The 47295-nt window shown below is 63.4% G+C and carries 38 protein-coding genes and 1 riboswitch; of the genes, 14 read left to right on the forward strand and 24 right to left on the reverse strand.

Annotated features, from left to right (window positions below):
- On the forward strand, positions 1 to 370 hold a 370-nt coding region (locus JFN91_RS20445), incomplete at its 5' end, for a DUF6944 family repetitive protein (RefSeq protein ID WP_199391000.1).
- A 143-nt stretch (positions 371 to 513) separates the two neighbouring features.
- On the opposite strand, the gene JFN91_RS20450 is transcribed toward JFN91_RS20445, so the two are convergent.
- The gene (locus tag JFN91_RS20450; protein WP_199391001.1) at positions 514 to 924 is read right to left on the reverse strand and encodes a hypothetical protein; all 411 of its coding nucleotides are present in this window, start codon (positions 922 to 924) and stop codon (positions 514 to 516) included.
- Positions 925 to 1076: 152 nt separating this feature from the next.
- Between JFN91_RS20450 and JFN91_RS20455 the strand changes: the two genes are divergently transcribed.
- From JFN91_RS20455 to JFN91_RS20465, 3 genes are all read left to right on the forward strand, one after another.
- Positions 1077 to 1388: an MGMT family protein gene (locus JFN91_RS20455; protein WP_199391002.1), complete on the forward strand. Its 312-nt coding sequence runs from the start codon at positions 1077 to 1079 to the stop codon at positions 1386 to 1388.
- A 207-nt stretch (positions 1389 to 1595) separates the two neighbouring features.
- Positions 1596 to 2717 (forward strand): sensor histidine kinase, encoded by a 1122-nt coding sequence (locus JFN91_RS20460; RefSeq protein WP_199391003.1) that lies wholly within the window; start codon positions 1596 to 1598, stop codon positions 2715 to 2717.
- Positions 2718 to 2868: 151 nt separating this feature from the next.
- Positions 2869 to 3423 (forward strand): NADPH-dependent FMN reductase, encoded by a 555-nt coding sequence (locus JFN91_RS20465; protein WP_199391004.1) that lies wholly within the window; start codon positions 2869 to 2871, stop codon positions 3421 to 3423.
- A 186-nt stretch (positions 3424 to 3609) separates the two neighbouring features.
- Here the strand turns inward: JFN91_RS20465 and JFN91_RS20470 are convergent, their stop codons facing one another.
- Together JFN91_RS20470 and JFN91_RS20475 are read right to left on the reverse strand one after the other, a co-directional pair.
- Positions 3610 to 4299, reverse strand: a complete 690-nt coding sequence (locus tag JFN91_RS20470) for a C40 family peptidase (RefSeq protein ID WP_328747766.1) — start codon at positions 4297 to 4299, stop codon at positions 3610 to 3612.
- 289 nt (positions 4300 to 4588) lie between these two features.
- A complete protein-coding gene (locus JFN91_RS20475) occupies positions 4589 to 4795 on the reverse strand; it encodes a hypothetical protein (RefSeq protein ID WP_183349611.1) in 207 nt (68 codons plus the stop codon).
- Between the two features lie 351 nt (positions 4796 to 5146).
- Positions 5147 to 5223: riboswitch (cyclic di-GMP riboswitch) on the forward strand.
- 64 nt (positions 5224 to 5287) lie between these two features.
- Between JFN91_RS20475 and JFN91_RS20480 the strand changes: the two genes are divergently transcribed.
- Complete coding sequence (locus JFN91_RS20480; RefSeq protein ID WP_199391006.1) at positions 5288 to 7447, forward strand: coiled-coil domain-containing protein; 2160 nt, start codon at positions 5288 to 5290, stop codon at positions 7445 to 7447.
- A 7-nt stretch (positions 7448 to 7454) separates the two neighbouring features.
- On the opposite strand, the gene JFN91_RS20485 is transcribed toward JFN91_RS20480, so the two are convergent.
- On the reverse strand, positions 7455 to 7745 hold the full coding sequence (locus JFN91_RS20485) for a GSU3473 family protein (protein ID WP_236015288.1): 291 nt from the start codon (positions 7743 to 7745) through the stop codon (positions 7455 to 7457).
- Positions 7746 to 8084: 339 nt separating this feature from the next.
- On the opposite strand from JFN91_RS20485, the gene JFN91_RS20490 reads away from it, so the two are divergent.
- From JFN91_RS20490 to JFN91_RS20505, 4 genes are all read left to right on the forward strand, one after another.
- On the forward strand, positions 8085 to 10829 hold the full coding sequence (locus JFN91_RS20490) for an OmcA/MtrC family decaheme c-type cytochrome (RefSeq protein WP_199391007.1): 2745 nt from the start codon (positions 8085 to 8087) through the stop codon (positions 10827 to 10829).
- A 102-nt stretch (positions 10830 to 10931) separates the two neighbouring features.
- Positions 10932 to 12233 carry a porin family protein gene (locus JFN91_RS20495; RefSeq protein ID WP_199391008.1) on the forward strand — a complete coding sequence of 434 codons (1302 nt, stop codon included), beginning with the start codon at positions 10932 to 10934 and terminating at the stop codon, positions 12231 to 12233.
- Positions 12233 to 12667, forward strand: a complete 435-nt coding sequence (locus JFN91_RS20500; RefSeq protein WP_199391009.1) for a cytochrome C — start codon at positions 12233 to 12235, stop codon at positions 12665 to 12667. Before JFN91_RS20495 ends, JFN91_RS20500 begins: the two co-directional genes overlap by 1 nt.
- Complete coding sequence (locus JFN91_RS20505; protein WP_199391010.1) at positions 12655 to 13503, forward strand: cytochrome C; 849 nt, start codon at positions 12655 to 12657, stop codon at positions 13501 to 13503. The genes JFN91_RS20500 and JFN91_RS20505 overlap by 13 nt, the downstream gene beginning before the upstream one ends.
- 305 nt (positions 13504 to 13808) lie before the next feature.
- Here the strand turns inward: JFN91_RS20505 and JFN91_RS20510 are convergent, their stop codons facing one another.
- The 15 genes from JFN91_RS20510 to JFN91_RS20580 all read right to left on the reverse strand — a co-directional run bounded on the left by JFN91_RS20510 (position 13809) and on the right by JFN91_RS20580 (position 35444).
- Entirely contained in the window at positions 13809 to 15422 is a 1614-nt protein-coding gene (locus JFN91_RS20510; protein ID WP_199391011.1) for a glycerol-3-phosphate dehydrogenase/oxidase, read from the reverse strand.
- A 147-nt stretch (positions 15423 to 15569) separates the two neighbouring features.
- Positions 15570 to 17048: a glycerol kinase GlpK gene (glpK, locus tag JFN91_RS20515; protein WP_199391012.1), complete on the reverse strand. Its 1479-nt coding sequence runs from the start codon at positions 17046 to 17048 to the stop codon at positions 15570 to 15572.
- A 52-nt stretch (positions 17049 to 17100) separates the two neighbouring features.
- The gene (locus JFN91_RS20520) at positions 17101 to 17703 is read right to left on the reverse strand and encodes a hypothetical protein (RefSeq protein ID WP_199391013.1); all 603 of its coding nucleotides are present in this window, start codon (positions 17701 to 17703) and stop codon (positions 17101 to 17103) included.
- 168 nt (positions 17704 to 17871) lie between these two features.
- Positions 17872 to 20997 (reverse strand): OmcA/MtrC family decaheme c-type cytochrome, encoded by a 3126-nt coding sequence (locus JFN91_RS20525; RefSeq protein ID WP_199391014.1) that lies wholly within the window; start codon positions 20995 to 20997, stop codon positions 17872 to 17874.
- Positions 20998 to 21098: 101 nt separating this feature from the next.
- Positions 21099 to 22604: a fibronectin type III domain-containing protein gene (locus JFN91_RS20530; protein WP_199391015.1), complete on the reverse strand. Its 1506-nt coding sequence runs from the start codon at positions 22602 to 22604 to the stop codon at positions 21099 to 21101.
- A gap of 48 nt (positions 22605 to 22652) precedes the next feature.
- A complete protein-coding gene (locus tag JFN91_RS20535; RefSeq protein WP_199391016.1) occupies positions 22653 to 23300 on the reverse strand; it encodes a hypothetical protein in 648 nt (215 codons plus the stop codon).
- Positions 23288 to 23725, reverse strand: a complete 438-nt coding sequence (locus JFN91_RS20540; RefSeq protein ID WP_199391017.1) for a cytochrome C — start codon at positions 23723 to 23725, stop codon at positions 23288 to 23290. The genes JFN91_RS20535 and JFN91_RS20540 overlap by 13 nt, the downstream gene beginning before the upstream one ends.
- The gene (locus JFN91_RS20545; protein ID WP_199391018.1) at positions 23715 to 25049 is read right to left on the reverse strand and encodes a hypothetical protein; all 1335 of its coding nucleotides are present in this window, start codon (positions 25047 to 25049) and stop codon (positions 23715 to 23717) included. The genes JFN91_RS20540 and JFN91_RS20545 overlap by 11 nt, the downstream gene beginning before the upstream one ends.
- Positions 25050 to 25618: 569 nt before the next feature.
- Positions 25619 to 26242, reverse strand: a complete 624-nt coding sequence (locus tag JFN91_RS20550; protein ID WP_199391019.1) for a hypothetical protein — start codon at positions 26240 to 26242, stop codon at positions 25619 to 25621.
- Between the two features lie 117 nt (positions 26243 to 26359).
- Complete coding sequence (locus JFN91_RS20555; protein ID WP_199391020.1) at positions 26360 to 29413, reverse strand: OmcA/MtrC family decaheme c-type cytochrome; 3054 nt, start codon at positions 29411 to 29413, stop codon at positions 26360 to 26362.
- Between the two features lie 96 nt (positions 29414 to 29509).
- A complete protein-coding gene (locus JFN91_RS20560; RefSeq protein ID WP_199391021.1) occupies positions 29510 to 31006 on the reverse strand; it encodes a fibronectin type III domain-containing protein in 1497 nt (498 codons plus the stop codon).
- Positions 31007 to 31056: 50 nt separating this feature from the next.
- Positions 31057 to 31704, reverse strand: a complete 648-nt coding sequence (locus JFN91_RS20565) for a hypothetical protein (protein WP_199391022.1) — start codon at positions 31702 to 31704, stop codon at positions 31057 to 31059.
- Positions 31692 to 32129, reverse strand: coding sequence for a cytochrome C (locus JFN91_RS20570; protein ID WP_183349636.1), 438 nt, complete (start codon positions 32127 to 32129; stop codon positions 31692 to 31694). The genes JFN91_RS20565 and JFN91_RS20570 overlap by 13 nt, the downstream gene beginning before the upstream one ends.
- Positions 32119 to 33453, reverse strand: a complete 1335-nt coding sequence (locus JFN91_RS20575) for a hypothetical protein (RefSeq protein WP_199391023.1) — start codon at positions 33451 to 33453, stop codon at positions 32119 to 32121. Before JFN91_RS20575 ends, JFN91_RS20570 begins: the two co-directional genes overlap by 11 nt.
- A gap of 815 nt (positions 33454 to 34268) precedes the next feature.
- The gene (locus JFN91_RS20580; protein ID WP_199391024.1) at positions 34269 to 35444 is read right to left on the reverse strand and encodes an MFS transporter; all 1176 of its coding nucleotides are present in this window, start codon (positions 35442 to 35444) and stop codon (positions 34269 to 34271) included.
- Positions 35445 to 35602: 158 nt separating this feature from the next.
- On the opposite strand from JFN91_RS20580, the gene proC reads away from it, so the two are divergent.
- Genes proC through JFN91_RS20595 form a run of 3 tightly spaced genes read left to right on the forward strand, consistent with a single transcriptional unit; the run spans position 35603 to position 37184 of the window.
- The gene (gene proC / locus JFN91_RS20585) at positions 35603 to 36406 is read left to right on the forward strand and encodes a pyrroline-5-carboxylate reductase (RefSeq protein WP_199391025.1); all 804 of its coding nucleotides are present in this window, start codon (positions 35603 to 35605) and stop codon (positions 36404 to 36406) included.
- Positions 36403 to 36678, forward strand: coding sequence for an acylphosphatase (locus JFN91_RS20590; RefSeq protein ID WP_199391026.1), 276 nt, complete (start codon positions 36403 to 36405; stop codon positions 36676 to 36678). The genes proC and JFN91_RS20590 overlap by 4 nt, the downstream gene beginning before the upstream one ends.
- A 2-nt stretch (positions 36679 to 36680) precedes the next feature.
- Positions 36681 to 37184, forward strand: coding sequence for a thioredoxin fold domain-containing protein (locus JFN91_RS20595; RefSeq protein WP_199391027.1), 504 nt, complete (start codon positions 36681 to 36683; stop codon positions 37182 to 37184).
- Positions 37185 to 37336: 152 nt separating this feature from the next.
- Here JFN91_RS20595 and JFN91_RS20600 read toward each other — a convergent pair whose 3' ends face one another.
- Complete coding sequence (locus tag JFN91_RS20600) at positions 37337 to 38665, reverse strand: radical SAM protein (RefSeq protein ID WP_199391028.1); 1329 nt, start codon at positions 38663 to 38665, stop codon at positions 37337 to 37339.
- Between the two features lie 355 nt (positions 38666 to 39020).
- Between JFN91_RS20600 and JFN91_RS20605 the strand changes: the two genes are divergently transcribed.
- Positions 39021 to 40697: a B12-binding domain-containing radical SAM protein gene (locus JFN91_RS20605; RefSeq protein ID WP_199391029.1), complete on the forward strand. Its 1677-nt coding sequence runs from the start codon at positions 39021 to 39023 to the stop codon at positions 40695 to 40697.
- 125 nt (positions 40698 to 40822) lie between these two features.
- Complete coding sequence (locus JFN91_RS20610; protein WP_199391030.1) at positions 40823 to 41065, forward strand: hypothetical protein; 243 nt, start codon at positions 40823 to 40825, stop codon at positions 41063 to 41065.
- Between the two features lie 5 nt (positions 41066 to 41070).
- Here the strand turns inward: JFN91_RS20610 and JFN91_RS20615 are convergent, their stop codons facing one another.
- From JFN91_RS20615 to JFN91_RS20630, 4 genes are all read right to left on the reverse strand, one after another.
- Positions 41071 to 42522, reverse strand: coding sequence for an aminoacyl-histidine dipeptidase (locus JFN91_RS20615; RefSeq protein WP_199391031.1), 1452 nt, complete (start codon positions 42520 to 42522; stop codon positions 41071 to 41073).
- Between the two features lie 55 nt (positions 42523 to 42577).
- Positions 42578 to 43384, reverse strand: coding sequence for a M48 family metallopeptidase (locus JFN91_RS20620; protein ID WP_199391032.1), 807 nt, complete (start codon positions 43382 to 43384; stop codon positions 42578 to 42580).
- Positions 43385 to 43425: 41 nt separating this feature from the next.
- Positions 43426 to 45075: a DUF3943 domain-containing protein gene (locus JFN91_RS20625; protein ID WP_199391033.1), complete on the reverse strand. Its 1650-nt coding sequence runs from the start codon at positions 45073 to 45075 to the stop codon at positions 43426 to 43428.
- A gap of 360 nt (positions 45076 to 45435) precedes the next feature.
- Positions 45436 to 47127, reverse strand: a complete 1692-nt coding sequence (locus tag JFN91_RS20630) for a methyl-accepting chemotaxis protein (RefSeq protein ID WP_199391034.1) — start codon at positions 47125 to 47127, stop codon at positions 45436 to 45438.
- Between the last annotated feature and the right edge of the window lie 168 nt (positions 47128 to 47295).

Raw genomic sequence — 47295 nt, forward strand, 5'->3', positions numbered from 1 at the left:
CGGTGACTCGCTCGACGCGTCCGGTGACTCGCTCGACGCGTCCGGTGACTCGCCCGACGCGTCCGGTGACTCGCTCGACGCGTCCGGTGACTCGCTCGACGCGTCCGGTGACTCGCTCGACGCGTCCGGTGACTCGCTCGACGCGTCCGGTGACTCGCTCGACGCGTCCGGTGACTCGCTCGGCGCGTCCGGTGACTCGCCCGGCGCGTCCGGTGACTCGCTCGACGCGTCCGGTGACTCGCTCGACGCGTCCGGTGACTCGCCCGACGCGTCCGGTGACTCGCTCGACGCGTCCGGTGACTCGCTCGACGCGTTAGGTGACTCACTTGGCACAGCGGGTGACTCCAACGATGCATTCGAGGAGCTCTGAGAGCAAAGAAACAGGAATGAGGAGTATGTGACTGGCCTGCTTTTCAGGTAAGAGGTGCGGGAGGACAATAAAGAACGGGGGGATCTTACGATACCCCCCGTTCTTTTGGGTGCAGCGGCTCTTGTGGCGGAAATTGGAGTGGATCAAGCAGGGATACTGTCTTGGTCGTTCTGCGATGCAGCAGCTTTCTTGGCCCTGGAATGGGTCCTTCTTTCTTTGGCGAGATCGAAACCGGAAAGGATGAGAAGTTCCGGAGTGCGCACCGCGGCCATATCCAGCAGAGACGCGATCTCATCCAGTAACCCAACGAGTTCTTCCTGGCGGCGCTCGCGCTCGGCAATAGCCAGTTTGCTCCCCAGCATCGACTCGTGGTAAATTAGGTCGTACTTTTCCGATGCCTCGCGATACTCCTCTCGCAGTTGGGGATGCGCGGCCCAAAACGACTCCGGAATCTTGTTGTAATCCAGGAGAGAGTTTCTGAATTTCTGGTTCAAGTGATGAAACTTAGTTGGCCCAATGCTGCGGTAGTTTCGCAATATCCGTTGAGATGTCAACTTAACCTCCTTCCTTCGCTCTACGAAGGGCCCCTACAGGTTAAAGTAAACTAATTTCCGCCACGCAGAAATATACAACGGCGCAAAAAGCTGCGCAACCCGAGAGGGAGAAAAAAGTGAAACGGACTAGGCAAAACCCTTATGGGGACACAGTGGCATCGTCCACCTATCGGCACATCTATGCCGTCGTTTACCAAATCCCGAAGGGGCAGGTGGCCACCTACGGACAGGTAGCGGCGCTGGCTGGCCTGCCGGGACGGGCGCGCCAGGTCGGCTATGCCCTCAGCGCGCTCAACGATCCTTCCGTCCCCTGGCACCGCGTTATCAACGCCAAGGGGGAGATCAGCCTCCGCTCCGGCGGCAGCGCAGGGGATGAGTTGCAGCGCTTGCGACTGGAAGAGGAGGGCGTCGGCTTCGACTCCCACGGGCGCATCCCGCTCCATATCTACCGGTGGCGACCTTAATAAGAGTTTGCGCCCATCCGGCGTTGTTCGCTGCCGCGATACCGCCCACCTCCACCGGACTCGAAAAAAACGCATAGTGCAACAAGCAATTGACATCATAGATAGAAATAATTAAATTAGCCCCACCGAACTCCCCCCATTTCCCACACACCGTCGACATTGGCAATGACAGCTTGTTCTGATCGGATCTCTCCCTTGGAGGCTGCTGTGGATACCCATTTCGCTCCCGCCGAACGCGCCACTGACGATCAACTGCAACAAGAAATCGCGAAGGTTACCACCAGCGTGGTAGTCAACGAACTGCTGCACTCGATCGGCGGCCTGATAGCGGTACTGGACGAGCACCGCCAGGTTGTCGGCCTCAACGACTCTTTCCTAAAGAAGCTGGGGATCGATGATGCCGGTCCGATACTGGGGCTGCGTCTGGGCGAGGTGCTGGGATGCGTGCACAGCAAGGACGAACCACATGGCTGCGGGACCACGCGGTACTGCAGTACCTGCGGGGCGGTGATCGCCATGGTCGCTGCGCTGAACGGCGAGGGGCCGGTGGAAGAGCTCTGCTCGCTCAGCACCAGCAAGGGTGACATGGCCGCCGAGTACGCGATAATGGTGCGCGCCAACACCCTGAAGCTGGAAGGGCAAACCTTCATCCTGCTCTTTCTGCACGACGTCACCCTGGAGCATCTGCGCGCCGCCCTGGAGAGGACCTTCTTCCATGACATGGGCAACATGTTCACGGGTCTCTTGGGCGCGAGCCAGTTCCTGGTACGGGAGAACAAGTCCGAAATGGCGGCCATGATCTACCGCGCCGCCCAGAGGCTGCACAAGGAACTGGAGATCCAGCGGTGTCTCTTCAAGAACGACTTCCTGGAATACCGCCCGTCGCGCGACGACACCACCGCGGGCGAGTTGCTCGCCGAGCTTAATGGCATTTTCGCCAAACACGATGCCGCCACCGACAAGTCCATGCTGCTCCCCGACTCGCTCCCGCAACTCACGGTGAAGACAGACAAGTCACTGGCGTTACGGGTCATGTCGAACATGGTGCTCAACGCCCTCGAGGCGACAGAGGAGCACGGCGAGGTGAAAGTGTGGTTCGAGCAGGAGCCGGACGCCTTGCGTTTCTGCGTCTGGAATGAGAAGGCCATCCCCGACGACGTGCAGTGCCGGATCTTCCAGCGCAGTTTCAGCACCAAGGACGGACCGGGCCGCGGCGTGGGGACCTTTTCGATGCAACTGATCGGCGAGAAGCTGCTCGGTGGAAAGGTGAGCTTTTCCTCCTCGCCGGCGCAAGGGACCCTGTTCAAGTTCCAGATACCGGTCCACTGACCTCGCACCTCCACGCCAGGCCCAGAATGAGTACCAGCCGGCACGCTCTTTCGGCTCCAACTGATTCTTGACTCGCTCTTCCAATAGCAAAGCGGTGCCGCGGTGCTATAGTCATAGCTGTGACTATTACGCTATCAAGGGAGGAGAAGTTATGAGCCAGTATCAAATAGCTGTCATCGTCGGGAGCCTCAGGCGCGACTCGATCAACCGCAAGCTCGCCAATGCGCTGATCAAGCTGGGACCTGCCGATTTCTCGTTCAAGCTTCTGGAAATAGGGGACCTGCCCCTGTACAACCAGGATGACGACGACAACCAGGCGCAGTCCGTCGTGCGCCTGAAAAGCGAGGTCAAGGCGGCATCAGGTTTGATCTTCGTGACGCCTGAGTACAACCGGTCCATGCCCGGCGTGCTCAAAAACGCGCTCGACAACGCCTCACGCCCCTACGGCACCAGCGCCTGGACCGGCAAACCGGCCGGCATCCTCGGGGCTTCCATCGGACAGATCGGCACCGCGCTCGCCCAGCAGCACCTGCGCAACACGCTCGCCTACCTCGACGTGCCGACCATGGGGCAGCCCGAGGTGTTCATCCAGGTCAAGGAAGGCTTCTTCGACGCGGCGGGCGACATCACCAGCCCCGACACCGTGAAGTTCCTGCAGGGGTGGATGGAGCGCTACGTCCAGTGGGTGAAGCGGCACGCGGAATGAGCTAGTGCTTCAGGGGGGCTGCTACGGGGACTGGCTCCGCCAGGTGCCTGTCCCCTTGCTGCTTGGGAAAGGTGGCTGAGCAGAAGGAGTGTTTCTGAGCTGAGAGAAGCGTTGCTGTGCTGAAAGGAGCGTTCCGCTAAAGGGACAGGCACCTACGGAGCCTGTCCCTTCTGCGTTGGCCTGGACTCAGATGACCCGCTTCGCGCCCAGGTAGCGCGGGCGGTAGTAGTCGCTGTTCATGTCGGAGATAGTGACCTCCCCCTTGCCGGAGGAGGCGTGAATCATCTTGCCGTCACCAAGATAAATCCCGACGTGGGAGGGGTACTCCGCATAGGTCTGGAAAAAGACCAGGTCCCCTTTGCGCAACTCCCCCGGCGCCACGTCGCTGCCGACGGTGATCTGCTCCCGGGCGGTACGCGGCAGGTCGATCTGGTTGGCGTGGAATACCTGCTGCACGAAACTGGAGCAGTCGATGCCGTCCGCCCCCTCACCGCCAAACCGGTACGGGGTGCCAAGATAGCGGGCGGCGGTCGCACTGATGTGGTCGATCTCGGCTGCCGTGCCGCCGGTCATCGGGACAGGCGTCGTGGGGATCGCTTCGCCTTCCGCCTCTGCCGTCTCGAGAGCCGCGCTGCCGCGGTAGGCGCCGGGGAGGCCGAGCCCGAAGTCGAGACCGGGGACGGACTGCAGCGCCGCGCCGGAGGAGGCAGGTGCTCCCGAGTCCGAAACGGCCAGGGCAAGGGTGCTCTGCATCATCTGGATCCGGAGCATTTCTGCCGCGACCCGGGGAGAGACCGCTTCACGGCCGGCCGTACCGGTAACGGATTGCAGCAGGGACTCGAATCCGGAAGGGGTGGCAGCAGCCTTCTTTGCCACGCATGCATCAGGTAGTGATGCGGCAGGGGATGTTATCTGCAGGGGATTTATGGTCATGTTGACGTCGTCTCGCTGCTCCCGCACAAGGCCGCACCAGCGGTTATTTTGACGCGGAGAGTCATCGCTTCGTCACCGCCAGTCGGTCTGGAGGGCCGGGCAGTCACGGTTTTATTGTCTTTTTGTCAGTACAACGGAGGCTACGAGCCTTGATGATGCAATTTGGCAGCCAAGATGGGAACGAGAGGATTGAGGTGAGAGGGATGCAGATGCTTGGCTGGTGACGAGAGCCTCAGTCGCCGAAGGCTTCGCTGTCGGAAATCTCCGCGGACTCGCGCGAGGTCTTCACCACGGTGCCGCGGTAAAGAATGTATTGCCTCTGACAGGCACAGGAATACGACAACCTTACGCTCCAGTGGGCCTGCACGTAACCCGGGTATTCGTTACGCAAGCCGCACTCACAGGTGAAACCGGTATCATCGTGCTCTATATTGGCCATGAAGTCCCCCTGCCCTGCCACAGCATAATAATGAAGATTGCAGTTCGCACATTCAGTGCGCAGGATTTTCCACGTTATATCAACCATCTTAGCATGAACCATGTAGCACCGGCCCCATTAAAAGATGTGCCGATTTTTCTGTATACGATTCTATGCAGCTTCACATGAAAGTCAACGATGAATTAAAAAAGGTCGCCGCCGGCGCCGCGCAGGAGTCCGCCGTCACTAAAAGTCGGCCCGGTGCCTGTCAGGCAAATGACGGTTGCGTTATGGGCAGGCAATAGTGTAATGTATTCAACGCCCTACACATAGGTGGCCGGTTGACTCCGGCGCCCCCTCATACGAATCGATACACGATAATACTAAACCACCCGCGAGGGTGGGGCGGAAAGCCCATTGGGTCTCACGAAGACAGCCGGGTTGCCGAAATATCATATTAAGGCGACGCGGCTTTTTTTATTCGGTAACCGGGTAGCGGATACTGGAGGTCTTATGCTGACACTCGACAGTTCCATAGGCTGTATCGAAGTATCCGAATCTGAAGTCGTCGATCTCTACCGCTCCGCCCCCATCACCCGCAGTTCCGACCAACACGCGCAAACCATGGAGGCCTACATCTGCGCCGTCAGGAAGAAGACACTGGTGAAGGTGTACCTCGCGCTGGTGGTGAACGATTGCAGCATCTACGTCTACTCAAGCCCCGGCAAGGGCAAAAGCGAGCAGGACTATCCCGGCGAAGTGGAAAAAAGCCTCAGCTATGCCAGGGCCATGGGGTTTGCCCCGGAACGGGTCGACCTGAGCTATAGCCCGGCCATGCGCGAAGTGGTGGTGCGCAACACCAAGATCCTGCGCCTTCCCGGAAGCAAGGGAGCCGGCCTCAAACACGGCATGGCCTGCGCACCGGTACTTCCCATGCTGCAGCAGAGCGCGGATACGGCACCTGAACCTGCCGTGACACTCCCTGCTCCGGCAGCCATTCCGTTGCCCGCAGCCGCTCCCACGAGCCTGCCTCTAGCGCACGACAGCCAAGGGGGCGACCTGCTGGCGGCGCTGGCCCAACTGCAACACGAGCAGCAGACGCTGACAGCCGAGCGGGACGCCCTGGCCACGCAGTTGCAACAGCTCTCGACCCAACACCACGAGGCGGTAAAGGAGCTGAGTGCCGCGCGCACAACAGGTGAGGATATTGCCGGTGCAAGGGAGACGCTGGATGCCCGGCAGCGGCAGGCCGACGAGACCCTGGCAGCACGGGACTCCGTCATTGCCGATCTGCAAAAGCAGGTCGCCGACCTGACCCTTGAGCGGGAGGCACTGGCCACGCAGAATGCAGAGCTCTCCCGCAGCCAGGACGCGATGCTGGAAAACCTGGCCCTGGCCCGGCAGGACATCGCCGCGCTCTGCGGGCAACGCGACGGCGCACGGGCTGACTCGGAGGCGGCGGCGCAGCAGCAACGGGAAACGGCAGCGCGGCTGGACGAGGCACGTGAAGAACTGGAAAGGGCGGCCGGCGAGGCGGCAGATACCCGGCAGCGGGTCGAGACGCTGGAAGAGGCCGTGAGGAGCAAGGAGCAGGAACTGGCCGCCCTGCGCCAGGAACTGGCAGGGGTGAGTTCGGAAAGGGATGCGGCGCTGCAACAGGCGGCAGCGCACCCTGCAGATGAGGGAGCCGATGCCGAAGCGGACCGGCTGCGCCAGGAACTGGATCAGGTCGCGGCCGAAAGGGACACGGCGCTCGCACAGCTCGCCGCCGCGGGCGAAGCACAGGCCCGGGAGGCCGAAGAGAGCGGGAAACAGGTTCAGTTGCACCAGGAGTTGGCTCAGCTGCGCCTGGAACTGGAGCGGGTGGAGAGTGAAAGAGACGCCGCCCTGCAGCGGGTGGCAGCACGGGAAGAGACCGCCCCCGCCCCTTCGGCCCCGGCCGACCTCGGGGAGGCAAGCGGCACCGGATGCAGACCGGGCGAGGAAACCTTCCCCAGCCGCGTCCTGCCCGGACTCCAGGATGCGGGTCCGGAACCGCTTTCGTCCGGCACGAAAAGCGTGCTCCCGACCTTCACGGAAAGCGCGCTCCCGCCTTTCGCGGAATTGCTGTCCCCGCCACAGATGGGACACCCCTGGGACACCCCGGCAGAAGTTGCCGAGCCTGCCCCCCCCGAGGACGGCGGCGCCGGCTTCGCTTTCGGGGAACAGGAAACCTCGTTTCTTCCCCTGGGCGACCTGCAGGAAGGCTTCTTCACGGCCGGCGACGACGGCGCGGCGGTCCGCTTCCTGCTGGAAAGCGGCATGGACGCCATCGACTGCCCTGCCGCCGAGGACGTGCTCGAGTTGCACCAGTCCATCAACAACGCCTACCTGTCGCCGGAAGGAACGGGAGGACAGGAAAGCTGCCAGGGGTACATCTGCTGCCTGCGCAAAGGGGATGAAAAAGCCGTTTTCGCTGCCATCTACGGCACGAAGAGCCACCGGACCAGGGTGTACCTTCCCGAGACCCAGCCGCGGGACGACGAATCCTACGCCAGGACGGTGCGTGGTGCGGTCAGCTTTGCTGAAGAGGTGGGGCTGATGATGGAGCGGGTCCCGCTCGAGGCGCCCGGCCCGAAACGCCAGGAACGCCTCAAGCGGTGTCCGGCCTTGAGGTTGGCTTACAATAAGTGACGCGGTGTCACGCCTGCTTTCTCTTGAAAAGGAAGTCGCTCCACCTCTCCCCTGCCCTGCTGAGAGGCTGCTGCGACTTCCGTATCTGGTCACGCCCGATGTGAACCCACCCCGAAGACCTTTGGAATGCGACGATCTTGTTTTCCCGGATCAGGTAATCGAGCATATATGAAGGGACCTTCTTCTCTTCCCCGTTGTGAAAAATCACCGTGATACCCATGCGGCTCTCCGTTTGGTGGTACTCCCCTTTCTGACCTGAATAGTCGAATTCGACACCCACCCCCTTTTCATAAAGCATGCCAGCCACTAAGCATTCTATCCCACGGGCCTGACCTATTCAAGGCCTTATTGGTCGCATTACCACCCCGTTTCCGCCCGGTGGTCATTCCCCCGCCCCGTGTCCCGAGCACCCACAAAAAACGAGCGAGCACCCTTGCTATTTCATGAACAACTGCTAAGTTTCTACATTGTGTTTGAAATCTTTAATAATTATCAGGAGGTGTTCACATGATTGTGACGGACTACGACAGCTCATAATCCCGCCGACACCGAAATCCCCCCCTAGAACAAATCCGCTGTGGCTTTCTTTCCGGGTCCAGAAGCAGCCTTCATGCGACACCAGAGACAAGGAGGATTTATGCAAGAAAAGCTTTTGAAACGGTTTTCCGCTTTCGTGATTGCATCGACCGCGGCCACCGCTCTGTTGCTGGGCGGCTGCGAAGGGGACCGGGGGCCCAGGGGCGCACAGGGGCCTGCCGGCACCGGCGCCTTCACCAACCTGAGTTCCTCGACTGCCGACCAGCAGGCCAACATCACCTTCGACCAGCAAAACAGCACCGTCAACAGCGTCACCATCAAGAGTCCGCCGGTGGTGACCTTCACGCTGAAGACCGCCAACGGCCAGCCGGTGGAGGGTATCGGCAGAAGGAACGCGTCGGGCCAGTTGACCAACCTCGCCTTCACCATCGCCAAGCTGGTCCCCGCCAGCAACGGAACCCCGTCGCACTGGGTCAGCTACATCGTGACCACCGCCCCCACCGACGGGTCGGCCCCCTCCGCCACCAGGCCGACCAGGGACCGGGAAGGGACACTCGAGTCGCTGGGCAACGGCAAGTTCCGCTACACCTTCGCCCGTGATATCAAGCTGGTACAGAGCCAGGTCAATGCCATGACCTTCAGCGGCAACAACCGCAGAAACGACCTGGGTGACCTCACCTATGACCCGAGCCTCACCCACCGTCTGGTAATCGAGTACGGTGGCAACATCGCCAACACCTCGCCGCAGCTGATCTACAAGAACGCCATCAACATCGTCTACGACTTCGTCCCCGCCACCGGCGCCAGGGTGACCTCGTCGACGACCGGGCAGGCCGAGCGCAACATCGTGCTCACCAAGTACTGCAACGAGTGCCACGGCAACCCGGGCGACCCCAACGATCTCAACCAGCAGGGATGGGGCCTGGGGATCACCACCCCGCACGCCGGCCGCGTCGACACCCGCTACTGCGTGGTGTGCCATACCAGCCAGCGCGCCTACGGCAGGGCCATCTCGACTCCGACCAACGGCGCCTTCACCGGCAACACCTACGTAACGGCGGACACCACGACGGTCGACCCCGGCTCCGCCACCGATGAGGTGCAGGTCCTGGGCGAGTTCGTCACCCTGATCCACAAGATCCACATGGGTGAAAACCTGACCGAGACCGGCTACAACTACGCCGGCATCCATTTCAACGAGGTGGCCTACCCCGAAAGTGCCGCTCTGTGCCGCAAGTGCCACCGCGGCGAGACGGCGCAGCAGCTGGCGGTCACCCCGCAGGGAGACAACTGGCGCACCATGCCCAACCGCAAGGCGTGCGGCAGCTGCCACGACAACATCCACTTCGCCACCGGCACCAACACCACCGGCCCGGCCCACCCGGTCTACACCAACGATGCGAGCTGCAACGCATGCCACACGCCGACGGCGATCACCGAATCGCACGCGCAGGCCCTGGTGAGCCCGCTCAACCCGGCCGCTCCGGCGGGGCTGACCAACTTCGAGTACCAGCTCTCCAGCGCCACCGTGGACGGCAGCAACAACCTCACCATAAAGTTCCGCATCCTCGGTAACGGCACGCCCATCACCCTGGCGACCCCGGCCGCAGGGCTCACCACGGCCCTCACCGGCTTCACCGGCAGCCCGAGCTTCCTGCTGGCCTATGCGAAGCCGCAGCTCGAGACCGGCGGCGCCGTCCCGGCCGACTACAACAACCTCGGCAAGGTGGCGGCCCAGCCTGATCTCATCTCGATCACGACCCTGCTCAATACCAACAACGCGGCGGTCGGTAACATCACCGGTCCCGACAGCAGCGGCACCTACACTGCGACCATCAACTCCGCTTCGGCCTTCCCGGTCGGTGCCCAGATGCGCGCCGTCGGCATCCAAAGCTACTTCACCCAGACCGGCTTCGACGCCTCCATCGCCGGCCGCCACACCCGTGCCGTCATCATCCCGGTCACCGGCGACGCGGTGCGCCGTACCGTAGTCGACCCTGACAAGTGCAGGAACTGCCATGAGTTCTTCGAAGCCCATGGCGGCCAGCGCGTCTACCAGACCCAGCTCTGCGTGACCTGCCACAACCCGAACCTGACCACCTCGGGACGCACCATCACGGATGCCAAGTTAGCCGGCTTCGCCTTCACCCCGATCCAGCTCGGCATCCTGACCACCTGGGATCCGAACTTCGCCACCAACAGGCTGACCCCGGGTTACGCGCTCACGCTTCCCGAGTTCTCCAACAACTTCAAGGACCTGATCCACGGCATCCATGCCGGCGCGACCCGCACCAACCCGATCCGCGACGTGCGTAACGGCCCGGGCACCGGCGTCACCCTCATCGAGGGCTCCGAGATCACCTTCCCCAACATGCTGGGCAACTGCGACGCCTGCCACATCACCCAGCAGAGCTACACCCCCGACGTGATCGAGGCGCTGCGCCCGAGGGCGCTGCCGTCGACCCAGGCCGTCGCGGACGGAGCCATCCCGACCACCGCCACCATCAACGCGGCGCGCGCCACGGTGCCCAATGCGACCGACCTGGTGGTGGCACCGGTAACGGCAGCCTGCGTGGCCTGCCACGACACCCCGCTGGCCAAGGCCCACATGAACGCCAACGGCGCTCAGCTGGGAGCCGCGCTGGCAGGGCCGTCCAACACCAACATGGGCGTCGCCCGCTCGACCCTGCCCTCGGCCACCGAACAGTGCACCCTGTGCCACGGCCAGGGGCGCGTCGCCGACGTTATCATCATGCACGGGCAGAACCGCCCGCAGCTGGTCCCCTCCAGCCTCACCACGGGGAGTTCCGCCGCCCGGATGGTGAAGCTGCTGCTCAACTGGTGATGTTCTCTTTCTGACCCGCCGGGGGCGCTCGCGCCCCCGGTTTCATTTGCAACTGCATTTCCCCACCGGCAACCAGATCGAACCAAGAAAGGAGGAAATGTTTTGAAAATCAAAGCGAAAACAACGACACCGGCGCCCCCCGGCGCGCTCAAGGCGGTGGGGAGCATCCTGTTGGCCTGCGCCCTCGTCATCTGCGGCCAGCAGGCCGCCGACGCCACCGCGATAAACGGCAATTCCGAGACCATCCTGCGCATGAGGGAAGGGGTTTTCGGGGAGAACCTCTTCCCGCTCTACGAATACCTGGACCTCGCCGCCAGCGACGCCGCCGGTCCCGGGGCGATCTCCCTGGAGATCGGCGGCTGGGGACGGGTCGACCTGGGCGACCGCGGCTTCGAGCACCGCACCGACGGGGACATCCAGTACGGCTTCCTGAGCTACCGCGCCAACCGCGGCAACTTCACCGCCAACGCGGGGCGGCAGTGGGTCGTGGAAGGGGTGGGGACCGAGCGCATCGACGGGCTCTACCTGAGGACCGACCTGCTGGCCGGCTTCACCGCGGCGGCCTACGTCGGCAACCCGGCCGTGACCCAGCCCGATTTCAACGGCGGCGACCTCATCTACGGCGGCCGGCTGGCCCACTCCATGCCCAAGTACTATTCGATAGGGGTGAGCGCCCTGAGGACCGAGGTGGACGGCGAAGGGATCCGCGAGGAGGAGGGGGTGGACCTGTGGCTGCACCCGGTGGCCATGGTCGACATCACCGGTCGCTCCACCTACAACTCGCTCACCAGGGGATGGATGGAGCATGCCTACACGGCCAGCTTCACCCCGACCGACGCCCTCAGGGTCTCGGCATCGCTGCAAAACGTCCACTACGAGGACTACTTCTACCAGGTCACCACCAACACGCTGAGCCTCACCAACGGCTTCATCGCCCCCGGCGAGGAGATGTGGAACGTGGGCGGCAGCGTAGGCTACAGCGCCACCAAGAACATCGGCCTCTCCGCCGAGTACAACCACTACGAGTACGACCTGGCCGGCGGCGCGGACTACTACGGGGTCACCGGCAATTTCGGCACCAGCACCGGGCTCGCCGCCGGGTTGTCCTTCCACCGCATGGACGGCTCGACGGACCGGCTGCGCTACAACCAGTACCGCGCCTGGGCCACCCAGAAGTTCGGCCCCGCCGACCTCACCCTCGACTTCTTCGACGTGGACTTCGACGGCAGCATCAGCGGGCGGGAGAACACCTTTTCCCTGGCGGCTGCCGCCGGGTATGATTTCAGCCGCAACCTCAGGGTCGCAGCCGACGTCGACTACATCCGCAGCGCGGACTTCGACAACGAGTTGCGCGGCCTGATCAGGCTCAGCTATGCCTTCGGCGTCGGAAAGGAGGGGAAATAGTGAAAAAGACAGCTTATTTAATGGTAATGGGAATCATGCTCTCCTTCCTTTACGCCTGTGCCAACACCAACAGCATCGCCCGCGTGCATCCGGAAGAGGTGAAGGGGCTTCCCAGGTGCGCGGAATGCCATACCGACCAATGGACGGCACTGAGCCACCAGACCCAGGACTTCTACCTGAAGCACAAGATATACGCGGCCCAGCAGCGCGACGCCTGCAACACCTGCCACAAGGAGTCCTTCTGTGTCCGGTGCCACGCGCACAAGGAAGAGATCAAGCCCAGCGACAGGTACAAGGACCGGCCCGAACTGTCGCTGCCTCACCGGGGCGACTACCTCAGCCGTCACAGGGTTGAGGGGAGGATCAACCCCGCTTCCTGCCTGAAATGCCACGGGCGGCAAAACAATGAGAGGTGCAAAACATGTCACAAGTAACCAGACCAACTCAAGCTCTTGCCATGCTTTGGTGCCTTTTGGTCCTGTCGCTTGTCGGCTGCGGGGATAACAACAACCACGCCAACTTCGATCCCGACAAGGGGGCCCACCCAAGTGACTGGCTCCCGGCCCGGCACGCGGCAGCAGCCATCGGGCACCTCGAGGACTGCACACCCTGTCACGGCATCGATTTCGGCGGCGGCATCTCCAAGGTCGCCTGCACCGACTGCCACATGGGGAACCAGGTCGACGTCCATCCGCTGGAGTGGGACGGGCGCGATTACGCGCTGCACGGCAGCTGGATCAGGCAGCGGGTCGCCGCCACCGGGATCAACCCGGGCCTGCTCACCACCGGGGCGCTGGCAACGACCTACCCCGTGCAAGCCCAGGCCGCCACGGCGCGCTGTGCCACCGCCTTGTGCCACGGCACCGACTACCGCGGCGTCCGCAACTCCGGCCCTTCCTGTTTCGACGATCAGCCGGGCGCCGTCGATTCGAGCTGCCACGCGGGGAACGCCTTCTCCGTCCATCCCCTGGACTGGTTCCCGGCGCGCTTCACGGTGCGGGCGGGGATCGCCATGCCGACCATCCTCCCCGCCCACGGCCCCTACGTCCAGACCTACGGCGCGGCCGAGTGCATCATCCCGGTCTGCCACGGCAACGGGTCGCCGCCGACCATCAACGTCGGCGTCGGGAGCACCAGGATCACCGGCACCACCCCGACGACGCCGAACCCGCAGAACTTCGGCTACCAGGGCTTCACGCACTTCACCACCGGCAGGACGCAGGTCACCGTCACCAACACCGGGCGCCTGTGCGCGGCCTGCCACACCTAGCACCGCCCAAAACCTGAAAAAAGAAAGGGGGCCCCTGTCCAAGACAGGGGCCCCCTTTCTTTATCGGAGGGGACTGGCTCCGCACGGTGCCTGTCCCCTTTGTTTTTGGCTTCGGCAGGCTTGGCCTGGTTCCCAAGCTCCAGCTTGGGAACCCCGTATGGCGCAAAGCTCCAGCTTTGCATCCGAGGGAAGCTGGAGCTTCGGAGAGGCTTTGCGTTCCCAAGGTGGACCTTGGGAACGAGATCAAAAGAGAGGGGACTGGCTCCGCAAGGTGCCTGTCCCTTCTGCCGGTCCCTTCCGCCGGCTCACACCTCGCGCAGGGCGTAGGCGACCTCCTCTAGTTCGCGCTTTTGCCGCTCGGTATTCCACCCCAGGTCCGCCGCCATCAGCGCAACCACCTCCGGAGCCGCCGCACGGGCGCCCTTGCGATCCAGAAGGGACAACGGGACGCGCCGCTCCAGGAAGTCGAGCGCGCGCAGCGCCATCTCGTGGTGGGCGGCGTAGAGCACCTCGCCCTTCAGGTAGGGGTGCCCCTGGATCAGCCTGCCTCCGTGCGCCCCCTGGCAGTACAGGGCCACGTCCAGGCACCGGTCGCCGTAGGAGCGGTACAGGTGCTGGGTGACGTCGGGGGGGAAGCCGTGTCGGCGCTCCAGTTCCCGCAGCAGTTCCTCGCCGAAATGCTCCCCGCCGGCCAGCATGATGCGGTCGGTGCGGCAGGGGTGCTGCGGGGTCAGCGCCGCCTTGTTCACCGCGAAGTTCACCGCGTCCAGCGCCATCTTCCGGTAGGAGGTCCACTTGCCGCCGACGATGGTGATGAGCCCGGTCGGGGAGCAGCTGACCACGTGGTCGCGGGCAAGTTCGGCGGTATCGGCGGTGAAGGGGTCATGCACCAGCGGCCTAAGCCCCGCCCACGACGCGGTGATGTCGGCGGGCTTGGCACCCAGGTTGAAGTAACGCCGCAGGTGGCGCAGCAGGTAGTCGACGTCCTTCTCCCGCGCCATCGGCACCTCGCCCTCCTCGGCCGGTTCCTCGGTGGTCCCCACCAGGCAGTTCCCCTCCCAGGGGAGCACGAACAGCACCCGGCCGTCGTCGGTCTTGGGGATCATGACCCCGGCCCCGACGGGGGCGAAGCTGCCGGGGAGGATGATGTGGATGCCGCGGCTCACCCTGAGCAGGGAGGCGGCGGTGGGGTCGTCCAGGCGGCGCACGATGTCGGCGGAGGAACCACAGGCGTTGACCACGCAGCGGGCGCGGATCTGCCAGGAGGCCCCCACCAGCGGGTCCCGCACCACGGCTCCGGCCACCCTCCCCTTCTCCCGCATGAGCGCCACGACCTCGACGTAGTTGCCGACCACCGCCCCTTCCCTGGCGGCGGTCTGCGCCAGGGCCACGTTCATGCGCACGTCGTTGAACTGGCCGTCGTAGTACTGCACTCCCCCCTTCAACCCCTCGCCGCGGATCATGGGGAAGCGGCGCAGCATCTCGCCGCGGCCGACGAAGCGGCTGTGCCCGAGCCCCGCCTCACCGGCCAGGAGGTCGTAGAGCTTGAGCCCCGCCCAGACGTAGGGGACCTGGGCCAGCCCGTAGAGGGGGGTGACCAGGGTGAGCCGGTGGCAAAGGTGCGGGGCGATCTTCAGGAGGATGTTGCGCTCGTGCAGTCCGTCGCGGACCAAGTTGAACTGCACGCGGTCCCGGTGCAGCACGGCCGACTCCAGGTAGCGCACGCCCCCGTGGATGAGCTTGGTGCTCTTGCTGCTGGTGCCGCAGCCGAAGTCGCCGCGCTCCACCAGCGCCACGGACAGGCCGCGGCTGGCGGCGTCGACCGCGATGCCGCAGCCGGTCGCGCCTCCGCCGATGACCAGCATGTCGAAGGTGCGCCCGCTTTTCAGTATTTCCAGGTTCGCGTTCCGGTCCGTCACTGACTGCCTCCCAAAACCAAAATCTTTAACTCAAACAGGGATAAAGGGGATAAAAGGGATAACGACTAAACCAGAATCTATGGTCTGGCTTTATCCCCTTCATCCCCTTTATCCCTGTTCCATGCCTTTGCCTTGCCTGCGCCTTTCTTACTTAGCCCAACCAAGCGCGAGTTGCACGCATTTTTTCCAGCCGCGGTACATTTCCTCGCGGCGGCCGGGCGCAAGCTTGGGCTCGAAACGCCGGTCCAGCACCCACTGCCGCCGGATTTGCTCCGCGTCCAACACGCCGGCACCGATGCCCGCCAGGAAGGCGGCCCCCAGGGAGGTGCTCTCGGTGCAGCGCGGCCTCAAGACCGGGGCACCCAGAAGGTCGGACTGGATCTCCAGCAACAGGTTGTTCCGGGTTGCACCGCCATCCACCCGCAGCTCGCTCAGGGCGATGCCGCTCGCCCCTTCCATGGCGCGGATGGCATCGACGGTCTGAAAGGCGATTGCCTCCAGGGCGGCGCGCGCCAGGTGCGCCCTGCCGCTGCCGCGGGTAAGACCGGCGATCACCCCCCTGGCAAAGGGGTCCCAATACGGGGTCCCCAGCCCGGAAAGCGCGGGCACTAAGTAGACCCCGCCGGTATCGGCCACGCTGCCGGCCAGCGCCTCGACCTCTGCCGGGCCCGAGATCACCCCCAGCCCCTCCTCCAGCCACTGCACCGCCGCGCCGGCGATGAAGATGGACCCCTCCAGGGCGTACTGCACCGGCTCCCCCGGCAACTGCCAGGCGATGGTGGAGAGCACCCCCTCGCCGCTGGCGGGGCGGTCGCCGCAGTTCATCACCACGAAGGCGCCGGTGCCGAAGGTGGCCTTGGCCATCCCCGCGCTGAAGCACCCCTGCCCGAAGAGCGCCGCCTGCTGGTCCCCCGCCACCCCGACGATGGGGAGCTCAACACCCAGGAGATCGGCACTGGTTGTGCCGAAGTGGGCGGCGCTCCCGAGCACCTCGGGAAGCATGGCACGCGGGACCCGGAACAGCCGCAACAGTTCCTCGTCCCACTCCAGGGTCTCGATGTTAAAGAGCATGGTGCGGCTCGCGTTGGAGAGGTCGGTGACGTGGCGTTTGCCGCCGGTCAGCCGGAAGATGAGCCAGGAGTCGACGGTGCCGAAACAGACTTCCCCCCGTTCGCAGCGCGCCCTGAGCCCGGGCAACGTGTCCAGCAGCCAGGCAAGTTTGCTGGCCGAGAAGTAGGGGTCGAGCAGCAGCCCGGTCCGCTGCCGCACCATGGGCTCCACCCCATCCCGCTTCAGGGCCTCGGTGTATTCCGCGGTGCGCCGGTCCTGCCAGACGATGGCATGATGCAGCGGCTTGCCGGTGGCGCGCTCCCAGATCACCGTGGTCTCGCGCTGGTTGGTGATGCCGATGCCGGCCACCTCCCCTTTGTCCGCGGCGGCGAGCACCCGGCGCACGCAGTCGAGCTGCCCGGCCCAGATCTCCTCCGGGTCGTGCTCCACCCACCCGGGCTTGGGGTAGTGCTGGCTGAGCGGCTGGGAAAAGGTGGCGAGAGCCTCCCCGCCGCTGCCGTAGAGGGTGGCCCTGCTGCTGGTGGTGCCCTGGTCGATGGATAGGAGCTGGCTCACGCGTCCTCCTGTAAAGGGTTAAAGGGGACAGGCACCTGGCGGAGCCTGTCCCCTATTTGAACCTGAAGATGAACCGGGTGCCGACCCGCTCTTCCTGGTGCTGGCCGGTGGAGGACCACCCCGTGACCGGGTCCTGGTCATAGTAGAGCATGAGGTCCGTGCGCGGGGTGAGGTGCACCCCCACCTCGCCGGTCCAGCGCGGCGCGTGCCCGAGCGCGAAGTCGTAACCGGTGCGGGAGCTCGGCTCGATCCGGCTGCCCAGTTCCTCGCCGCCGGTGAGCCCCTTGGTCGCCACGGTCACAATGGAAAACTTGGCCGCGGCCGAAAGGTAGAGGCTTTCGGACAGCGAAAGGCGCCAGCCGGCCTGGGCGTGCAGGCGGTGGGTCGACTGCTCAACCCCGCCGTGCAGTTCCTGCCCGGTGCCCCGGTATCCCACCCCCACTTCGGGTTCCAGCGTCAACTGGTAGCTTGGGCTGTAGCTGAGGCCGGCGTTGGTGAGAAAGCGGTCGGGATCGAAGAACTTGGCGGTCGCCGCCGGTTCGGCAGGGACCAGCGTCTCCATGGGGTCGGAGAGGGTGGGCGCGCCGAGTCCCGCCGCGTACAGCTCCATGACCTGGAACAGGAGTAATGAGAGGGCAGCCAACAGGACTTTCATGGGGGACAGTGTAGCAAAAAAGCGATGTCCCCGCTCACTATTATTAATTAACAGCGCCCCGCGCTCCCCAAAGGGAAAGGGCCCCGGAGACGTCCCGGAGCCCTTTCTTCGCCTCTCAGCCGAGGCGCTTGCTGTGCCTGCGCCTTGGCGCAGGGTTAATGGTTCACGTTAGTCGTCGCCGATCACCGAGAAACGGTGCACGTTCCAGATGGCGTTCGGGCCGGTGGTGCCGTGGCAGGTGATGCATGCCTCGCCGGCGGGGTTGACCGCACTGCGGTTTACGTCGACCTGGCCACCCATGGTGGCGAAGTGGGCCAGGGCGTTGGGCCTGCTGTGGCAGGCGCGGCAGGTGGCGGTGAACGGCGAGTTCACCTTATCCAGCAGGTTAGGCACGGACTTGCGGTCGGCGTCGACCTGGGTCACGTTGTTGCCGGTGCCGATGGCAGTCTGCAGGGTGAGCGCCACGCCGGTCGTGGTCTGCCAGGTGCTCGGCTGTACCTTGTCGCCGATGCGGGTGTAGGTCGCCTTGGAGGCGTCGACCGCGCCGCTGCTGGTCAGGGTGTCTTTGTGGCAGGCGCGGCAGTCCTTGAGGACGCCCGGGAAGGTCACTTCCTCGAAGTTGAAGTCGAATTCGCCGCTGGTGCCCCTGTCGCGTACGAAGGCAAGCGGGATGCCGACCACCAGCGAGTTGTTGCCGGCGTGGATGCCGTGGACCATGTCCTTGAAGTTGTTGGAAGCTTCCGGATACTGGGTCGGATCGCTGCCCAGGGTCGCCACCAGGTCGGTCATGGCGTCCTTGGCTTCCTGGCTGATGGTGCCGGTGAAGGCGGAGCCGGTCAGGAAGTTGGTCACCGCGCCGAGCGAGGTGCCGACCGGGTTGGCCACGATGAACTGGATCAGCGACTGCTGTGCGCCGCGGCCGGAGGTGGAGAGGTTCGGCACGTGGCACAGGGCGCAGATCGCCTCGCCCACGGTATCCTTGCCGATTACGCGGTTGCCGCCGTGCCCTTCGAACCACTCGTGGCAGTTGGCGCACTTGGCCGGATCGATGACTACGCGGCGGGCGGTGTCGCCGGTGACGGTCTTCACCGAGGAGAGGGCGTGGCGCGCGTTGCTGGCCGCGATGCCGCCGGTGCCTGCCGACTGGGTGAAGTAACCCTGCAGGCCCACGGCCCTCATGGTGGCGCCGACCGGGAAGGCGGAAGCGGAAGGAACCACAGCGGTGTAGTAGCCGCTGCTGTCCGGGGTGCCCAAAGTGCCGCCGCCCAGGAGGCTTGCAATGGTGACCGACTTAGGCTGGGCCGCCTTGACGCCCAGGTTGTTGTAGTCGCCCGAGTAGAGCGAGGCGGGCTGGTTCGGGGTGTCCTTGAAGTAGGCGAGCAGGAAGCTCGGGCCGCCGGTGTAACCAACCAGCGGGTTGGTGGAGTTGCCGTCGAAGACCACGTTGGTCTTGGTCGCGGTAAGCGATCCGGTGTTCTTCTGGATCCTGAACTTGATGCTCAGGTTGTTGGTGGCCGGATCGACCGTGGCGCTGGCCACTTCGTAGAAGAAGTTGGTGAGGCCCGCCGGGGTGTTCGGGTTGTTCGGTGTCGCGATATCGGTCTGGTGCAAGAGGTCGGCATCCGCGTGGCAGCCGACGCAGTTGGCGTCGCTGGCCTGAGCGCCCGCGGCATGGCCGACGCCGGTCGCGAAGTTCACGCCGTCGTGGCAGGCGCCGCAAGCTTTACGGCTCGGCCTGGTCTTCCAGTTGTTCGCCTGGGGTGCCGCTGCGAGCTGGTCGGCGTTGTCGCCTTTGTGGCACTGACGGCAGTTGCGCACGTCTTTGGGCAGGATGACCTCGTTGAACAGCACGCCGGCGTAGTTGTAGTTGGTCTTGGTGAGCTTGTTGCCCATGTGGATCTTGTGGATCAGGGTGACGAACTCGCCTGCAACCTCGCCGTCGGCGATGTAGGTCGGTGCCGAGGTGATGGCGCCGGTCGAATCCGTGGTGATGGCCGGGAAGGCGCCGGCGGTGGAGGCGACGTTGGTGCGGCCGATCGCCCTCTGCGAGGTGTGGCACATGAGACAGTAACGTGCATCGCCGCGGCCGCCGTGCGGGGTGGTGACGCCGATCTTGCCGTGGCACTCGTTGCAGGCCGCGGTGGTGATCATATCTTTCACGAGCGGCGGAGTGATGTCAGGGGTCGCCGGAACGAAGGTGGCGACGAAGTACTTCTCGTTGTAGAAGTTGCTGAGCGTCGAGCCGTCGTTCAGCTGTGCGATGGACGGGGTGGAGCGCACGCCTACCATGAGGCGATGGGTCAGGTTGGCGTTGTAGGTGACCATGCCGCCGGTGCCGGCCTTGATGTCCTTGCCGAAGATGACGGTGTAGGAGCCGTCGCCGTTGTCGATCACGGTGTAACCGGTGTCGGTGGTCGGGCGGGTGGTAGCGGTGACCATGTAGGAGAGCCACTGGTCGGGGCTGCCACTGGTGCCCGGCTGCAGCTGGGCGATGACCAGGTTGAAGGCCTTAAGGCCCCTGATCCCCTTGCCGGTGTCCTTGTTGATGACGGTAAAGCTGACGATCGGCTTGCTGCCCGGAATGGACACCGAGCTGATGGAGCCGTCGAGGGTCATGTTGTCGAGGTCCGCGGCGCCCAGGGTGTTGGCATCCTGCGCCGGCAGCAGGGCCGCCGAGCTGAACTTGCCGGAGAGGGCGAGGCCGTTGCTGCTGTAGGCGAGCTGCTGGCCTCCGTTGTTGACCCAGAGACTGGCGGCGTCGGTGTAGGTCTTGCTGACCGAGGCGAGGGTCTGGTTGGCATCGCCCAGGATGCCGGTGAGGCCCAGCAGCTGCGACTCCAGGATGGTCCTGTTGGTGCTGTCCTGGCTGATCACGATGCTGATCGGGTTGGACCCGGTGATGGCGCCGGCCGCAGGAGGGTTACTGAGGTCGATGGGGACCACGGTGCGGAAGGTCCCCTGGGCCACGACCGCCTTGAACACGAGGATGGTCTTGGTCGCAGGCAGGGTGAAGGTCAGGTTGCTGAAGCTTCCATCCGTACCGATGGCTGCGGTACCGAGCTGAGCACCGTCCTGCGCGTTGTACACGAAGACGTTGTTCACGGCAGCGGCCGAGGTAGAGGAGAGGAAGACAGCCTTGGCTGCAGCCTTGGCAACGTCGACCTTGCCGCCGACGGTTACCTCCGTCCCCTTCTCGGTGCGCTTGGTGCTGGACCCTCCTCCGCTGCAGCCCGCCATAGGCAACAGCACGCATACTACGAGTGCTACGAGGTACCTTAGGTTTCTGCCGATCATAGTTTCCTCCTGTTGTTGGTGTCCTGCGTCGTTCTACATCGTGGTCTCATCGAGCTGTAAGCAAACTCCTCCTTTAGATCGTGATGCTGCGCAGTTTATGGCTAGGGAGTCACCTGTCCACTGACCGTGACGCCCAAAGACGGTCGATTCGGCGTTACCGAGAGGGCGGCACTTGCCGCCGAGCGGTTGCCCGCGGCGTCGAAAGCCTTGACCGTGTAGGAGTAGGTGGTGGCCGAGGTGACTGAGGCGTCGGTGAAGCTCCTGGCAGCGGTCGTACCAACCTTCACGCCGTCACGGAAGATGTCGTAGCCGGTGACGGCGACGTTATCGGTCGAGGCGTTCCAGGAAAGGGCCACCGAGCTGGTGGTGCCGGTGATAGCGGTGGTGACTGCCGTCAGGCCGCCGGGTGCGGTCGGGGGCGTCAGGTCGAGCTGCGCCAGCAGGTCGCCGGAGAGCTGCCCACTCACGGTCACGCTGAGTGAGGCCTGGTTCGGTTTCACGGAAAGCGGTGCGCTGGCGGCCGAGAAGTTGCCCGCCGCGTCGAAGGCCACCACCGTGTAGACATAGGTGACGTTGGAGGTGACCGGGGAGTCGATGAAAGTGGTGGTGGTCGTGGTGCCGATCTTGGCGCCGTCGCGGTACACGTCGTACCCGGCCACGCCGATGTTGTCGGTGGCCGCGGTCCAGGTCAGGACTACCGTGCTGGTGGTCGAGTCGATGGCGGCGGTCGTCGCCGACAGTCCGGTTACCGCCGACGGGGCCGTGATATCGGCGAAGTTCGGCTCGAGCGGCGGGGTGGTTATCTGGGCGGTCAGGCTGACCACTGCCGCGGCGATTGCTCCCGGATTGGCGGCGGCGACCTGGGTGGACGCGGCGGTGAATACGTCCACGAAGGTCTGGTAGGCGGGAAGGGCCGGGTTGACATCGGCGATGGCCTGGTTGATCACGGTCATCGCCGCCGTGGTGTCGGTGACCGTGCCGCCGGCCTTGGAGTCGACAATCATCTGGTCGATGACCATCAGGGCGGCCTGGTAGGCCGTGCTCTGGGCGGGCGGCGCCAGGATGTCGGTCACGTTGAACAGGTCCCCGACCTGGGCGTTGGCCGCAACGACCGCACTCTGCAGCACCGCAGTAGTGACGGTGGTGACGGTGGCCTTCTGCTCCAGGATCAGGGGGAGCTTCTGGAAGGCGGCCTCGGTAAGGGGGCTCACCGTGACCGGAACGTCGGGGTTGAAGTGGTCCACGACCGCACTGAAGGAGTCGGTTGACCGGAACGGGACCGGCTGCCCGGTGCTCTCGCTCAGGTAGGTGGCCCCGGCCTGGCCGGTAACGGTGACCACCACCGGCCCGGTTACCGAAGCCGGGACCCGTACCGCGTAGCTGCCGTCGTTACCGGTGGTACCGGTGCCGAGCAGGGCGCCGCGGCTGCCGTTCAGTTGCAGCCGGTACACCGAGACCAGGGCGCCCGCGATGGGGCCCTTCATGGCGACACCGGAGATCACCCGCGTGCCGCCACCGCCGCCACCGCCGCCGCAGCCGGTAAAGAGCAACGGCAGGCAGAGGAGCAGTAGGACCGCCACAACCTGTTTTTTCCAGGGAATGCACATATTATTTTCTCCTTCTACTAGAGTCAGGAAAATGATCGCGCTTTCTCGCTAGTTCTCCGCCGGGAGCGGGTTGCCTGATCCGTGGCAGCCGAACTGGATGCAGGACGGGCCGCTGGCGAACGCGCCCGCCAGGGTCGTACCGTGACAGACCGCGTTGCGGCAGGTAGTGAAGCTTATCCTCGGCGCGGTCTCGAAGTAGTTGACGTGTCCCGCGATGTTGGCCGCGGTGGTGGCCCCTACCTTGCCCCACTGGTGGATCTGCGGGGCCTGCGCCGTGCCCGCCATGTGGCAGTTGGTGCAGGCCGGGCCCGAGTCGGTCACGCCGGTGAGCGCGGTGCCGTGGCACAGGGCGGTGGCGCAGGTGGCGGTGCCGTTGGTCCCCACGTAGCCGCCGTGCAGCGCGTAGGCGAGTCCCCCCCACAGTACCGGGTGCACCGAGGTGGCGCCGCCGATGTGACAGGTGAGACAGGAGACCTTGGCGATGCCGCCGGTCAGGTCCTGACCGTGGCACTCGGCGCAGCCGTTCACGTCCTCCTCGGCGGCCGTGCTGTGGCCGGCCGGCAGCCAGTTGGCCGGGTGCTTGCCCGCGGCGGGGTCGAAAGAGGCCTGCGGGTTCGCGTCCCCGCACCCCGACAGGGCCAGCGCCAGCACGCCAAGAACCGCAAAAGACAGAACTTTGGTCGTTATTTGTGGCATGTCAGGCACCTCTCGTTGTTGGTACGCCCGTGGCACTTGGCGCACGACGCGGGATTGATCTTGCCGTCGATCCTGTGCTGGCTCAGGTAATCGCCCCGGTGCGGCAGGGTACGCTCCACCTGCTGGGTGTATTTGACGCTGGGCTTGAGCTCCTCCTTGTGCGCATGGCAGTCGGAGCAGAAGGATTCGGCATGGCAGGAAGCGCAGGCCATCCTGGCGTTGCTGGCGAAGATGCTGTGCTTTTTGAAGAAGTCGACAGCCTGGTGGTTCATGGCCGCATAGGCGTCGGTGTGGCACTCGTTACAGTTGGGCGTGCCGGTCACCGCCTCCGGGTGGATCCGCGCGCCGCTTTTGGTGTTGGCGCAAGCAACAAGAAGAAGCGCCATGAGCGGCACCATCAGCAGAATCAGTAATTTACTTTTCACTCTTGCCCCCCTTTTCGCCGCCCTTCACATCGAACACGTAGGCGACCTTCACGAGCGCTCTCCATTCCCTGTTGAAGTCCGGGCTCTGGGAATACTCGATTTCCCCGCCGACGTTGAGCTTCTCGGTGAACTCGTAGCCGGCGATGCCGGTGAGCGCGTAGCTGCTCTTCACGCCGTCAATGGGTCGATCGAAGATGACGTTGTAGAAATCGACGCCGAACTCGGTGTGCCCCGTCTTCTTCAGGGCGTAGAGCCGGTAATCGTAGTAGCGGGTGCGGTCGCTGGAGCCGTCCATCCGGTGCCCGGAGGCCCCAAGCGACAGCGCGTCAGCCGTGGTGTAGGCCACCTTCCCCCCGACGTAGTCAGCGGAGCCCAGGATCTCGTAGCCGTAGTTCTTGTACTCGGCCGCCACGGTCAGGTTCTTCACCGGGGTCCAGGCCGCGCTGACACCGGCCGCGGTGACCTTTTCCCTGGGGTCGAGCAGGCCGCCGTTGTTGGAAAGGGCGAAGGCGGTGGTGGTCACGTTGTAGAAGTAGTCCTGGTAGTTGATCCTGGAGAAGTCGGCGCTGACGGTCAAGGCGTCGATCGGGGCGACGGAGAGGGTGTAGGCGTGCTCCATCCAGCCGTCGGTGATCGAGTTGTAGGAGGAGCGGCCGGTCAGGTCGACCTGCTTCACCGGGTGCACCCAGACGTCGAGACCTTCTTCCTCGCGGTCGCGCGCGTTGTCGCTCTCGTTTCTGAGGGCGCTCACGCCGACCGAGTACAGCCCCGGCTTGCCCTGTGCCACGCGCCCGCCGTAGATGAAGTCGCCCCCCTTGTAGTTGGGGGTGGTCACCACCGGCGAACCGGCGAAGGCCGCAGCCGTGATGCCGGCGGCGAAGTCGCTGCGGGCGTAGAGGCCGTCGACCCGGTCGGCGACAACACCCTCGGTGATGAACTGGCGCCCGGCGTTGAGCACCAGGTTGTTCTTCGCGCCCTGGTAGCTGAGATACCCGTACTGGATGTCGCCGTCGGTGTGGTGATCGGTGGACTTGTCGACCAGGTCGAGCCGCCCCCAGACGCCCATGTGGAGCGAGGTGGCGCTGCCGTCCTTCTCCGCCGCGGTGACCGAGAAACGCAGGTACTCGTACAGCGGGTAGAGGTCGTCCTTGTTGATGGTGCGGGTCATGCGCAGGTAGGTGTTGGAGCTGCCGGTGATGGTGTAATCCGCAGCCATGACCGACTGGGCCAGCATCACAGTGGACGCGGCCGCCAGCACCACCGATGCAACCCTCAGGAGACTGCTTTGTTCGCGTCCTGATCTTTTCTCTTGGTGGCTTGTCAAGACATCCCCTCCTTTTCCGTAGTGTGGACCGTATTCTGAAAATCCGCTGCTGCATTGAGAGCAAGCCACGGCGTGGCTATGCGCGCAAAAAGCCGCGCCGGCTTCACCTAACAAGTTAATTAGCAAACACTACTTATTCTAACGGGAACAACCGGAAATACTCAGGGACGTGCTGGCACACCAATCAAAGCAATCTGTTAAATAAACCTAATTCAATATGGATGCGCTCCGATGTGCTCGACTATTAGGACTATTGCTAAACGTACAACAGTTTTTTTGTAGTGCAAGCTGCAAAAAAGTTTTTTATTCCTGACACTGCCAAACAAGAACATTTAACTACTCTCATGCGATTCGCGAACTCGAAACATTACCTACAACTAATTTACACTGATACAATTCGCTGTATCCTCTGTGACTGTCGCACCCTTTCCTGAGTCAAAGCCGCTCTGGTCTTGGCTGTATTCCACTTCTATCCGGCCGGAGTCACCCTTCCGGAGACAAAAAAAGCCCCGATGCAATCGGGGCTTTTTCGCCTTTTGGGCTGTCCTTTACCGGAGCGGACGGAAGGGTCAAAAGTAGGAAACGACTTCGAAATCCTTGGTGGCCATCTTCTCGAAATCCGTGCCGGCAAAGGCAAACTCGTGAACATCCCCGGCCTCAACCGGGTGGTCGAACTGCTGCAGGGGGAGCTTCAGCTCCTTGACCGTCTTCCCGGTCTTGTCCTGCACGGCGTCAGTCTTGCTGCTGTAGGTAACCGAAACGGTGTGGACGAGGTGCGACGCCGGGGTCCCGGCCGGTGCGCTCTGCGTGATCTTGATCGTTGCCGTCGGCGCGAGGATCTTGCGCAGCTTCGCCGCATAGAAGTCCACGTCGCCGGAGATCTTCAACACGCGCTCGCAGTCGAGTCGCTGGGCGTCGGTCATCTTGTTCTGCTTGATATGGATCAGCTTGTCGCGGCTCGCGGTCACCTGAGCCGGGGTGAGGTTGGCGGCCTGGTACATCTTGGTCTTGTCGCCCGCCTGCAGTGCGGTGAGGAAAGAGGTGGCGCGCACCTGTGCGGCGGCCACGTCCTTTGGCGCCGTCGTTTGTTCCGCCTGCACCTTCCCGGCCGGCTGGTCGGCGGGTTTGCCGTTACATGCCGCGACTGCCGCCGCGACGACAACAACGATTATCAGCCTGACTGCGTTTCTCATAGCGTCTCCTTGAATGAAATAGCCCGGGGGTGTCGCCACCCCCGGGTTATCAGTTGCAGGTCTTGCCCCGCGCCCCATCGGGGGGAAGGAGACCTTCCCCCGTCGGGAGTCATCGGGTTACCACCAGCGGTGTACGGCCTTGATGGTCGGGACCGTGGTGTTCAGGGTGTTCTGAGCCGTGCCGTGGCAAACCAGGCAGGTCTCTGTTTTAAGGAGCGCGGTGCTGCGCGCCTCGTAGATGGAGCCGCCGTTTGCCACCATGTGCGCCGCGGCCTGTGCCGTGTCGTGGCAGGAGTAGCAGGCCGCGGAGATCGGCGAGATGATCAGGGTGGTGCCAACCGCGTCGGTCGGGGTACCGGTGCCACCGGCGAAGCTGAAGCCTGCGCCCAGCGCCTGCCCCTTCAGAGAAGGAACATTGAGCTGCGGTGCGTAGTAGGTGCCCGGAACGGTCTCGCTGCCGGTCACGATGGTCGGTACGGTAGCCGGCACGTTGCCGGTTGCCACAGTGGTCGGCAGCAGGTTCGGCACTACCGCAGAGGTGGTGCTGAAGTCATACGTACCTGCGACGTGGCACTGCTCGCAATCCCTCAGGTAGCCCGGGTAGCTGATCTCCCAGTACTTGTCGCCTGCGGAGACTTCCCAGGAGTACTTGTTGGTGCGTTTTGCGCCGGCATGGATGGCGTGGATTGCGTCCTTCGCGTTGACGCCCCAGCCGGAATTGACCTTGTTGACGTTGTGGCAGAAGGAGCAGGTCGGTGCGTCGTTTCTCTGGCCGGCGTGGAAGGTCGGTGCGATGCCGAGGGCCACGTGGCAGGCGTTGCACTTCGCGTTGCTGACGATGGTGCGGCGTGCGGTGTAGCCAGTAGCGACTTTCCAGACGTTCGGCGTGACCACGATGAGGCCGCCCTGGTTGTTGGTGCCGTTGTAAGCCCACTTGGTCTTGAGCGCGGCCGGAACGGTCAGGCTGCTCAGGTCCGTCTGGGTCAGCGGGGTGGTGGCGGAGCCGTAGGTGTAGCCGATGCCGCCGGTCAGCATGGTGGCGCCGTCAGGAACGATGACGTTCTTGATGGTCAGGGTGTAGTAGCCGTCGGTGCCGATGGCGGACAGGGTGGCAGTGGTGCCCGGGGTGGTGCCGTTCCAGACGTTCTTGATGTACGCGCTCGCAGCGGCGTTGTAGTCAGCCGGAGCGGTGATGTTGTCCTGCGTTACGCCGAAGGCGAAGTAGGCGCTCGGAGAACCGGTGTAGCCGGTCATGAGTTCGGTCACGACGCCGGCCTGGTAGGTGTTGAAGACGACCGGAACGCCGTCCTTCTTGAAGCGGAAGACGATAACCGGGTTCTTGTTGCCGTCACGGGACACGCTCTTCACGTCCCAGGTGATGACCGGTGCGCCCGGAACTGCCACGCCTGCTGCCGGCAGGTAGCCCGCGTAGGTGTGGGTGTTGGAGCCGCCGAACTCGGGAGCGGCCGGATCCGGATCCTGGACCGGCAGGTGTGCCACGGAAACTTCGACGTCGGCGATGCCGCCGGTGTGGCAGGCAGCGCAGGAGGTGTCGGTTGGCTGGCCGCCTTTGTGGGTGGCGAAGTCGGTGGCGCTGTGGCAGGAACCGCAGGCCTTCCTGGTCGGCTTGGTCTTCCAGTTGTTGCCGTCGACACCTTTGTGGCACATAGCGCAGTTGCGGATGTCCTGCGGATAGGTGACTTCTGCGGTGGAAACGCCGAGGATGGTCTCAGCCGGGGCAAGCTCCTCGCCCATGTGGATCTTGTGGATGAAGGAGGTGAAGTCGCCGTTGGTGGTCTGGTCGGTGCCGATGATGTTCTGCGGGGTGTGGCACATGACGCAGAGCTTGGTGTCCGGACGGGAAGCGAAGTGGCCGCCGGAGAAGCCGAGCTTGTCGTGGCACTGGTTGCAGGCGTCTGCGGTGACGATGTCGCGTGCGAAGGCCTGCGCGCCGTTGTTGGTCAGCATGGCGCCGGTGGCCGGGGTGAAGTCGTAGATGAGGTTCGCTACGCCGCGGACGGCGAAGTTGGCGGTGACTGCGTTGGTCTGCGGGTTGATCGGGCCGGCATACGCGCCCGGGGTCTTGCCGACCACGCCCGGAACGGCGACGGAGCGGACCGAGATGCCGATGCGGTGCACCAGGGTGCCATCGTAGGGTACGGAGGAAACGTTTTTCACGTTGGAGCCGAAGATGGCGGTGTAGGAACCGTCGCCATGATCGATGACGGTGTAGCCCTGGACGTTGACCGCGCCGGTGGTGGAGTTGAAGGTGGTCACCGGGTCGGAGGACGGCCTCGGGTTGGTGCCGGTCAGGATGTAGTTGAGCCAGTAGGAGTTGCTCCCGGCGGTCTCGGGCTTCAGCTGGGCCACGTGGAGCCCGAAGGTCCTGAGGCCTGCGATGCCTTTGCCGGTCGCCTTGTTGACGACCTGGAAGTTGACGATCGGGTTGTTACCCGGGATGTAGGCGCTGATGATGCGGCCGTCCAACTGGGTGTTGTTCAGGTCGTCATAGGTCAGGGTGGAAGCGGCGCGTGCCGGGAGGAGGTCGCCGTTGGACAGGGTGCCGGAGAGCGCGAGGCCGCTGGTCGAGTAGGCGAGGATCTGCCCGCCGGAGTTGACCACCGCCTGGGCACAGTCGGTGTAGGTCTTGGTGGCGGAAGCCAGGGTCTGGTTGGCGTCGCCCAGAAGACCGGTCAGCCCCATCAGGGCGGATACGGCCCTGGTGATGTCGGTGGACTGCTGGCTGATCTGGATGTTGATCGGGTTGGAGCCGGTGATCACGCCGGCGGCAGGCGGGCTGCTCAGGTCGACCGGCACCAGCGAGCGGAAGGTACCCTGGGCCACGACGGCCTTGAACACCAGCACGGTCTTGGTTGCCGGCAGGGTGAAGGTGAGGTTGCTGAAGCTGCCGTCGCTGCCGATGACGGCGGTGCCGAGCTGGGCCCCGTCCTGCGCGTTGTAGACGAAGACGTTGTTGGTGGCACCGGCCGAGGTCGATGACAGGAACGCGGTCTTGGCGACGGCCTTGGCGACGTCGACTTTACCGCCGACGGTCACTTCGGTGCCCTTGCTGGTGATCTTGGTGCTGGATCCCCCACCGCTGCAGCCTGCGAGAGGCAACAGCACGCATACTACGAGTGCTACGAGGTACCTTAGGTTTCTGCCAATCATAGTTTCCTCCTGTTTGTAGTGTCCTGCTCCAATGGTGCATTCTCTTCTGCTGACGATTTCAGAATTACCCCCTTGTGGTCGGATCTTATTCATTGCCTACGGGCTCACCTGTCCGCCAACGGTGACGCCGAGCGATGCCTGGTTCGGAGTCACGGCGAGGGCAGCACTGGCAGCGGAGCGGTTGCCTGCGGCGTCGTAGGCCTTCACCGTGTAGGAGTAGGTGGTGGCCGAGGCGACCGAGGCGTCGACGAAGCTGCGCGTGCCGGTGCTGCCGATCTTCACGCCGTTTCTGAACACCTCGTACCCGGCGACCCCCACGTTGTCGGTGGCGGCGCTCCAGGAAAGGGTCACCGAACTGTTGGTCCCGGAGATGGCCGCGGTGACTGCACTCAAGTTCCCCGGAGCGGTGGGCGCCACCAGGTCCAGGTGCGAGGTAAGGTCGCCGGAGAGCTGCCCGCTCACGGTAACGCTGAGCGAGGCCTGGTTCGGTTTCACCGAGAGCGGCGCGCTGGCTACCGAGAAGTTGCCCGCCGCGTCGAAGGCGACCACCTTGTAGATGTAGGTGACGTTGGAGATCACCGATGCGTCGGTAAAGCCTGTGCTGGTGGTGGTGCCGACCTTGGCGCCGTCGCGGTACACGTCGTAGCCGGCCACGCCGGTGTTGTCGCTGGACGCCTGCCAGGCAAGCACCACGCTGCTGGTGCTCGAGTTCACCGCGTAGGTGGTGGCGGAAAGGGCGCCGGGGGCGCTCGGGGCGGTTACGTCGCTGAAGTCGGGCTCCGGCGGCGGTGCGGTCACCTGCTGGGTGATGTTGGCTACCGTGGCAGCGAGCGCGGGATCAGCCGCGACGACCTGGGTGGCCGCGGTGGTGAAGACGTCGACGAAGGTCTGGTACGCCGGCGCCGCGGGGTTCACGTCCGAGACCGCCTGGTTGATCACGGTCATGACCGCGGTGGTGTCGGTCACGGTGCCGCCGGCCTTGGAATCGACGACCATCTGGTCGATGACGGCCAAGGTGGCCTGGTAGGTCGCGCTGTCTGCCGGCGGCGCCAGGATGTCGGTCACGTTGAACAGGTCGCCGACCTGGGCGTTGGCCGCAACGACCGCGCCTTGCAGCACCTCCGGCGTGATGGTGCCCGGCTTTTGCTGCAGGATGAGCGGCAGCTTCTCGAAGGCGGCCTCGGTGAGCGGGGTGACCGCCACCGGGACGTCGGGGTTGAAGTTGTCCACAACCGCGCTGAACGAATCGGCCGCCGTGAAGGGAACCGGAGCGTTGCTGCTCTCGCTGAGGTAGGTGGCACCGGGCTGGCCGGTGACGGTGACCACGATGGGACCGGTGATGGAGGCCGGGATCTTGACCGTATAGTCCCCGGTAGTGCCGGTGGTGCCGGTGCCCAGCAGGGCGCCGCGGCTGCCGTTTAGTTGCAGCCGGTACACCGAGACCAGGGCGCCCGCGATGGGGCCCTTCATGGCGACGCCGGAGACGATCCTCGTGCCGCCGCCACCGCCACCGCCGCCGCAGCCGATCAGGATGAACGGCAGGCAGAGAAGCAGTAAAGCCGCTGCAATGTGTTTCTTCCAGGGGATGCACATGTCATGTTCTCCTTCTGCTTTGTCTGGGAAATGAACCCACATTGTTCTGGCTAGTTCTCCGCCGGGACGGGGTTGCCTGGGCCGTGGCAGCCGTTCTTGATACAGGACGGGCCGCTGGCGAACACGCCCGCCAGGGTGGCGCCATGGCAGACCGCATTGCGGCAGGTGGTGAAGCTTATGCTGGGAGCCGCCTGGAAATAAGCCTTGTGACCGGCGATGTCCTGGATGGTGGTGGCCCCTACCCCACCCCACTGGTGGATCTGCGGCGCCTGCGCCGTGCCCGCCATGTGACAGTTGGTGCAGGCCGGGCCGGAGTCTGCCACGCCGGCCAGGGCGGTGCCGTGGCAAAGGGCGGTGGCGCAGGTGGCGGTGCCGTTGTTCCCCACGTAGCCGGCATGGAGGGCATAGGCGAGTCCCCCCCACAGTACCGGGTGCGCCGAGGTGGCGCCGCCGATATGGCATGTGAGGCAGGAAACCTTGGCGATGCCGCCGTCGAGGGCGTCGCCGTGGCACTCGACGCAGCCGTTGATGTCCTCCTCGGCGGCGGCGCTGTGCCCGGCCGGCAGCCAGTTGGCCGGGTGCTTGCCGGCGGCAGGGTCGAAAGAGGCCTGCGGGTTCGCGTCCCCGCATCCCGACAGGGCCAGCGCCAGCGCACCAAGAACCGCAAAAGACAGAACTTTGGTCGTTATTTGTGGCATGTCAGGCACCTCTCGTTGTTGGTACGTCCGTGGCACTTGGCGCACGACGCCGGATTGATCTTGCCGTCGATCCGGTGCTGGCTCAGGTAGTCCCCGCGGTGCGGCAGGGTACGCTCCACCTGCTGGGTGTACTTCACGCTGGGTTTCAACTCCTCCTTGTGCGCGTGGCAGTCGGTGCAGAAGGATTCGGCATGGCAGGAAGCGCAGGCCCTTCTGGCGTTAGTGGCGAAGACGCTGTGCTTTTTGAAGAAGTCCACGGCCTGGTGGTTCATGGCCGCGTAGGCGTCGCTGTGGCACTCGGTACAGTTGGGTGTCCCGGTGACCGCCTCCGGGTGGATCAGCGCGCCGCTTTTGGTGTTGGCGCAGGCAACGAGAAGCAGCGCCATGAGCGGCGCCATCAGCAGCATCAGTAGTTTACTTTTCACTCTTGCCCCCCTTTTCCCCACCCTTCGTTTCGAACGCGTAGGCGACCTTCACCAGCGCCCGCCACTCCCGGTTGAAATCCGGGCTCTGGGAATACTCGATTTCCCCGCCGACGTTGAGCTTCTCGGTGAACTCGTAGCCGGCGATGCCGGTGAGCGCGTAGCTGCTCTTCACGCCGTCGATGGGGCGATCGAAGATGACGTTGTAGAAGTCGACGCCGAGCTCGGTGTGCCCCGTCTTCTTCAGGGCGTAGAGCCGGTAATCGTAGTAGCGGGTGCGGTCGGTGGAGCCGTCCATCCGGTGCCCGGAGGCCCCCAGCGACAGCGCGTCGGCCGTGGTGTAGGCCACCTTGCCCCCGACGTAGTCAGCGGAGCCCAGGATCTCGTAGCCGTAGTTCTTGTACTCGGCCGCCACGGTCAGGTTCTTCACCGGGGTCCAGGCCGCACTGACGCCGGCCGCGGTGACCTTTTCCCTGGGGTCGAGCAGTCCGCCGTTGCCGGCCAGGGCGAAGGCGTTGGTGGTCACGTTGTAGAAGTAATCCTGGTAGTTGATCCTGGAGAAGTCGGCGCTGACGGTCACGGCGTCGATCGGGGCCACGGAGAGGGTGTAGGCATGCTCCATCCAGCCGTCGGTGATCGAGTTGTAGGAGGAGCGGCCGGTCAGGTCGACCTGCTTCACCGGGTGAATCCAGAGGTCGAGGCCTTCTTCCTCGCGGTCACGCGCGTTGTCGCTCTCGTTTCTGAGGGCGCTCACGCCGACCGAGTAGAGCCCGGGTTTGCCCTGTGCCACGCGGGCGCCGTAGATGAAGTCGCCACCCTTGTAGTTGGGGGTCGTCACCACCGGAGAACCGGCGAAGGCCGCTGCCGTGATGCCGGCGGCGAAGTCGCTGCGGACGTAGAGCCCGTCCACCCGGTCGGCGGCAACCCCTTCGGTGATGAACTGACGTCCGGCGTTGATCACCAGGTTGTTCTTGGCGGCCTGGTAGCTCAGGTAGCCGTACTGGAGGTCCCCGTCGGTGTAGTGATCGGACGACTTGTCGACCAGATCGACCCGGCCCCAGGCGCCCAGGTGCAGCGAGGTGGCGCTGCCGTCCTTCTCCGCCGCGGTGACCGAGAAACGCAGGTACTCGTACAGCGGGTAAAGGTCTTCCTTGTTGATGGTGCGGGTCATGCGCAGGTAGGTATTGGAGCTGCCGGTGATGGTGTAGTCCGCAGCCATAACCGGCTGGGCCAGCATCACAGTGGACGCGGCCGCCAGCACCACCGATGCAACCCTCAGGAGACTGCTTTGTTCGCGTCCTGATCTTTTCTCTTGGTGGCTTGTCAAGACATCCCCTCCTTTTCCGTAGTGTGGAACGTGGTCTGAAAAATCCGCTGTTGCCTCGACGCTTCGCGACGATGCGCCTCGGCGCGCGACGCACGCGCGCCAACCGTCACGGCGTCTCGGCAACCGCTTCTCGAAGATAGAAACCTGGGGAAATACTCTTGGACGGCTGGCACACCTGCCATCACTCATTGCTAATAACCCAGTGAAAAATAAATGCTCGATGTGCTCGACTTTTTGAGGATGTACAAAAAGGCGGGCTTTGCTACGGGCTTTGCTATTTGTAAGAGATCGGACTTGTTGCTATCCATCTGTGACTGTTATCGTTCCTCGATCAGCGTCCCGGTTGTCATTTAGCTGTCACCTGCCCTTTCAAGGTGTTTTCGGTTCCGCTGGAATGGAACTTGTTGCGCTGGAACAGATCTTTATCGCATCACCACCGGTCAATCAGGTGCTGCCGCAGTTCGTACAGTCAACAAGGAACCATCTTCAGTAACCAACGCGGGTAAGTCTCTTTGCACGATCTTTACCAATCTCATAACAGTCTGAAGTACGGTAATTAATTACTCTGAGGCCCGCTCCAGCAAATACCATGAATCAAAATTTTGACACCAAAGAAACATAAGATTGACAAGAAGATTCTCGTTTCCACTTACAGAGCAGCCTAATCGGCATGGCTAAGAGAGACTTTAGGAGAAAAGTGCTATGGAGGTGAAATAAATCCCAAACGCAATGAGAGAGGCGGGAGGTGCAATGACAGAAGCCGTTAAGGTAGAGAGAGAAAACCTGCAGGAGGGAGTCGAGCTATGGCACCGGGATCAACGGACGTCCTGCGCTGCAGGCGGCGCCTGGACCGACAGCAGGAGCAGTACCGCGGCAACGGCAGCCAGCGCGGCTCCGAACAAAAACGGCGCCACGTCCCCTTCCAGCTGCCAGATGCCGCCGAAGAGGAGGCTGGCCGGCAGGGCACCCGCGCCGACGGCGAAATTGTACCAGCCAAAGGCGGCCCCGCGCTGCTCGGGTTGGGCCATGTCCACCAGGAAGGCCTTTTCGGCCCCCTCGGTGAGCCCGAAGAACAGGCCGTACACCGCGAAGAGGAACCATATCTGCCACTCGCTGCGGGCGACCCCGAAGCCGAGATAGGAAAGGGAGTAGACGCACCAGCCCGCCACGATTACCGAGCGCCGGCCGATGCGGTCGGAGAGCGCGCCAAACGGCATCGAGGAGAGCATTTTCACCAGGTGGAAGAAGGCCCACAAAAGCGGCAGCCGGTAGGAGGGCGTACCGACGGCACCGGCCTTGAGCAGCAGGAAGGCGTCCGAGGAGTTGCCCAGGGTGAACAGGAACAGGACCAGCAGGTATCGTCTCAGCCTCCCGGGAGGGAGCGCGGCAAGCCTGATCGCCGCCTTTGGCAACGGCGTGCGCTCCGTCTCGGTCACCTTCCACACGATCAGGAGCACGGCGATGAGCCCGGGAATCCCGGCCAGCCAGAACAACTGCCGCAGATCCTTGACCACGTAGGCGAGCAGGAAGGTGGCCAGCAGCGGTCCCGCCAATGCACCGGCATGGTCCATGGAGCGGTGAAAGCCGTAGGCCTTGCCGCGCAGCGACGGATCCACCGAGTCGGCGATGAGCGCGTCACGCGGCGAGGTGCGGATCCCCTTCCCCACCCGGTCGCCGGTGCGGATCAGCAGCACCGCCAGGGGCGACGTGGCGCTCCCTATCAGGGGACGCATCAGGGACGATATGGAGTATCCCGCAAGGACCAGGCGCTTTCTGCGGCGCACCCGGTCCGACACTATGCCGGAGAAGAGCTTCAACAGGGAGGCGGTTGATTCGGCGACGCCTTCAATGGCGCCCAGAAAGGCAGGACCTGCTCCGAGTAGCCCGGTGAGAAACAGTGGCAGCAGCGGATAGATCATCTCGCTGGAGACATCGGTAAAGAAGCTGACCAGCCCGAGTATGAAGACGTTGCCGGTTATGCCTTTGAACACGTCGCACCTCCGGCGTTCAGTCTATCCTAATAACAGGCGGGAACAACGGTGACCCGGCGCAGATTGTTAATAATTAAAACAAATCAATTCTATTGACATTTGGAGTCGGATTTATTACCTATCTTTGAACGCAATCCAAGGAAAAGGGGGGCAAGGACATGGACAGGAAAATAGGTTTCATCGGCGGCGGCAACATGGCGGAGGCGATCATCAAGGGGCTTCTGGCCGGGGGTGTGCCGGCTGCGGAACTTGCCGTGTCCGAGCCGTCCGAAGCGCGCCGTAACCTGCTCGCCGAACGCTACGGGGTGCACATCCTCAACGACAACGTGCAACTGTGCCGGATGAGCGATGCCATCGTCCTGGCGGTCAAACCCCAGGTCGCCGGGCAGGTGCTGGGTGCCTTGGGCGCCGGTCTCACCGACAAACTCTTCATCTCCATCATGGCCGGGGTGAAAAGCGCCGCCATCGAGGGGATGCTCGGCTCCGAGGCCCGCGTGGTCCGGGTCATGCCCAACACCCCCGCCCTGGTGCTCCAGGGGGCATCGGCCATCTCCCGCGGCTACAATGCCACCGAGGACGACCTGGTGCTGACCCGCAGGATCTTCGACCTGGTCGGCACCACCTGTGTCGTGGACGAGAAACTGCTCGATGCCGTCACCGGTGTCTCCGGCAGCGGCCCGGCCTACGTGCTCACCTTCATCGAGGCCTTGAGCGACGCCGGCGTCAAGCACGGGCTCACCCGCGACGTCGCCACCGCCCTGGCCGCCCAGACCGTCTACGGCACCGCCAAGCTGCTTATGGAGAGCCACGAGCATCCGGCGGCCCTGAAAAGCAACGTCGCCTCGCCGGGGGGGACCACCATCGCCGCCATGCACTCGCTGGACCGCGACGGCTTCCGCGCCGCCACCATCAACGCCGTCGACGTCTGCGTGGCCCGTTCCAAGGAACTGGGTGAGAAATGAAAATAAGGGCAAGCCTGATCGTACGCGGCAGGGTCCAGGGGGTGGCATTCCGTCACCACACCGCCCGCACCGCGCAGGAACTGGGCGTGACCGGCTGGGTCCGTAACCTCTCCGACGGCTCCGTTGAGGCCTGTTTCGAGGGGGAGGAAACGGACGTGCTTGCGATGGTGCAATGGTGCCGCAGGGGGCCGGAGTTGGCCCGGGTGGACGAACTGATGGAAAAGCTTTGCGAATACACCGGTGAGTTCACCGGCTTCCAGGTAAGGGGATAGTGATGCATAAAACAAGCGGTGGTTCATGGAAGCGCCTGGCCCTTTGGCTGGCGGCCCCCCTCCTTGTGCTCGTTCTCGCCACGCTGGTCTCCGCCAAGGAGCTGGACCTGACCAAGGCGGTCAAGGTCGGCAACGGCAGGATCATGGTGATAGAGTTCACCGATCCCGACTGTCCCTTCTGCCGCAAAGCCGAGGCCTACTTCCAGAAGCGCAGCGACGTCACCCGCTACATCTTCTTCATTCCGCTCAAGAGCCATCCCGCAGCCAAGGGGAAGGTGCAGTACATCCTCTCCGCCAAGGACAAGGAGAAGGCCTACCTGGAGCTGGCAACGGGGAGCCTGGAGAAATTCAAGCAATCGGAGATCACCCCCGAGGGGATCGCGCTGCAGAAGGAGCACGAACAGATCGCCAAGGAGCAGGGGCTTAACGCCACCCCCATCTTCATCATCTACGGCAGCGTCGTAAGAGGTTTCGACCTGAACAAACTGGTGCCGCTGCTGAAATAAAAACAGGGGCTAGGGACTGGGGACTAGGGGCGGGCAAACCCAATCGGTTGCCGCCCCGTCCGCTGTCCCAACAGCCCCTTTGCCTGATGCCTCACGGTTCTAGTCCCTAGTCCCTAGCCCCTAGTCCCTAGTCCCTAGCCCCTAGTCCCGCCTTAGCCTTTAATAGGCCACCCCTTCTCGAACCCGTCCGGAAAGAACCTCTCCTTGGTGCGGTTGAAGTAGCCGTACTGGATCTTCGGGAACGCCTTCTTCACCTCCTGCAACAGCTTGTACATGCCGATGCCGCGCTTTTGCACCCCCATCCTCTCGTTGTAGAAGGCGGGATCTATGGAGAGATTGCGCATCTGCAGCATGTCGACGCCGGTCTTTTCGATGAACTTCAACAGCGCCTCGACCTCGGACGGGCTGTCGGTCACCCCCGGCGAGACCAGGTAGTTGATCATGGTGAAAAGCCCCTTCTGCTTGGCAGCCTGGACCGATTCGACCACGTCGGCAAACCGGTATCCCTTGGGGCGGTAGTAGCTGTTGTAGAACCCTTCCTGCACCGAGTTCATGGAGAAGCGCATCGAGTCCATGCCGGCGTCGCACAGCATGCGTACCCGGTCCGGGATGGAACCGTTGGAGTTGAAGTTGACCGTGCCGCGCGAGCTCCCCGCCTTGAGCCTCCTGGTCGCCTCCGCGATGGTGTCCGCCTGCATGATCGGGTCCCCCTCGCATCCCTGCCCGTAGGAAACGATCGGCTCCGGCGCCTGCAGCAGGTGCGGCAGCATCAGCTCCACGATTTCCTCCGGCGTCGGCACGAACGGGATACGTTCATGGTTGGACGGGCAGCAGTCGGAAGGCTGCAGGCTGATGCACCCCAGGCAGCGCGAGTTGCAGACCGGCGAGGTCGGGATGGGGGCCTCCCACCTGCGGAAGAAGAGGTTCTTGGCGGCAAAGCAGTGGTAGTCGACGGCGCAGCGGGACAACTGCTCGATGAGCCGGTTCTTGGGGAACTGGGCCAGCATCTTGCGCACCAGCGGATCGAGCTTCCTGTCGTCGTAGTTCTTGGGGAGCCAGTTTTCGTTGTCGTCGACGCGGGTCGCGGCGACCACGAAGCACTCCCGCTCCTCGTCCCACCCCACCGCGGTGTAGGACCAAAGCGGCAGGTGCACCTTCTTCTTGCTGTAGTCGCAGGCAGGGAGCAGGGTACGCATGTATCCCGGCGCCATGAAGGCGGAAACCGCCTGGATCTTCATGCTGCGCCGCCCTTCCCTGACCTGGCTCAGGGTGACGAAGCTCCCCTGATCCTCGTCCCAGGCGATGGGGGGTGTGTCGGGTATGGTAAACAGGCGGCTGTCGTCCGGCAAAGGGATCAGCTCCACCGACTCCGGCAGCACCGCCTCGTCGGCGCTCATGCCTGCCATGGTGAGGTAGGGGTGGTCGTAGATGTTGCCCTGGCTGTCGGCGTAGAGCAGTTTCGGCAGTTTCTTTCTTTTCATGTTTATCCTTTGAAACCGTTGGCCACGGAGAAAATCTGAGAACATCGGAGAAAGCACACACCCCGAACATTCCGTATTCAAAAAGTCTTTGGTCCTAGCTTTTCCCCCTGCGTTCGCAGTTCTCAGACTTTCTCAGAAGTTCTCCGTGGCTAATGGTTTTGATTCCGTGTCTTTCTCAGAAATCCTCAGATTTTCTCCGTGGCCGATGGTTTTGGGTTTTGGCTCAGCAGCCGCTTACAGTAACAAAAAACGCTGGCGCGGGCAAGGGATGCCTCCCGTGCCGTTCCGGTGGCCAGGGCGCGCCTGCCACCATTTTTCTGGCAACCCCTCCGCTAATGGGCTACAATCCCCGCCCATGAAGATCCTGCTCACCACCCTGCACGCCAAGTACGTCCATGCCTCGCTGGCACTTCCCTACCTCGCCTCGGCCTGTGCCCCCCTGCCGGAGCTGGAATGCAACATCCTGGAGCTCACCATAAACGAACTCCCCGACCAGCTGCTGGCGAAGCTCTACGCTGAGCGGGCCGACGTGGTGATGTTCTCCTGCTACATCTGGAACACGGAACTGACGCTGAAGCTGGCGTCGGATCTGAAGCAGTTGTCCCCTGATACCTTCATCGTGCTGGGCGGCCCGGAGGTCTCCTTCGGCTCCTTCGACATGATGGTGCGTAACGGCGCCATCGACTGCATCGTGCGCGGCGAGGGGGAAGAGAGCTGCCGGGAACTGCTGGCCGCCTTGAGCCAGGGGCTTAGGCTGGAAGAAATAGCCGGCATCACCTGCCGCGAGGGCGAGGAGATCATCGCCAACCCTGAGCGCGGCGCGCTGGCGGACCTGGATACCATCCCCTCCCCCTTCGCCGCCGGACTGGTCGATCTCAAAAAGCCGCTGGTGTACTACGAGACCTCGCGCGGCTGTCCCTTCTCCTGTGCCTTCTGCATGTCCTCCATCGAGAGCGGCGTACGCTCCTTTTCCATGCAGCGGATCAAGGCGGACCTCCTGCTGCTCATGGAGGCAGGCGTGCAGACCGTGAAGCTCGCGGACCGCACCTTCAACTACGACGCCAAAAGGGCCAACGAGATCTGGCGCTTCATCCTCGAGCACAACCGGGGCAGCAAGTTTCATTTCGAGATAGCGGCGGAGCTTTTGACCGAGGAGAACCTGGCCCTGCTGGCGCAGGTGCCGGCGGGTGTGTTCCGCTTCGAGATAGGGGTTCAGTCCGGGGGAGAGGAGACGCTGGCCAAGGTGGAGCGCAAATCGAGCCTGGAGAAGCTCTACGCCAACGTGGCGCGGCTCAAATCGGCGACGGCGGTCACGGTGCACCTGGACCTGGTGGCGGGGCTCCCGGGTGAATCACTGCCGGGATTTCTGGCTTCGGTGCAGGGACTCTTCGCGCTCGACGCGGACCACATCCAGGTCGAACCGCTCAAGGTCCTCAAGGGGACGGCGATGCGGGGCATCGCCCGCAAGGAAGGGTACGCCTATGCGGAGGCCGCGCCCTACAAGATCCTGCGCACCCCGTGGCTCAGCTTTGAGGAGATCCGCCGCATCGAGGGGATCAGCCGCCTCCTCGACCTGGTGTACAACAGCGGCAGGTTCGCCACTACGCTGCAGGTGTTCGCCGCCGAGCGCCCCCTGTCGCAGTTCTTCGATGCTGCGGCGCAGTACTTCGACTCAGCCGGGCTCTTCGCCGGCAACCTCTCCCTCGCCTCCCTTTTCGACGCCCTCTGGCGTTTCGCCAGCGACGGCAGGGACGACCAAGCCGTGGAACGACTGCGCGATGCGCTCTGCTTCGACCTGTGCCTGACCGGCTACCCCAGCGGCAACCTGCCCGGCTTCTTTACCCGCGGGGCGGAACCGGCCGAACCGGCTCTCCCCCTGCGCCTGGAGTCCAAGCCCGGTGAGCGGGTCCGCTACTACCGCCGCACCTTCGCCAGGGACTACCGCTGCCCCCCCTGGCGTGAAGAGGCGACCACGGTCACCTTCGTCTACCGTTCCGCCCCCGGAGCCGGGCTCCAGGTGCAGGTCCTGTAGCCTCACTTACCCGCGCATAGCGCCTCCCACCATCCACGACGAAACATCCCCTTGCAGTCCCGGCACCGCAGGCGATACTTGACGCTTAGCTTTTTCTCATCGGAAAATGCCGCAGCGGAGAGACCATGGAATACTTCACGGTTTGCTGCCAGCGCAGGGGAAGCGTCTCGTTGGACGGGATCTACCAGGGGGAGAACAAGGACGGCGACACGCCCCGTGTGTTCCGGTGCTGTGCCGGGCTGCACGACATCTCCCTGCAGTGCCGCGTGGGCCAAACCTGCAAGGAGATGACGCAGCGGGTGACCATCTGCGGAACCAACGCCATCGTCCCCCTGGTGGTCCGTTTCTTCTGCGACCTGCAGGAGTAGCGGCTCTACTGTGCGCTTCTCAGGATCTCCAGCACGAACCTCCAGTACCTGGCCACGCTCTCGATGTAGACCCTTTCGTCGGGAGAGTGCACCTTCTCCATGTTGGGCCCGAAGGAGACCATGTCCATGCCGGGAATGCGCTCGCCGATGATGCCGCATTCAAGCCCCGCGTGAATCGCCTTCACCTCCGCATCCTTGCCGTGCAGATCCCGGTAGCACCTCTGGGCCAGCTTCAATAGCGGCGAGTCGACGTTGGGCTGCCATCCCGGGTATCCATCGCTCGTCTCGACCGCCGCACCACCCAGCGCCAGGATGCTCTGCACCGTCTCGACCACCTCGGTCAGGCGCGATGCGCTGGAACTGCGCTGGCTGGTGATCAGCACCAGCTCGTCATGCTCCGTGTTGATCACCGATACGTTGGTGGACGTCTCGACCAGTCCGGCAATCTCTGCGCTCATGCGCTGCACCCCGCTGGGGAGAGCAGCGATGGTGCTGAGCACCTGCCGCTGCAGGTGCTGATACAGTACCGTTGCCGGCGCTTGACACGGCTCCAGGACCAGTTGCACCCCGGGATCGACCGTCGGCAGCTCGGCCGCAAAGGTCGCGCCCAGTTCCGCCACCACCGTTTGCGCAATGGCCAGCTGCTCCGGCGCGATGCTGATCACCGCGCCGCATTCCCTGGGGATGGCGTTTCTCATGTTGCCGCCGTCGATGGCAGCCACTCGCGCCCCAAGATTGCCGAGCCGCATGAGCGCCCGATTCAGCAGCTTGATGGCATTGCCGAGCCCCTTGTCTATCTCCAGACCGGAGTGTCCCCCCTTGAGCCCCTTCACCGTGAGCCGCTGCGCAACCCAGCCGGCAGGCGCCGCTTCCCGCACGAGGCGCCACCTCCCCACGGTATCCTTGCCGCCGGCACAGCCGATGTAGAGGGCCCCTTCCTCCTCCGAGTCGAGATTCAAAAGCGACCGGCTCGACACCAGCGACGGGGAGAGGTTCTTGGCGCCCCGCAGCCCGGTCTCCTCCTCGACCGTGAACAGCAGTTCCAGCGGACCGTGCTCCACGCTGGAGTCCTCCATGATGGCCAGCGAGGTGGCCACGCCGATGCCGTTGTCGGCGCCGAGGGTGGTCCCGTTGGCGGTCAACACCTCCCCCTGGCGCACCAGCTCGATCGGGTCGTTGAGGAAGTCGTGTACCTTGTCCGCGTTCTTCTCGCAGACCATGTCCAGGTGGGACTGCAGGCAGATGCTCGCCACCCGCTCCTTGCCGGGCGTGGCGGGCAGCTTCACCACGATGTTGCCGCAGTCGTCCTTGGCCCGCTCCAGGCCCAGTTGCCCGGCACGCTCCATGATATACGCCCCGACGCGTTCCTCGTGCCCCGAGGGTCGGGGGATCGCCGAGATTGCGGCGAAGCAGTTCCAAAAAACCTGAGGCTCGAGTCCACGTATCGCGTCAGTCATGTCGGCTCCTCAACAAAAATCTGATTAGGCGGAATCTCCCGCAGGTGCCTCAGGGCTAGAGGTTCTTGACCTTGGCCTTCACCCGGGCGAACTCGGGCGTGGAGTCGGGGAGCCAGTTCTTCGCGGGCAGCGTGGAGATTTCCTGCTGGATGGCCTTGATCCTGTCCACCGTCTCCGGATGAGAGGAAAAGTACTTGGCGATGGTGCCCGGCTGCCGCTCCTCGGCAGCGTCGAGCTTCTTGAAGAAGCTCACCATCCCCTGCGGGTTGTATCCGGCCTTGTACATGGTCTCGATGCCCAGGTAATCGGCCTGGCTCTCCATATCGCGGCTGTAGTACATGCCGCCGGCCTTGCCGAAGAGGTCGGCCGCCATCTTGGAAAGCTCTCCCCCCTGCCCGCCGAGCAGCAGACTGGTGATCAGGCTGTAGCCGTACTGCTGGGTCATCTGCCGGGTGGAGTGCCGGGCCACCACGTGGTTCATCTCGTGCGCCATGACCGCCGCCAGTTCCGTCTCGCTGGCGGCCGCCTTGATCAGGCCCGTATTTACGTAGGTGTGCCCACCGGGAATGGCGAAGGCATTGACGCTGTCATCCTTCACCACCTGGAAGGTGAAGGGGAAGTCCTGCTTGCGCACGCCGGTCAGGAGCCTTCTCCCCACACCATCGATGTAGGCCTGCACTTCCGCGTCCCGCACCACCGGGTGCTGCTTCTCCACCTCGACCGCGAACTTGTCCCCCAGGTCCTTCTCCTCGGCAACGGAGACCAGGTTGAACCCGCCCACGGAGGACTTGTTGACGGCGCAGCCGCTGATGAGGGAAAGGGTGAGCAGAACCGGCAGGAAAAACCGCTTCAGGTATTTCACGAGGTGCACCTCCAAGAACAATTGATTGTATAAAAGTGGATTCAACGTTCGGCTGACTCGCGCCATTCAACGGCCCCGAAGGCCCGGTCGCTGACAAAGGTGTAGACGAGACTTATCGTTCCTTCGGCGCGATACTTGGTGGGAATATTAGCATAGTTCGTGTTCCGTATCGACTCGGAATATTGAATGCCAATGGCATGGCTGCCGTGGACTCTTACAGTCAATGCGCCGCGTCCTCTGAAGACGCTCTCCGATCCATCATGATCAGGACCTATACTGCTGACATAGTACCAGCGCCCGGTCAGATCCACCATGGCCCTCTCGCCAAAGAGAACGTTCATTGCCAACAGCACCTGCGGAGTCACCCCGTAGTGGTACCCCCGCTCCTCCACCACGTCGGATTCGAGGCCGGTGGCACCGAACCCTACCCCCCCGAGCAGGGAGCCCTGGGCTGCCACGCCGGGGCCGATCCAATACTGTCCCGTGGTTCCCAGGGAAAGGGCCGTGCTGGAAACCCTGAACAGGTAGGGTGAGATGTAGTCGTAGCTGCCATAGAGTCCCCAGATGCCGCGATAGTCCCGCCCCATCTCGTAGGTGGTCCCTTTGAGCAGCCCCCTGATGGTGAGGGTGTCCACCAGGTTGTGCTGCCTGGCCCTGGTGGAGATTTCAAAGTTGAAGTAGTCCAAGGGGCGTTTGTAGCCGTAGCCCGGCTTTCCCGGAAGACCGTAGGCCATGGAGAACTCGATGACGCCGATGCTCTCCTTGCTGGGCTCCTTGACCGGCGTGCTCAGGTTTTTCGAGTGGACGTCGAGGCTGAAACCGCCGCGGCACAGCCACAGCGTCGCCGGGCTGTGGTTCGGGAACACCGTGTCGAACCGCTTGCCGAACAGCAGGCGATTGACTGCGGTAGGCGGAGAAATCGCCGCTGCTGCCAGTCGGTGCCCTAAGGGAGGGTTGCTCCCCCCCTCTTCCAGGACCAGGTCAGCCATGCGGAACAGCGCCTCTCCCAGCAGGGCTCCCGCATTGCCTGTCGTGATGAGGTCGTTGGTCGAGGGACGGGAGTTCTCCCCCCCCATCTCCCACAGGAAGCTTCCGGCGTTGCTGTACGCCAGCGATTGCCAGAAGTTCAAACCCGCCGACCGGGCCAGGCCGTACATGGTCGCCCCCTCGTAGGGATGGCCGAACTGGTTCACCTTGAAGGTATCCTGGTCGAAGGTCCAGTCCTGGTGTGTCAACTGGTGCCAGAAGGTGGAAGGATTGGTTGCGTAAGTTCTCTTCCCTTCCTCGGTCTTTTTGTCGTGAAAATACACCCGGTCGAAGGCGTTGAGAAGGACGATGAAGGCGGGAATCTCCACTGCCGGAATCAGGTAGCTTTTACCTTCACCCGTTTCCCAGGAAAGGCTACGTTGCGGTGCGGCAGCCGTGTAAAGCAGGGGCACGGTGTCGGCCTGGGCGACATCATAGACGGTGCGGCTACGATGATTTTTCCAGCTGTAAAGCGAGGCCCGGTCCAGCGTGATCAGGCTTTTCAACTCTTCCAGGTCAGGCCCACTGGTCGCTGCGCTCGCACCGGCGCGTACCCCGGCATCGCTTTCAGTCACGGCAAAGAGCTGTACTGGCACTGCCATCACCGCAAAGACCACGAACACTGAGAGCAGCAGGGCAGGAACAGATGTCGGTAAGCTTCTCATACCGCCTCCCATGACTTCATGGCCAATGTGCCTGCCCCTGGTTGTCCGGGGCATGACCGGCAGTAGAGTATCCCCTCTCCCTCAGGGACAGGGCGGCCGGAGGCCGGGTGAGGGCGTCGGTAAAATTAACAGACTATAATCTATCCGCCCTCCTATCATTGTCAAGGTAGCGCGGCAGAAGGGACAGGCTCCTTCAGGTGCCTGTCCCTTTAGCGGAACGCTCCTTTCAGCCCAGCCAACCTCAGAGAGCACTAAGGGGACAGGAACCTGGCGGAGCCAGTCCCCTCCATCCCGCTTGCGCATAAAAAAAGCCCCATCCGGAGCAACCGGTGGGGCCTGGATTTGTAGCGGTGGGTGAGTCTACAGCTTGCGGAAGGACTCCATCTCCCTATGCACTGCGCCGATGAGTTCGTTGATGGTCTCGATCTCGCCCAGCATCTTCTTGGCCTCCTGGGCCGTCCCCTGGATCAGGCGATCAACCTCGGCCACGTCGTTGCGCAGCACGTCGCCGATGGCGATCTGCTCCATGCAGGTCTCCTTCAACGCCTTCACCTTGTCGTTGTCTTCCTGGACGCTTTGCATGTACAGGCGGTTACCCCGCACCTGCTCCTCGGTGGAGTTCGTAATCTTTACCGACAGGGCTCGCATGCGCTCCAGGCTGCGCACGATGAGTTGGGCACCGGTTTCCTCTTCCTGGATGGCCCGGCTGAACTGTTTGACACGGGTCAGGTTCTTTTCAGCTTCCTCGGTGATCAGTTTGCTGCCGGAGGCCTGCTCGTCAGTGGCGGCGGCAATCTGCTGCACCATGCGGGACGCCTCTGCGGCGCTCTCCTCTATCCGGTGCAACGCCTCGTCCGCCTTTTCGGACACCGTCACCCCTTCGGCAACCATGTCCTTGCCCAGCCGGGCAGCGGTCTCGGCAGCAGCCGTCTCCTTCTGGATGTTGGCGACCAGTTCCTCGATCTCTTCGGTGGACGCGGAAGTCCTCTTGGCGAGGGCGCGCACCTCTTCGGCAACCACCGCAAAGGCCTTGCCCCGCTCACCTGCCTGGGCGGCGATGATGGAGGCGTTGAGGGAAAGGAGGTTGGTCTGGGCGACGACCTCCTTGATGACCTCGAGAAATTCTCCGACACGCAGCGAATGCTGGGACAGGCGGTTGATGGCATCAACGGAGCGGTCGCTGTGCTCCTCTATCGCGGTCATTGCTGCTATGGTCGCCGCCATGGCCTCCATACCTTCCGCAGCCTCCACCCGGACCCGGTCCGAGCAGTCGGAGCTGCGCCGCGCATTGTCACGGATCTCGCCGATGGAGTTGCCGATGGTGAGAATGGAGTTGTAGGTTTGTTCGGTGGAGGTAGTCAGTGCCTCGATATTGGAAGCAGTCCCCTTGATGCTGACTGCCATTTCCTCGATGGAAGCAGAGGTCTCCATGACCGAGGCGGAATACTCCTGGATGCTGAGGGCGATGGCGTCGGTGGCGGCGCTCATTTCCGTGGAGATGGAGGCACGCTCGTCGGTGCGCACGGCGATGTCCTGGATCTCCTTCAGCAGGTCCCGGAAGAAGGCGTTCATGTCATCCACGGCCCCCATCGTTTCCTGCTCCCTGGCAGCCTGTTTTTCGTGATTGTGCACCGTCTTGGTGAAGTCGGCGGTGAGGCGGCTGTGCCGGTTGGAAATATCGGCGGCAAGCCTGGATACGTTTTCCACCATCGCCAAAACGCGGTGCATCAGGGCCTCGTTGCACTCCATCAGTTGCTGCAGTTCATCGCCTTTGCCTGACACAGACACGGTGGCAGTGTCACCCGTGATCCGCCCCAGGATCTTGAGCTGCTGTTCGACGTAAAGCCTGAGCGCCTCCTTGATGATTTGGTAGCAGAAGGTGCCGACAATAAATCCAGCCGCCAGGCAGCCGAGCACATAGAGGGGGGCAAACGCCTTGGCGCCGAAAAAAAGCCAGGAATAGAAGGGAAAGACAATCCCCATGAGCAGACCGAAGCAGACCATGAAGATATAGGTACTGCGCAGTGAAGAGAGGTATTTCTTGAAAAACATAGCCGCCCCAATCGCATTCAAATATGCCAATTAGTACATTGAAAAGGGCGTGGTGTCAATGCAATAGCACGCGAAAAAGCCCCGCCTGGTTATCAGACGGGGCTTTCTCTATTAAATTCCCTGCGGCGACCTACTCTCCCACATCGTTTCCAATGCAGTACCATCGGC

This window comes from Geomonas anaerohicana, assembly GCF_016458305.1.
In the GTDB taxonomy this organism is placed as follows: Bacteria; Desulfobacterota; Desulfuromonadia; order Geobacterales; family Geobacteraceae; genus Geomonas; species Geomonas anaerohicana.

What these genes read in the sequence shown, in the direction of transcription:
- JFN91_RS20465 (WP_199391004.1), top strand. Translation starts at nt 2,869, where the DNA reads ATGAGCCAGTATCAAATAGCTGTCATCGTCGGGAGCCTCAGGCGCGAC.
- JFN91_RS20475 (WP_183349611.1), bottom strand. Translation starts at nt 4,795, where the DNA reads ATGGCCAATATAGAGCACGATGATACCGGTTTCACCTGTGAGTGCGGC.
- JFN91_RS20480 (WP_199391006.1), top strand. Translation starts at nt 5,288, where the DNA reads ATGCTGACACTCGACAGTTCCATAGGCTGTATCGAAGTATCCGAATCT.
- JFN91_RS20485 (WP_236015288.1), bottom strand. Translation starts at nt 7,745, where the DNA reads ATGCTTTATGAAAAGGGGGTGGGTGTCGAATTCGACTATTCAGGTCAG.
- JFN91_RS20490 (WP_199391007.1), top strand. Translation starts at nt 8,085, where the DNA reads ATGCAAGAAAAGCTTTTGAAACGGTTTTCCGCTTTCGTGATTGCATCG.
- JFN91_RS20505 (WP_199391010.1), top strand. Translation starts at nt 12,655, where the DNA reads ATGTCACAAGTAACCAGACCAACTCAAGCTCTTGCCATGCTTTGGTGC.
- JFN91_RS20520 (WP_199391013.1), bottom strand. Translation starts at nt 17,703, where the DNA reads ATGAAAGTCCTGTTGGCTGCCCTCTCATTACTCCTGTTCCAGGTCATG.
- JFN91_RS20525 (WP_199391014.1), bottom strand. Translation starts at nt 20,997, where the DNA reads ATGATCGGCAGAAACCTAAGGTACCTCGTAGCACTCGTAGTATGCGTG.
- JFN91_RS20530 (WP_199391015.1), bottom strand. Translation starts at nt 22,604, where the DNA reads ATGTGCATTCCCTGGAAAAAACAGGTTGTGGCGGTCCTACTGCTCCTC.
- JFN91_RS20535 (WP_199391016.1), bottom strand. Translation starts at nt 23,300, where the DNA reads ATGCCACAAATAACGACCAAAGTTCTGTCTTTTGCGGTTCTTGGCGTG.
- JFN91_RS20550 (WP_199391019.1), bottom strand. Translation starts at nt 26,242, where the DNA reads ATGAGAAACGCAGTCAGGCTGATAATCGTTGTTGTCGTCGCGGCGGCA.
- JFN91_RS20555 (WP_199391020.1), bottom strand. Translation starts at nt 29,413, where the DNA reads ATGATTGGCAGAAACCTAAGGTACCTCGTAGCACTCGTAGTATGCGTG.
- JFN91_RS20560 (WP_199391021.1), bottom strand. Translation starts at nt 31,006, where the DNA reads ATGTGCATCCCCTGGAAGAAACACATTGCAGCGGCTTTACTGCTTCTC.
- JFN91_RS20565 (WP_199391022.1), bottom strand. Translation starts at nt 31,704, where the DNA reads ATGCCACAAATAACGACCAAAGTTCTGTCTTTTGCGGTTCTTGGTGCG.
- proC (WP_199391025.1), top strand. Translation starts at nt 35,603, where the DNA reads ATGGACAGGAAAATAGGTTTCATCGGCGGCGGCAACATGGCGGAGGCG.
- JFN91_RS20590 (WP_199391026.1), top strand. Translation starts at nt 36,403, where the DNA reads ATGAAAATAAGGGCAAGCCTGATCGTACGCGGCAGGGTCCAGGGGGTG.
- JFN91_RS20595 (WP_199391027.1), top strand. Translation starts at nt 36,681, where the DNA reads ATGCATAAAACAAGCGGTGGTTCATGGAAGCGCCTGGCCCTTTGGCTG.
- JFN91_RS20600 (WP_199391028.1), bottom strand. Translation starts at nt 38,665, where the DNA reads ATGAAAAGAAAGAAACTGCCGAAACTGCTCTACGCCGACAGCCAGGGC.
- JFN91_RS20605 (WP_199391029.1), top strand. Translation starts at nt 39,021, where the DNA reads ATGAAGATCCTGCTCACCACCCTGCACGCCAAGTACGTCCATGCCTCG.
- JFN91_RS20610 (WP_199391030.1), top strand. Translation starts at nt 40,823, where the DNA reads ATGGAATACTTCACGGTTTGCTGCCAGCGCAGGGGAAGCGTCTCGTTG.
- JFN91_RS20615 (WP_199391031.1), bottom strand. Translation starts at nt 42,522, where the DNA reads ATGACTGACGCGATACGTGGACTCGAGCCTCAGGTTTTTTGGAACTGC.
- JFN91_RS20625 (WP_199391033.1), bottom strand. Translation starts at nt 45,075, where the DNA reads ATGAGAAGCTTACCGACATCTGTTCCTGCCCTGCTGCTCTCAGTGTTC.
- JFN91_RS20630 (WP_199391034.1), bottom strand. Translation starts at nt 47,127, where the DNA reads ATGTTTTTCAAGAAATACCTCTCTTCACTGCGCAGTACCTATATCTTC.